At 51.0% G+C, this 57671-nt stretch carries 51 protein-coding genes and 1 pseudogene (1 of these 52 running past the window's edge); 32 read left to right on the plus strand and 20 right to left on the minus strand.

What is annotated here, in order from left to right:
* Positions 1–324: 324 nt before the first annotated feature.
* On the minus strand, positions 325–825 hold the full coding sequence (locus D3P08_RS21020; RefSeq protein WP_119602091.1) for a MarR family winged helix-turn-helix transcriptional regulator: 501 nt from the start codon (positions 823–825) through the stop codon (positions 325–327).
* 150 nt (positions 826–975) lie between these two features.
* Between D3P08_RS21020 and D3P08_RS21025 the strand changes: the two genes are divergently transcribed.
* Both D3P08_RS21025 and D3P08_RS21030 read left to right on the plus strand, forming a co-directional pair.
* Positions 976–1725, plus strand: coding sequence for an SDR family NAD(P)-dependent oxidoreductase (locus D3P08_RS21025; RefSeq protein WP_162848557.1), 750 nt, complete (start codon positions 976–978; stop codon positions 1723–1725).
* A gap of 21 nt (positions 1726–1746) precedes the next feature.
* The gene (locus tag D3P08_RS21030; protein WP_119602093.1) at positions 1747–2190 is read left to right on the plus strand and encodes an SgcJ/EcaC family oxidoreductase; all 444 of its coding nucleotides are present in this window, start codon (positions 1747–1749) and stop codon (positions 2188–2190) included.
* 260 nt (positions 2191–2450) lie between these two features.
* Here the strand turns inward: D3P08_RS21030 and D3P08_RS21035 are convergent, their stop codons facing one another.
* Positions 2451–2834 carry a RidA family protein gene (locus D3P08_RS21035; RefSeq protein ID WP_119602094.1) on the minus strand — a complete coding sequence of 128 codons (384 nt, stop codon included), beginning with the start codon at positions 2832–2834 and terminating at the stop codon, positions 2451–2453.
* Between the two features lie 105 nt (positions 2835–2939).
* Between D3P08_RS21035 and D3P08_RS21040 the strand changes: the two genes are divergently transcribed.
* The 3 genes from D3P08_RS21040 (at position 2940) to D3P08_RS21050 (ending at position 5559) form a co-directional block, all read left to right on the plus strand.
* Complete coding sequence (locus tag D3P08_RS21040) at positions 2940–3278, plus strand: winged helix-turn-helix transcriptional regulator (RefSeq protein ID WP_119602095.1); 339 nt, start codon at positions 2940–2942, stop codon at positions 3276–3278.
* Between the two features lie 214 nt (positions 3279–3492).
* Complete coding sequence (locus D3P08_RS21045; protein ID WP_119602096.1) at positions 3493–4164, plus strand: helix-turn-helix domain-containing protein; 672 nt, start codon at positions 3493–3495, stop codon at positions 4162–4164.
* Positions 4165–4209: 45 nt separating this feature from the next.
* The gene (locus D3P08_RS21050; protein WP_119602097.1) at positions 4210–5559 is read left to right on the plus strand and encodes a cytochrome P450; all 1350 of its coding nucleotides are present in this window, start codon (positions 4210–4212) and stop codon (positions 5557–5559) included.
* A gap of 246 nt (positions 5560–5805) precedes the next feature.
* On the opposite strand, the gene D3P08_RS28105 is transcribed toward D3P08_RS21050, so the two are convergent.
* From D3P08_RS28105 to D3P08_RS21080, 6 genes are all read right to left on the minus strand, one after another.
* Positions 5806–6270, minus strand: a complete 465-nt coding sequence (locus tag D3P08_RS28105; RefSeq protein ID WP_119602098.1) for a CBO0543 family protein — start codon at positions 6268–6270, stop codon at positions 5806–5808.
* Positions 6271–6461: 191 nt separating this feature from the next.
* The gene (locus D3P08_RS21060; protein WP_119602099.1) at positions 6462–6758 is read right to left on the minus strand and encodes a spore coat protein; all 297 of its coding nucleotides are present in this window, start codon (positions 6756–6758) and stop codon (positions 6462–6464) included.
* 13 nt (positions 6759–6771) lie between these two features.
* Positions 6772–6975: a hypothetical protein gene (locus D3P08_RS21065; protein ID WP_119602100.1), complete on the minus strand. Its 204-nt coding sequence runs from the start codon at positions 6973–6975 to the stop codon at positions 6772–6774.
* A gap of 31 nt (positions 6976–7006) precedes the next feature.
* Positions 7007–8143 carry a zinc-dependent alcohol dehydrogenase gene (locus D3P08_RS21070; RefSeq protein WP_119602101.1) on the minus strand — a complete coding sequence of 379 codons (1137 nt, stop codon included), beginning with the start codon at positions 8141–8143 and terminating at the stop codon, positions 7007–7009.
* Positions 8140–8526, minus strand: a complete 387-nt coding sequence (locus tag D3P08_RS21075; RefSeq protein WP_119602102.1) for a spore coat protein — start codon at positions 8524–8526, stop codon at positions 8140–8142. The genes D3P08_RS21070 and D3P08_RS21075 overlap by 4 nt, the downstream gene beginning before the upstream one ends.
* 12 nt (positions 8527–8538) lie before the next feature.
* On the minus strand, positions 8539–8781 hold the full coding sequence (locus D3P08_RS21080; RefSeq protein WP_119602103.1) for a spore gernimation protein GerQ: 243 nt from the start codon (positions 8779–8781) through the stop codon (positions 8539–8541).
* A gap of 184 nt (positions 8782–8965) precedes the next feature.
* Between D3P08_RS21080 and D3P08_RS21085 the strand changes: the two genes are divergently transcribed.
* The 6 genes and pseudogenes from D3P08_RS21085 (at position 8966) to D3P08_RS27920 (ending at position 17521) form a co-directional block, all read left to right on the plus strand.
* The gene (locus D3P08_RS21085) at positions 8966–9247 is read left to right on the plus strand and encodes a hypothetical protein (RefSeq protein ID WP_119602104.1); all 282 of its coding nucleotides are present in this window, start codon (positions 8966–8968) and stop codon (positions 9245–9247) included.
* A gap of 64 nt (positions 9248–9311) precedes the next feature.
* A pseudogene (locus D3P08_RS21090) lies at positions 9312–9686 on the plus strand (L-dopachrome tautomerase-related protein); the annotation flags it as partial.
* Between the two features lie 299 nt (positions 9687–9985).
* Positions 9986–10651, plus strand: a complete 666-nt coding sequence (locus tag D3P08_RS21095) for a TetR/AcrR family transcriptional regulator (protein WP_119602105.1) — start codon at positions 9986–9988, stop codon at positions 10649–10651.
* A gap of 107 nt (positions 10652–10758) precedes the next feature.
* Positions 10759–11436 (plus strand): pentapeptide repeat-containing protein, encoded by a 678-nt coding sequence (locus tag D3P08_RS21100; RefSeq protein WP_240647688.1) that lies wholly within the window; start codon positions 10759–10761, stop codon positions 11434–11436.
* 78 nt (positions 11437–11514) lie between these two features.
* Entirely contained in the window at positions 11515–12756 is a 1242-nt protein-coding gene (locus D3P08_RS21105) for a serine hydrolase domain-containing protein (protein WP_119602107.1), read from the plus strand.
* A gap of 400 nt (positions 12757–13156) precedes the next feature.
* Positions 13157–17521: a S8 family serine peptidase gene (locus D3P08_RS27920; protein WP_119602108.1), complete on the plus strand. Its 4365-nt coding sequence runs from the start codon at positions 13157–13159 to the stop codon at positions 17519–17521.
* Positions 17522–17577: 56 nt separating this feature from the next.
* Here the strand turns inward: D3P08_RS27920 and D3P08_RS21115 are convergent, their stop codons facing one another.
* From D3P08_RS21115 to D3P08_RS21125, 3 genes are all read right to left on the minus strand, one after another.
* Entirely contained in the window at positions 17578–18561 is a 984-nt protein-coding gene (locus D3P08_RS21115) for a DUF3231 family protein (RefSeq protein WP_119602109.1), read from the minus strand.
* Positions 18562–18692: 131 nt separating this feature from the next.
* Positions 18693–19202, minus strand: a complete 510-nt coding sequence (locus D3P08_RS21120) for an SRPBCC domain-containing protein (RefSeq protein ID WP_119602110.1) — start codon at positions 19200–19202, stop codon at positions 18693–18695.
* Positions 19203–19204: 2 nt separating this feature from the next.
* Positions 19205–19549: an ArsR/SmtB family transcription factor gene (locus D3P08_RS21125; RefSeq protein WP_119602218.1), complete on the minus strand. Its 345-nt coding sequence runs from the start codon at positions 19547–19549 to the stop codon at positions 19205–19207.
* Between the two features lie 228 nt (positions 19550–19777).
* On the opposite strand from D3P08_RS21125, the gene D3P08_RS21130 reads away from it, so the two are divergent.
* From D3P08_RS21130 to D3P08_RS21155, 6 genes are all read left to right on the plus strand, one after another.
* On the plus strand, positions 19778–20239 hold the full coding sequence (locus D3P08_RS21130; protein ID WP_119602111.1) for a heme-degrading domain-containing protein: 462 nt from the start codon (positions 19778–19780) through the stop codon (positions 20237–20239).
* 152 nt (positions 20240–20391) lie between these two features.
* On the plus strand, positions 20392–25563 hold the full coding sequence (locus tag D3P08_RS21135; protein WP_162848558.1) for an S-layer homology domain-containing protein: 5172 nt from the start codon (positions 20392–20394) through the stop codon (positions 25561–25563).
* Positions 25564–25750: 187 nt separating this feature from the next.
* Positions 25751–28819: a hybrid sensor histidine kinase/response regulator gene (locus D3P08_RS21140; RefSeq protein WP_119602113.1), complete on the plus strand. Its 3069-nt coding sequence runs from the start codon at positions 25751–25753 to the stop codon at positions 28817–28819.
* 82 nt (positions 28820–28901) lie between these two features.
* Complete coding sequence (locus tag D3P08_RS21145; RefSeq protein ID WP_162848559.1) at positions 28902–29267, plus strand: LytR/AlgR family response regulator transcription factor; 366 nt, start codon at positions 28902–28904, stop codon at positions 29265–29267.
* 38 nt (positions 29268–29305) lie between these two features.
* Positions 29306–30421 carry a response regulator gene (locus D3P08_RS21150; RefSeq protein WP_147381835.1) on the plus strand — a complete coding sequence of 372 codons (1116 nt, stop codon included), beginning with the start codon at positions 29306–29308 and terminating at the stop codon, positions 30419–30421.
* A gap of 202 nt (positions 30422–30623) precedes the next feature.
* Positions 30624–30995 (plus strand): hypothetical protein, encoded by a 372-nt coding sequence (locus tag D3P08_RS21155; RefSeq protein WP_119602116.1) that lies wholly within the window; start codon positions 30624–30626, stop codon positions 30993–30995.
* 203 nt (positions 30996–31198) lie between these two features.
* On the opposite strand, the gene D3P08_RS21160 is transcribed toward D3P08_RS21155, so the two are convergent.
* On the minus strand, positions 31199–33583 hold the full coding sequence (locus D3P08_RS21160) for an MMPL family transporter (RefSeq protein ID WP_119602117.1): 2385 nt from the start codon (positions 33581–33583) through the stop codon (positions 31199–31201).
* A gap of 55 nt (positions 33584–33638) precedes the next feature.
* Positions 33639–34256: a TetR/AcrR family transcriptional regulator gene (locus D3P08_RS21165; RefSeq protein ID WP_240647689.1), complete on the minus strand. Its 618-nt coding sequence runs from the start codon at positions 34254–34256 to the stop codon at positions 33639–33641.
* A 231-nt stretch (positions 34257–34487) separates the two neighbouring features.
* Between D3P08_RS21165 and D3P08_RS21170 the strand changes: the two genes are divergently transcribed.
* Positions 34488–36350, plus strand: coding sequence for a sensor domain-containing diguanylate cyclase (locus tag D3P08_RS21170; RefSeq protein WP_119602118.1), 1863 nt, complete (start codon positions 34488–34490; stop codon positions 36348–36350).
* Between the two features lie 50 nt (positions 36351–36400).
* Here the strand turns inward: D3P08_RS21170 and D3P08_RS21175 are convergent, their stop codons facing one another.
* From D3P08_RS21175 to D3P08_RS21200, 6 genes are all read right to left on the minus strand, one after another.
* Entirely contained in the window at positions 36401–37174 is a 774-nt protein-coding gene (locus tag D3P08_RS21175) for a hypothetical protein (protein WP_119602119.1), read from the minus strand.
* Between the two features lie 297 nt (positions 37175–37471).
* A complete protein-coding gene (locus D3P08_RS21180) occupies positions 37472–38563 on the minus strand; it encodes a Ger(x)C family spore germination protein (RefSeq protein ID WP_119602120.1) in 1092 nt (363 codons plus the stop codon).
* Positions 38560–39657, minus strand: coding sequence for a GerAB/ArcD/ProY family transporter (locus tag D3P08_RS21185; protein ID WP_162848560.1), 1098 nt, complete (start codon positions 39655–39657; stop codon positions 38560–38562). The genes D3P08_RS21180 and D3P08_RS21185 overlap by 4 nt, the downstream gene beginning before the upstream one ends.
* Before the next feature lie 7 nt (positions 39658–39664).
* The gene (locus D3P08_RS21190; protein WP_162848561.1) at positions 39665–41011 is read right to left on the minus strand and encodes a spore germination protein; all 1347 of its coding nucleotides are present in this window, start codon (positions 41009–41011) and stop codon (positions 39665–39667) included.
* A 183-nt stretch (positions 41012–41194) separates the two neighbouring features.
* Positions 41195–41599: a VOC family protein gene (locus D3P08_RS21195; RefSeq protein ID WP_119602123.1), complete on the minus strand. Its 405-nt coding sequence runs from the start codon at positions 41597–41599 to the stop codon at positions 41195–41197.
* 124 nt (positions 41600–41723) lie between these two features.
* On the minus strand, positions 41724–42929 hold the full coding sequence (locus D3P08_RS21200) for an ROK family transcriptional regulator (protein WP_119602220.1): 1206 nt from the start codon (positions 42927–42929) through the stop codon (positions 41724–41726).
* Between the two features lie 253 nt (positions 42930–43182).
* Between D3P08_RS21200 and D3P08_RS21205 the strand changes: the two genes are divergently transcribed.
* The 10 genes from D3P08_RS21205 (at position 43183) to D3P08_RS21250 (ending at position 51607) form a co-directional block, all read left to right on the plus strand.
* On the plus strand, positions 43183–43815 hold the full coding sequence (locus D3P08_RS21205) for a chromate transporter (RefSeq protein ID WP_240647690.1): 633 nt from the start codon (positions 43183–43185) through the stop codon (positions 43813–43815).
* An 18-nt stretch (positions 43816–43833) separates the two neighbouring features.
* Positions 43834–44367 (plus strand): chromate transporter, encoded by a 534-nt coding sequence (locus tag D3P08_RS21210; RefSeq protein WP_119602125.1) that lies wholly within the window; start codon positions 43834–43836, stop codon positions 44365–44367.
* A gap of 15 nt (positions 44368–44382) precedes the next feature.
* Positions 44383–45357 carry a formylglycine-generating enzyme family protein gene (locus D3P08_RS21215; RefSeq protein WP_119602126.1) on the plus strand — a complete coding sequence of 325 codons (975 nt, stop codon included), beginning with the start codon at positions 44383–44385 and terminating at the stop codon, positions 45355–45357.
* 166 nt (positions 45358–45523) lie between these two features.
* Positions 45524–46471, plus strand: a complete 948-nt coding sequence (locus D3P08_RS21220; protein ID WP_119602127.1) for a helix-turn-helix transcriptional regulator — start codon at positions 45524–45526, stop codon at positions 46469–46471.
* 91 nt (positions 46472–46562) lie between these two features.
* Positions 46563–46997 (plus strand): VOC family protein, encoded by a 435-nt coding sequence (locus D3P08_RS21225; RefSeq protein ID WP_119602128.1) that lies wholly within the window; start codon positions 46563–46565, stop codon positions 46995–46997.
* A 124-nt stretch (positions 46998–47121) separates the two neighbouring features.
* Positions 47122–48423: a phytoene desaturase family protein gene (locus D3P08_RS21230; protein WP_119602129.1), complete on the plus strand. Its 1302-nt coding sequence runs from the start codon at positions 47122–47124 to the stop codon at positions 48421–48423.
* Positions 48401–49264: an RNA polymerase sigma-70 factor gene (locus D3P08_RS21235; protein ID WP_119602130.1), complete on the plus strand. Its 864-nt coding sequence runs from the start codon at positions 48401–48403 to the stop codon at positions 49262–49264. The genes D3P08_RS21230 and D3P08_RS21235 overlap by 23 nt, the downstream gene beginning before the upstream one ends.
* A 199-nt stretch (positions 49265–49463) precedes the next feature.
* Entirely contained in the window at positions 49464–50390 is a 927-nt protein-coding gene (locus tag D3P08_RS21240; RefSeq protein ID WP_119602131.1) for a DUF2268 domain-containing putative Zn-dependent protease, read from the plus strand.
* Entirely contained in the window at positions 50365–51120 is a 756-nt protein-coding gene (locus D3P08_RS21245) for a MerR family transcriptional regulator (protein ID WP_119602132.1), read from the plus strand. Before D3P08_RS21240 ends, D3P08_RS21245 begins: the two co-directional genes overlap by 26 nt.
* A gap of 208 nt (positions 51121–51328) precedes the next feature.
* Positions 51329–51607, plus strand: coding sequence for a hypothetical protein (locus tag D3P08_RS21250; protein WP_119602133.1), 279 nt, complete (start codon positions 51329–51331; stop codon positions 51605–51607).
* A 265-nt stretch (positions 51608–51872) separates the two neighbouring features.
* Here D3P08_RS21250 and D3P08_RS21255 read toward each other — a convergent pair whose 3' ends face one another.
* Complete coding sequence (locus tag D3P08_RS21255) at positions 51873–52853, minus strand: aldo/keto reductase (protein WP_119602134.1); 981 nt, start codon at positions 52851–52853, stop codon at positions 51873–51875.
* Between the two features lie 165 nt (positions 52854–53018).
* Here D3P08_RS21255 and D3P08_RS21260 point away from each other — a divergent pair, with 165 nt between their 5' ends.
* The 4 genes from D3P08_RS21260 to D3P08_RS21275 form a co-directional block, all read left to right on the plus strand.
* Positions 53019–53591, plus strand: a complete 573-nt coding sequence (locus D3P08_RS21260) for a sigma-70 family RNA polymerase sigma factor (RefSeq protein WP_119602135.1) — start codon at positions 53019–53021, stop codon at positions 53589–53591.
* A gap of 364 nt (positions 53592–53955) precedes the next feature.
* Positions 53956–55032, plus strand: coding sequence for a phosphotransferase family protein (locus tag D3P08_RS21265; RefSeq protein WP_119602136.1), 1077 nt, complete (start codon positions 53956–53958; stop codon positions 55030–55032).
* Positions 55033–55444: 412 nt separating this feature from the next.
* Complete coding sequence (locus D3P08_RS21270; RefSeq protein ID WP_119602137.1) at positions 55445–56356, plus strand: hypothetical protein; 912 nt, start codon at positions 55445–55447, stop codon at positions 56354–56356.
* 509 nt (positions 56357–56865) lie between these two features.
* Positions 56866–57671, plus strand: the 5' portion of a protein-coding gene (locus D3P08_RS21275) for an alpha/beta hydrolase family protein (RefSeq protein ID WP_119602138.1). 697 nt of this gene lie beyond the right edge of the window; only the first 806 of its 1503 coding nucleotides appear in the window; the start codon lies at positions 56866–56868; its stop codon lies beyond the right edge, outside the window.

Consider the following 57671-nt stretch of genomic DNA (forward strand, 5'->3'; position numbering starts at 1 on the left):
AACTTCATAGTAGAGCGACCTCCTGATGGGCTTTTTGAGGCTTTTGACCTCGTGTGCAACTCCATCTTACCGGAGGCGCTCGTTTTTGTTCAAACGCCAAAATATTCGTTTTACAGGAATTCTATCGGGAAACGATAGTCAGATCAACAAAGCTGCAGCGGATCATCAGAAGATCAGTTGCAGCTTTTATTTTCGGAATAGGCGATCTTTTTTCGGGACACAGTTCCTCGATTTATAGGCAGCAAGTCATATAATTCCTAATAAAGCGTTTTCCTCTAAAGTCTGAGGCAGCTCCGTCCGGAGCTGCCTTCTTTTGTTTTGTAGTCAATCGACGTCGGAGTCCGCCTGACTCTTCAATTTTTCCATTTCAGCCAACGTCATTTCATTGCACGCTCGGATGAATTCAAGAATCAGAGCGGTTTGTTGCTCATCGTACCGCGACAGAATCTGAAGCGTGGACTGCATGACCGATTGAAACAGCGGAGAGATTTGGGCCGATCGGCCTTCCGCAGGCTTGACCACTACGCGCCTCCGATCGTTCGGGTCCTTATCCCTCGTGACATAACCGGCCTGCTCCAAGCGATCGATCACATTCGTCACAGCGCCTGTCGTCAAACCCGTTAGTTGGGCCAATTGGCCGGCAGTTACGGGACCGGTGCGGTTTAAAAAATCCAGACATTTATGATCGGTCGCATTCAACCCCAATTTTTCCGAAATGAGCTGATGAAGCATTACGGCCCGCGCGCTGTTCTGGCGCAATTCGTAAAGCAAAGCATGCTGCGATGGCGTTAGGTCGTTAAATTCAAACGAATTGCCTCTTGACATAGCGAAACCTCCAAGTTAAGATAAATTTATCTTAATCAATTAAGATAATTAACATATTAAGAAAGTTAATTAACCAAGATTTTTATAACATCAGTATATCACAAGGTTAAAGGCCCGCCAAATTTTTTGCGAAGGATGGAGGAATTGAACATGGATTACGGTCTGCAAGGGAAAGTTGCGTTCATTACCGGCGGTTCGCGAGGCATCGGCAGAGCGGCGGCCCGCAAGTTCGCTGCGGAAGGCGCTCATGTCTACATTACTTATTTGAGCAATCGCAGCGAAGCTGACCGGACGATTGACGACATTCAAGCGTCCGGAGGCTCCGGCGAAGCGGTTCAAATGTCCCTTAACGATGAGCAGAGCATACTTGAGGCCATCGATCACGTGAAGAAGGAGAAGAAACGGTTGGATGTGCTCGTGAACAATGCCGTGTTCTGGGGGCAAGAAGCGGCGATTGAGGAGAGCGCGAACGATGCATGGTTCGCCGTCATCGATCAGACCGTCAAGGGGACGTATCGAATGACCAAAGCGGCCGTCCCGCTCATGAAGCAGGGGGGATGGGGACGACTGATTCACGTGTCTACCAGTCTGGTCCATGTCGGCAAGCCGAAAGAGACGGCTAACCTAACGGCTAAAGCGGCGTTGCATGGATTCAGCCGCACGTTGGCGGTAGAGCTGGCTGCGAATGGTATTTATTCGAACGTCGTCATCCCCGAGCTGACGCGATCGGAATGGGTGACGCAGGCGTTCCCGCCGCAGATGCTTGAAGAATATGCACGATTGTTTCCGACAGGCAGATTGGGCACCCCGGATGACGTCGCGAGTCTGATCCTTTATCTGGGATCGGCGGCGAACAGTTTTGTCAATGGAGAAGAAATCCGCGTTACTGGCGGCAAATAAAAAAGAGGAGCGTGCATCATCATGGAAAATCATAGCGTACAGGGCGTAAGAGAGATTGAATATTTGTTTGGAAAACTGAAGCTGGCCTGGGACAGGGGGGACGGAGAGGCCTATGGGGCTTGCTTCACGGAAGATGCCGACTATGTCACGTTTCAAGGGGAGCATCTGCAAGGGAGAAAGGCGATTGCCGATACGCATCAACAGCTTTGGAACAACGTGCTGAGAGGATCAACCTTGGAAGGCGAAATTAAGAAGATTCACTTCGTTACGCCGGAGTTCGCGATTTTTCATGGACTGGGCGTAGTCAAACTCAGATGGCAAAAGACGGCCCCGAAAAAAAGAGACTCCATCAATACGAATGTCGCCGTTAAACAAAACGGAGAGTGGAAAATAGCCGCCTTCCAAAATAGCCGTATAACGGGGACTGGCCTCATGCAAAAAATATTCACGAAGTTCAGCAAATAACCCTGCCTGCAGGGAGGAAGATACGCATGGTTAGCAACCAGCGCGGGTATGATGTTAACTTATGCGATGACGGTATATCGGTCTATCGTAGCTATAGGAGTCGCGGGGCTTCCTTACGTTACAATCAAACTCGGTTAAAAATATCGATAGCTCAATAATGGTACGACGGCAGCCGGTCAGATGATCAGCTGCCGTTTTCATAAAGCGGGCTGTTAGGCGGGACGCAAAAACGAACTGGTATTAAATTTCAATTTGCGGTATTAGTTCGAGTGTGCGACGGCGCTGATTTCGATCAGCTGCTCGGGAGTTGCGAGGTAGTTCACGCCGATGCAGCTTCCGGCCGGCCTATGCTGTCCTATGTATTCCTTGAACAGACGAATGCATGGCTCGAAATGCTCTTGCGCGTTTGTCAGATATATCTCTACATAAGCGAGGTTCGACTTCGTGACACCGAATCCCGCCAGCACACGATCGAGGTTTTCCAGCGTCTGCCGAGTCTGTGCCTCGATATCTCCCTCACCAACAAACACTCCCTCTGTATTGTGGGAAAACTGTCCCGAAATGTAAATGGTGCCGTTGACGCTATAGCCCTGGGTGATGCCGTGATCCCAGAGATCGTGATTGTAGGTTTTAACATTAATCATATATTTCACTCCTTTACTTCAAAGTAAGGCTAGTATAAGATAGGCGAAAGTAAAAATATAGTACGCACTTTATTGATAGGTACTATCAGAAAGGATAGTGGAACTATGGGTATGGCTGAGTATAAAGGCAAAGTTAAAAATATTCAGGATACGCCTTTTGGCTACACTTTGTCAGTTATTGGAGGCAAATGGAAAATGGTTATTATGTACCTCCTAGCAGAAAACCAACCGGTTCGCTTTAATGATCTGAAAAGACAGATCGGAGCTATTACGTATAAAACATTGAGTGCACAACTTAAAGAATTAGAAGCGGACGGTATGGTGAAACGGAAAGAGTATCCTCAGATCCCCCCTAAAGTCGAGTATGGTCTTACAGATAAAGCGGAAACGCTCTTACCTGTTTTGGAACAGTTATGTGAGTGGGGAGTGAAAAATCGACCATAGACATGACTGGCTTACAACTTAAATGGAGCGTTAGTTCAGAGCCAGCCAGGAGCAGTTTGCCATCGCGGCAGCTGCTCATTCTTTTGTTAAGCGACTTAACGCCACGGAATGATGAAAAACATACACGAATGCTACTTATAGTCCGTCGACTTGTAGGTGCTTCCCTATTACGATAGGAAACGGTCGAGGATTACGCGTAGAAGGATGATGACCAATGAACATTTTAGAGGATTTCGGCATGCGGTTAAAGGAACTGCGGCTGCGTTCGAATTTGTCGCAGGATATGCTGGCCGCGCGTTGCGGTTTGGATCGAACGTATATTGGGAGCGTAGAACGGGGCGAACGGAATATCTCCCTTAAAAATATTCAAATCATCTGCAATACGCTGGATATCGATATCAGCTATTTTTTCTGTGACGAACGGTTCTCTCTTCGGTCGGCTTCTCTTAAGAGCGAACTGGACCGGCCCCTTACGGAGCGGTTCCGTTATTACGAATCGGCCGAGGAAAACCTCATCATGTGGCAGGTGAGCGGTGCGCTTAGTCTGGAGGAAATTAAAAGCATAAGTGTGGATTTGAAAGCCGCTTGCCTGAAGCTGCGCCTAGGGAAAGTAAAGCTGCTGGTTGATAACCGGAAGATGATGGCGAGCGGGGAGCCCATTGTGTTCCAGCACGAGATCACTGAGCGTTGGGAGGAGCTGCAGCGCTGGTTCTTGCCGCACTGCGAGCAAATTATCGTTCTATGTAATTCCAAACTTATGCAGAACCAGATGAACCGATTAGCCAAACGAAGCGGAATTATTGAGGTGCAGAGGTGCCTTTACTGTGACGATGAAGATTGGCTGACGAAGGAGCTGCGTCCCGAAAGTTATTTTAATATCCGGTGAGGAATTTCCCCGCTGATAGGCGATTGAGAAAGGAGAGAAAATGATATGAGCACCTCAGTCGAGACACGCTTCCCGCAAGGACCCAAAGGCTCCCTCTTAAGCGGGAACCTGCTGGAATACCGGAAGGATCCTCTTGGCTTTCTAACTGATCTGCAGAAAAACTATGGAGGGGCTGCAACGATTCGGCTCGGCCCCCAAAAGATGTATGTTATTTACGACCCGGCGCTCTTAAAGGAAGTGCTGCTCACCAAACATGAACATTTCATTAAACTAAAGGCTTTTCAAGAGGCAAGGCTTTTTGTTGGAGATGGCGTAGCAACCAGTGAAGGTGAAAAGCATAAACGAGTAAGACGGTTGATCCAACCGCGTTTTACAAGAGCGCATATTCAGAAGTATGCCCGCCAAATGGCCGAGATTGTCGACCGTGAACTTAATACCTGGAAGCCTATCGATTGCCGCATGCTTACCGATGACCTATCTAACATTACGTTCGCTATTATCGCCCGCACGCTCTTCAGCCTTGAAGGAAATCAGCACTCGCGTTCCATTCGGGAACCGTATGAGCTTATTAACCGGATGTGCGCCGAACGAATGCGCTCGCTGGCAGCCGTGCCGCTCATCATCCCCACTGCAAAAAACCGTTCCTATAAGGCAGCCCTTAAGGCGCTTGACCAAGCGGTTTATGATATCGTCAAAGAACGTAAAATGAATGCCGGTGTTGGAGAAGGCGATCTGTTGTCCGTGTTGATGGCAGCCAAAAACGAGAACGGGGAAGGGATGACCGATCAGGAGCTCCGTGACGAGCTGATGATTATGTTCATCGCCGGTCATGAGACTACTGCCAACGCATTGTCATGGGCTTTCCTGTTCATTATGCAGCATCCCGATGTTCAAGAGAAGCTTTATGAAGAGTGGGACCGCATACTGCAAGGCGAACCCCCGACGGAAGAGACCTATATGCAGCTCACGTATACTCAAAATGTTATATGGGAAGCCATGAGACTGCGGGCCCCCACTTTCTTTACTGGACGTTCTGCCGTCCGGGACGTGGAAATCGGTCCGATAACGGTAAAAAAAGGACAGTCCGTGCTGTTTAGCCCTTATGCGATCCACCAAAATCCAACCTATTTCCCGGACCCGTTGACCTTTCGCCCGGAGAGATTCGAAAATGATTTGCTCAAAAAAATTCCCCAATTCGCCTATATCCCGTTCGGTGGCGGACCTAGAGGATGTATCGGGAACCACTTTGCCATGCTGGAGATGGTTATCATTTTAAGCATGATCGGCCAGCGTTACCGCTTAAGTCTAACCCCCAAGCATCCGCCTATCGAGATGGAGCCTCTCTTAACCCTGCGGCCGAAAAACGGAATTGAAATCATAGTAGATAATAGGTGAAAAATCGATATGCTTTCTTTCTGGATTTAAACGGGATTTGAAGCTTGAAGGATGTCGCCAAGCGCCAATGCCGGCTGGAATGGTGAGCAGTTAATGCTGACCAATATTAGATCTGGTGCCGGCGGGCGTTAACAAACGGGACGGGGCAGGTTGTTACAGCGAAGCAGTATGGAGGCGAGGGAGCTGGAGGATCAGCAGCTGACATTGTTCTAAGCGCTAGATCCATATTGCGAAGTAATAAATTGATTACTTAACCAGCTCGAAATAGGATCTTACAGTCCTCCATGCTGTGGCAACCGCAAGAAAACCGATGGCATAGGAGATAAAAGTCCATCCGATATTCCAACCATTACTGTACATCACTCGATTAAATTGCAGCCCAAGGAATTCTAATAATGTGGCTAATAAGCTAAAACTTAAAAAGCTTATTAGGGCTGGTATTCCGAAGGGTCTTTTAGTAATGAAAAAAATGAATAGCGGCCCTAGTACTGCGTACAAGCCAAAGTCGAGCGGCAATGCTGAAATCGTTTCGTTTTTCGAAAAAATAGGCTTGAAGTGCCAAAAATCAAAGTAAAAACCTATTGTATTAATAATCAATGAGATCAAAGCTGATATGGGACTAATTACGATGAATAGCCTCGGTTGCTTTTGAACTAAGGGGGAAGCCAATAACCAAGGAATAATGAACCCAGTCACAATGTTGAAAAGCACTTAAACACTCCTAATACTTATTTATTTACAGTTTGGTCAAGAAACAATATTAATAATCCGATTTGCTATCCTAGGTGATGTAAGCACTCCACTTCTAAAGTTAGTCACGCTGCTCCTTATTAATCGGCTGGAATCAAAAAACGCGCCTGAACCATGGTGGTTTTGCGCGTTCTGTTGGGACGAATACAGTGTCAGGACGGAATGTTCATAGCGGTCTGAATATTTGTCAGATCAAGCTGAATTTGCTCCGGAATATGGTAGGGATGGTATAGGCCTCGCTGCATCATGTAGTTTGTTATCTTTTCATGGGAATCTATAGCCTCGTCGAGCTGTTTCATCAAAATTCGCTTGATTTCGGGGGTGGCGCATTCGGTAACGGCCATGGCATAGTTTCTAACTCCGCTTTTGGCGTTCATCAAAAAATCCATTGCGATCACATCGTCGGTCAGTGTATGAAGCCCCGTCAAGTGTTCTATTAGGGTGTTCATGTTTCTATCTCCTTTAGGTTAGGGTCGCTTTAGACAGTACTCCACCGAGCTCCTGAAGCTGCTGCTGAGATAATTGCACGTCTTGCTGCAAAATTTGCATGAGCTCCGGGTCGGTTACAAGAGCTTGCATGGTTTTGGATTTGGTTACGCAAACGGTCTTGAACGCGGCCATTTCATGAACCTCCAACAACTCATGCAAGGCGTAATTAGAATTCATTCGGATTGTCCTCCCTGATATTCACCCTTATTCAGGGCTTTAAGATGACTTTGATGCAATTGTCCGTTTTCGTATCGAACACTTCATAGCCGCGTTTGGCCTCACTGAGCGGAATGACATGCGAAATAATATCTCCAGGGTCTACTTTGCCCGACGTAACCAGCTCATACATATATGGCATGTAGTGTATGACCGGGGCTTGTCCGGAACGGATATTCACATTGCGCTGCATGATGTCGCCGAGCGGGAATCCGTTATAGCGTCCGCCGTATACCCCAGTGACTTGAATGGTCCCGCCTTTGCGGACAGCCTGAGACGCAATGATAAGTGCGCTCATGGTGCCGCCTTGCAGTTTCAAACCGCTGGCTAGAAATTCAAGATCGCTCATCTTGCCGTCCATTCCTACCGCATCAATCACGACATCGGCGCCGCCTTTAGTCATTTCCTTGAGCGTATTGCCGATATTCTTATCCTGTTCGAAATTTACAATTTCCACATGGTTTGTTCGCTTCGCATGCTGCAAGCGGTAATCGACGTAGTCAACGGCGATGACCCGCTTTGCTCCCTTCAGCCAGCAGAATTTCTGGGCCAGAAGTCCGACCGGACCGCAGCCGAGCACGATGACCGTATCTCCATTCTTGACGCCGGCGTTATCTACGCTCCAGAATGCGGTCGTCATGGCATCGGCGATCAAGCTAAGCTTTTCGTCTGGTTGCTCGCAGTTTTCTGGAATCTTGAAGTGGGTGAAATTAGCAAACGGAACTCGTAAATACTCGGCTTGCCCGCCAGGGTATCCGCCGGTCGTTCCGGAGTAGCCGAAAAATCCGCCCATATCCCCGTGTTCGTTTGAATTGTCGCATTGGCTTTCCAGCTGATTTTTACAATAAAAGCATTCTCCGCAAGCGATGTTGAAAGGAATGATCACCCGGTCGCCTTTTTTTACTTTGGTCACTCCAGGGCCTACTTCTTCCACAATTCCCATCGGCTCATGCCCGATGACATAATTCTCCTGAAGGTTAGGGATCATCCCGTGAATAAGGTGAAGGTCAGAACCGCAAATGGCGGTACTGGTGATCTTTACGATCATATCGTCCGGTTTCTCAATCTTCGGATCCGGTACCTCTTTGACCGCGACATTTTTAATCCCTTGATACGTTACCGCCTTCATGCATTCTGTCCTCCAATATGTTCATCTGGGGTTCGATCAAACATCCCTTTACGCGACGTATCATCCGGGAACAAATTCATCTGCCCGATCATCACCGTATTTTTCGCCGAAAGCTGGTCAAGTTGGTACTGTTCGTTCAGCTCGTAAGGATGGAACCATTTTTTTCGAATCATAAGCTCCGAAATTTCTTGGTGCATAGCAATCCCCTGCTTAAGATGATTGCGCAGCACCGCTCTTACTTCGGGAGAAGCCGTTTCCGTCAGGGCTATGGACAAATTTCGCACACCCTCCTTGGCACGGATAAGGAAGTCCATTGCAAATGTCATATCTGCCATCTCCGGCATATTTAACGAATTAATCGGGTCTAAATAATCGGTATTCATTGGCGTTCCCCTTTAATGAGTAATAGGTGTCGGGCTATTCGGAACAGGCGATTGGAATGGAGCTCTTGCGTAGATGGCCTGGAGCTCGGCGATCTGTTGCGTGGATAATACGACGTCCTTCTGCATTAACGTTTTCAGCTCTTGGTCAAACACCAAGCCTTGCATAAGTTTTGACTTAGCGAGGCAGAGCGTTTTGAAGTTTAACGCTTCATGCAGTTCCATCGATTCGTGCGGCGCAAGCGTTGGCGTATTCATGGAGTAATGATCCCCTTCCTTTCTTTCATCAAAGTTAGATTTTCCTACGCACTATATCCTTATACGATTGCCGGAAATGTGGGTCCGAGTATTCCCATGCAGTCGTAAGAATATAAACAAAATCTCAACCGCATACTTATTTCTGTTTGATTCATGATCTATGCACAAGGGAGGAGGACTCGCTTTGCCCAATGAAAATAAAATTGATCTAGCCACTGTAAATGCGAGAAAACCGGCGGAAGGTACACTTCACTCGGGCGGCAATACGCTGGAGCAGCATGCTTCGAACGCGGTTTCTGAGGCGCAAACGGCTTTAAATCAGGCGATAAGCTCGATAAGCGAATCTAACGCAGCGTCAAATCCACAAGCATTGGAGACGGCCCGTCAGCAATTGACCCAAGCAGAGGAATTTTTAGATCAAGCGCAAACTTCAGCTAACGCCTTACGTTTGCCGGACCAACAATAGAACGGCAGCTTTAGAATGGCAGAGATTGTCCTTCTTTTTCGGATATAGGTGGAATCAAGCTCAACTGTACTCGATTTCAACGGAAGCCCTAAGAGACCGAACGATGCCGGATATGAATTTACAGTATCATGTGAAGTATTGGGGAGAAAAAGGTGCTTCAGATGGAATGATCACCGATGCCAAAGGAAATGTTTACGCTGGAGACTATGAAAACAATAGTATTCGAAAAATATTGCCAAATGGAGTAATGGAAACTATCGCACATGATCCGAGAATTTTATGGCCGGACACTTTTTCTATTGGTCCGGATCAATACTTATATATCATCGTGAATCAATTACATCGGCAGTCAAGATTTCATTATGGAAACGACCTGCGGCAGAAGCCTTATAGTTTACTACGTATGAAAATAGACGAATCGCCTGCTCCTACCTTTTAGTAAACATTTCGCTTTACAAGATTGGAACCCGGAGTTCGATGCGGTCCGGAAGAAGCTGATCGAAGCGGGGACTGAGGCTAGATCAATCATAAAAGACGACCAGAGGGGGCTCCCGGGAATGGGATATTGAAGGGTTCGTTAGCTCGATAAAGCAGCCGCAGTCTAAGACTTTGATTTTTCAAGTCGTAGAATGCGGCTGTTTTGCCGAAAGTAAGATTTTCCAAATAAGGGGTTGACATCAAAGGAATGAACGCATATATTTAATACATACCAACCGAATGTATGAAAGGAGGGGGCGAATGGCAAGAAACAAATATCCTGAAGAAACAATCAACCAGATCCTGACCGTGGCCCTGAACCTGTTCATCCGGAAAGGCTACGAGCAGACCTCCATTCAGGATATCATCAATGAGCTGGGCGGACTGACGAAAGGCGCGATTTACCACCATTTCAAGTCCAAGGAAGAGATCATGCAGGCCGTTATCGACCATATGTTCAAGGGTGTTGACGAGATGCTGTCCGGCATCCGGGACGACACGGAGTTAAACGGCCGGGAGAAGCTGCGCAAGATTTCCCGCGTCTCTCTCGACAATCCCGCCCAGAACGAAATGGCATCGGCGGCGCCGAACCTTTTGCGCAATCCCAAGCTGCTGGCAGCCCAGATCGAGCACATGGTAGAGAAAGCCATACCTGTCTACATCCAGCCTATCATCGAACAAGGCATGCGGGATGGCTCGATCCGAACCGACTATCCTAGGGAGCTTAGCGAACTGTTGTTGGTTCTCACCAACGTCTGGCTAAACCCGGCGGTTATCCAAGCTTCGCCTGAGATGATGCTGCGCAAATTAAGGCTTTTCGATGAAGTATTGAAAGGCTTGGGGCTTGACTTGTTCGATGAACAAATGTTTCAGCGCTACGAGGAATTGTTTCGTTTGTCAGCAAGAGAAGACAGCAAAGAAAACTAAACTGCCGAAAGGCAGCTTATTTTTCAACCTATACATACCATCGGTTGGTATGAATAGGTGATCCGAATTCAAAGCGCTTATTAAAAAACTAAGGAGATGTGAATGTAATGAATCAAAAATTAACAATGGGCTCCAGCTCGATGGATCGGCAAGTCGTGACAAACTTTAACGCAAGCAGCCTGGTGGGCAGCGACCTTGCGGGCGTTACGGCCCATAAAGGACAGTTCAAAGGCAGCGCGCTCTCCGGTTCAGACTTTTCGGGAGCGGATATGACCGGCAGTACGTTTAGGGGCAGCGATGTACGCGAGGCTAATTTTGACGGCGCGAATCTGACGGACTGCAGCCTATCCACGCTTGACCTGACTAATGCAAGCTTCAATAAGACGATCCTTGTACGAACCGATTTCAGCAAGTCTGGGCTAGGCGGAACCAAATTCACAGATGTAAGACTGACCGACGTCACGTTAACGATGACCGACCTTAGAGAAACGATTTTTGAAGGTTGTTTATTTGAGGGGGTCGACTTCAGTAACTCTGATCTGAGCGGGAAGAGCTTTGACGGACAGACGTTTATCGGCGTCAAGTTTGAGAAAGCGGCTTTAACCGATGTTTCGTTCAAGGGCGCTGCACTTCGAAATGTTTCTTTCCACCCGGGGTTTACTTTGACGAAGAAGTACTTTCGGATGATCCAAACGATCCGCTTTGACGGCGCGACGATGGATAAACTGACATTTGCTGCGCTTAAAGGCATGGATGCCGATTTATCGAACGTTACAGTCGTTTAAGGGCTTGTAAGGCAAAAAGAACGGTCTGACTGAGCTTAGTATTTTAAAACAAATAAAAAGTAAAGAGAGGGAAACGAAATGAAAAAGATAATGGAACACCAGAGCGGAGGATTCTCTGAAACTGGGCTACGCAGAATGCGCGACGTGCTGGCACGGCATGTCGATTCAGGGAAGATTCCGGGGCTCGTCGCCCTGATCAGCCGGAACGGAGAAACGCACGTCGAAGCGATCGGCACGATGCGCCATGATGGCGGCGCGCCGATGCGCCGGGACACGATCTTCCGCATGGCGTCCACTTCCAAAATGGTCGGAGCCGCGTCGGTGATGGTCCTGCTCGACGACTGCAAGCTGCATCTGGACGATCCAGTAGACAAATGGCTGCCCGAGCTTGCGGGCCGGCAGGTGCTGAAACGCCCCGACGGTCCGCTTGACGAGACTGTGCCGGCGAGGCGGCCGATCACCGTGCGGGACTTGCTGACCTCTACATTCGGGCTCGGAGTGGATATGGCTTTGATGGGCTCCCCGATCCAGAACGCGATCTTCGAAAATGGTCTATTCGACACGCCGGGGCAGGAGCTGCCCGAGCCCGATGAGTGGATGCGCCGCCTGGGCACACTCCCGCTGTGCTATCAGCCCGGAGAGCGTTGGCAGTACCACATCAGCAACGAGATACTTGGCGTACTTGTTGCCAGGGTCACCGGTCAAACTTTCGAGACGTTTCTGCGCGAGCGTATCCTTGATCCGCTGGGGATGAAGGACACCGGCTTCTACGTGCCCGCAGGTAAAATCGATCGGCTGCCGCCCGCCTACGCCCCTGATCCGCAGACCGGCGCGTTCATCGTGTGGGATGAAGCCGCAGGCGGACGCTACACCCGGCCCCCGGGGTTCCAAGCAGGCGGCGGCGGGCTGCTCTCAACCGTCGACGACTATCACGCGTTTTTACAGATGCTGCTGAACCAAGGGATGCATGGGACCGAACGGATCCTGTCCCGGCCCGCCGTCCAGCTGATGACCACCAACCGCCTTACGCCGGAGCAACAAGCTTTCCGAGACGACTTGGCCAAAAACTTCGTTCATTTGTCGCATGGCCAAGGACAGCACGGCGGTTGGGGCTTCGGAATGGCGGTACGTACCTACCGCGGCGACTACGCTTCCATCGGACAGTTCGGCTGGGACGGCGGAAGCGGCACCTCGGCGTACGCCGACCCGGAAAAACAGCTCACCGGAATCCTGCTCACCCAGGTCGGGATGTCCACTCCGGATTCGGCGCATCTCATCCACGACTTTTGGACTATGGTCTATCAGGCAATCGAAGACTAACATAAGTGCCGCGCCTGGTACGCCCGCATTAGCGCTAAATACAATCATTCATATGTCTGCCGTCGAGCCGGCGAACTTCAGGTAATCGAACCTGATTTTCGATCGGCTTTTTCCTTTTTGGAGAAGAGACCGATGATTATGTCTACCAATCCGTTCCTATACAATCCACGATAGAATCCAGGCTTCCAAGCGAAGTATGCTCTGCTCCGCCGGAGGCCTTTTTACTCCGTAAATACCCCGAAAAACAAGGGATTTGGCAAAAAAATGAATTCTACGAAATCCTATTCAATATTTTTAATCCTATCTATTATTTAGCCTATCACCGTGCTACAATGTTTTCGCATCATCCTAGATTACTAGGGCTTTGCTCCTAGAAACACCAAGAGACGGAGGAGTTTGATTGAAAGCACAAGGTATGAAGAAGGCATCTATGTTATTACTCGGTTTATCGCTTTTGGTCGGTACGTTTCCAATGCCGGGCACGGCTGCTGCAGCCGATAGCGGAGAGCTGGGGAACAGCCAGCTGATTCAGATTTCTTCGGTTGTTCCGCAGACGGAAGCGTACATCTCCGACAACGTCGACACAGAATCTAGCCGATTGACTACGGTCATCGTGACGTTAGCTTCTGAGCCAATCGCCGTCAGCGGGTTATCCGCTAGAAACGGATTATCGGCCCAAATCGAAGAAGCCAGCACAACGGCTATCGCAACAGAGCAATCCGCAGTCATGACGAATGCAAAAAAAATGGGGATCAGTCTGTCGGTACAGCGCCGCTTTAACACGGTGTTGAACGCCATGGAAGTAACGCTTCCGGCGAATCAGATTCCTGAACTGGCCTCCATACCGGGCGTAGTGTCGATTTACGAGAACCGTACATATTACGCGCTGCCCGTCGATAATACCGATGAAGCAGGCTACGAGATGGAACCGCTCGAGCAGATCGGTGTCGATCAAGCTTGGCTGGAAGGGCTAACGGGCGAAGGGCTGAAGGTTGGCGTGATCGATACAGGCGTCGATTATTTGCACCCTGATTTGGCTGGCGCTTATAAAGGCGGCTACGACTCGTACAGCAATGACAACGATCCGTACGAGGATGTTCCACACGGGTCCACTTACGCAGGCACAAGCCACGGCACGCATGTAGCCGGCACTATCGTCGGCCGAGCCGCGCAAGTCGGTTCCGACATCGTCCAAAAAGGGGTTGCCTACGAGGCTGATCTGTATGCTTATAAAGTGCTTGGCTATGACGAGCAGACCGGCAAATCATCCGGCTCCTCCGCACAAGTAATTGACGGAATTGAGCACGCAGTCGAGCAGGGCATGGACGTCATCAACCTGTCTCTGGGCTCCGACTACGAGAAAGATCCGAATTCTCCGGACGCGATCGCGGTGAACAACGCGGTGCTTTCGGGCGTCGTCGCCGTCGTCGCGAACGGCAACGCAGGCGATAATGTCGATGGACAATACTACTATTCCAGTGGTACGCCGGCATCGGCCCAGCTCGCCATTGCTGTCGGAGCCGTCAGCTCCGAAAGCAAGCGGTATACGGCCGAGGCTACAAGCACCCTCTCTGCCGATCCGTTCTCGCTGAATCTTATGGCTTGGCGTACTGGTGAAGATAACTTCGAAGAACTGTTCGGAACGGACTCGTTCGAGGGCGTTTATGTAGGGCTGGGCGCTCCTAGCGACTACGAGGGCAAGGACGTTACCGGCAAAATTGTATTCGCTTCGCGCGGCGATCTTGCCTTTATGGATAAAGTTACTTATGCGAAAGAACATGGAGCGAAGGCGATTATCATCTTTAATGGCAACGTGAAGAGTGACGGCACGCCGAACCTTGAATCGCCGATTGCAGGCAGGGACGGACATATCGGTTCCGTCGGCTTTTTGGGGGACTCGCTGCATTTAATTCCCGCGTTCGATATGGAGGGCGTCGCCGGTCGAGCGTTGGCGAAGCAAGTCTTAGCTAATCCGGACACGCCGTTGATGTTCTCGTTCGGCAGCTTCAACAGCACGGTTGTTCCAGGCGATCATGTAGCCTCTTTCTCTTCCCGCGGACCGATCGTCGGAGGGAACTACGATATTAAACCGGATATCGTCGCTCCGGGCGTCAATGTGATGTCGACTGTGCCTGCTTATGGCATATCCGATCCGAATGCGAACTATGCTGAGGCTTATGATCGTAATTCAGGGACCTCGATGGCGACGCCTCACGTAGCCGGGCTTGCTCTGCTCCTGAAGGAGAAGCACCCGGAATGGACGCCTTTCGACGTCCGCTCGGCGCTGACTAACACCGCCGAGGTGGTCTCCGATGCAAACGGCGTTCAGTACGACGTCTATTCCCAAGGCTCCGGCCGCGTGAACGTTGCTCATGCGCTTGTAACGCCGGCGCTGCTGCAAACCGTAGAACAAATCCAAATTCTAGACGAGAATTTGAAAGAAAGAACCGTGACGAATTATAACGGCAGCGTCAGCTTCGGTCTGATGCAGCCAGGTGAAGCAGCGCAAATCAAGACGCTTCAGTTGAAAAATACGTCAAGCGCATCCGTGACGTACACGGCCTCGGTCCGCATGCATCCGAGCGTTACGTCCGATCCTAACGATCCTATTGCAACGCCGGACGTTTCGAATATCAACGTCGAACTGACGGGACTCGAGAACGGCAGCATCACCGCCGATGCCGGAACGGCGCAGCCTTTCGCGCTTGAGGCGGCCCCGAGCGCGAACGCTGCGGCGGGTGTCTACGAAGGTGAAGTCGTGCTGGAGGCGAGCGGCGTGCCTTCCCTGCACCTTCCGTTTGTCGTGAATGTCGGAGAAGGTGTGCCTTCCGGCTTCGGGGTGGAGGACATCACGTTAACGAGTCGGAATATTTCTCCTAACAACGACAACTGGAACGATACGACGCAATTGAGCTTTAAGCTTACGGCAGACGGCATGAATGTTCTCGCTCTCTCCGTTTACAATTTGAATGACGAGTACTTAGGCGACATGCAGTTTGTCGAGGACGAATATGAGCCAGGCATGTACAGCTTCGACATCGACGGCACATACATCGATGGCGAGGTTGATGAGGACGATCAGCCGATTATCAAACAACTGAGTCCAGGCGTATACAAACTGGGTGTCATTGCCGCTCGGCTGTTGTCGAACGGCACCGCAGCCGAGCTGTACGAGGCTTACTCCTCCTTGCGCATCGTCGACGTTCAGGAAGAGGTAGATGCTGCCGCTGTGGCGTTGGTGCCAACAATCGACAATACGACGGAGCTGAATCAGCCCGTTCTCGGGTTGCCTGACGACACAACGGCCTTCTCGTACCTGGTTACGGCTTCGAACAATGAGCAGCTGATTGGCAACGACGGCATCCTTAAAGTGCTTCCGACAACTAGCAGTACTGTTGTGCAATTGACGGTAACCGTATCTTCCGTGAGCGAGCCGGGCAAAACGGCAACCAAGACGGTCGACGTCACGTTGGCTCCATCGCCAAATACCCCGAATCCGGGCCCAATCGTACCGACAGCTCCGGAAGCGGATAAGCCCGCAGCTGCTCCGGATGTACAGCCCGTCATGAACCAAGGGCAGCAGAAGACCGAGGTAGCGGCGGAAGTGAAGACAGAAGGAACCGTTAAGAAGGCTTCCGTCTCCAACACGGCATTGGTTCAATCGCTTGCGGCTGTGAAAGGGAACGCTCAAGCGGCGGCTGTTATCTACGTGCCGGCTAATAGCGAACAAGCGGCGCAGGTCGGCCTTACGGCTGAGAATGTCGATACATTGAAGGAAACTATGAAAGGCAGCTCCGTAATCGTGACCACGGACGCCGCATCGGTCGCTTTGCCGACGAGCGCGCTGCGGAATGTCGCGCCGGGTGCAGCCGTAGAGATCCATATCGATCCTAGGCCGGAAGAGAGCTCTGCATTCTCGAAGGGGATTGAGGGAGCCACGGTGGTTGGAACGCCGGTATCGTATGAGGTTCAAGTGATCAAAGACGGAGTCGCGTCCCCGATCGTTCTCGGCGCATCGGACTATGTAAAGCGTTCCTTCAGTATTGAAGGAGACATTGATGCCAGCCAAGCGGGCGTGCTCTATATCGAGAACGGCGTTGTAAGACCTGTTCCAGGCAAGATCACGGCAAGCAAAAACGGCGGCGCGACAGTGACCGTTAACCGTCCGGGATTCTCGACGTATGCTGTCGCGACCCGAGACGTCGCATTCCAAGACATCGGTTCTTCCTATGCGAAAGCGCAGATTGAAACGTTGGCTCATAAGTTCTTGGTGAATGGCACGTCGGAGCAATCCTTCTCGCCGAAAAACAATGTCACTCGCGCGGAATTCGCCGCGCTCTTGTCCCGCGCATTGGGTCTGACTGCAACCCGCACAGGAGAAGCTCCGTTCTCGGATGTTAAACCTGCGGACTGGTTCGCGGATGACGTAGCGGCGGTGTATGAGGCAGGCATTGTGAAGGGCACTGGAAACAACCGGTTCTCGCCGAACGAGATCATTACGCGGCAGGATCTAACCGTCATGCTTTCCAATGCCATGCAGCTGCTCCAAGTGAAGACGAGTACCCCTTCGCACACGGCGTACACGGATGAAGCAACATTCGCAGGTTATGCGAAGTCATCCATTGAGGCCGTATCGAAGGCGGGCATCATGAACGGTGTCCCTGTAAAAGGAGCCGTTCAGTTCCAGCCAAATGAACCGACGACCCGCGAGGCCGCGGTAATGGTGCTGTACAAGCTTCTTCGGAGCGCTGAGCTGATCAACTAATACTCGAATAGAAAGAAAGAACGGCGCCGTATCTCTGACGGCGCCGTTTTTGGTTGCTATATGTCCATTTTCGGCGGCTCCTCGAACCATCCTTTGGCGATCATAAGCTTTGCCCCTTCAATAGTGTAAGCATAGATATCCTTAGCGAAGACTGCTGATTGCGCCGCCACATCATTGCGTAAATTAAACGCAGCGCTAAAGCCTGAGCTTCCTATACTAAACCCGCCAAGAAGGTAGGTGCAAAACATCATCAATTTATCCGAAAACGGGGCTGCTGTCGCATTTGTAACCGTGCCTCCCGGTGTAGCAGACGGTTGTATCGTATTCTCTTGAAGGATTTCTCCCGCTTCTTTGAGAATGTCTTTCGCAAGCTTATGCCCTTTTTGAAAATATTTCTGCGCGTCTTCATCCTTCGAGCATTGGGCGAACCCCTTCATTAACTGCATGCCGGTAATGTTTGTTTCAATGATATGATATAGAATCCCGAACTCGACCGTATTGATGCTTCTCTTATGACCGAACAGATTCGTACCTTTCATATAATCCTTGTTATGGATATAGTCAGCCGATTGCGGCATGTTTGTGAAATTGGGGCGGGGAAGCAGATTTTTCTCCAGAAGGTACTGGGTAAAATGGTTATAATAGGTTTGCGTCAAATCGGTGAGCTGCTTGTAAAGCTTAATCATATCCTCACGATAAGAAATCGTCATATGGAGCACATACATCCCCATGCTGATTTCCTTCAGCACCCGGCAGAACATAATGTCAAAGCCGTTGTCCCATAATTTCGGCGCTTCCAGATGGAGATCTTCCTCGGTGAAGCCGACCGGTACCGCAGCGCCCTCGTTCTCAAACATCTTTTTGATTTCAACGACCTTTTGATGAAGGCTCTCGTGCAATCCCGACATAAGACTTTTGGCTTTGTTATCGTCCGATTTCTCCATAAAGTATTCCAGAATCCGAAGAATCATCGTTTTTTTGTGATAGGTCATCCATAGCGCGCCGAGCTCTGAAGCGCTTAATTTTACTGTGATGGACATGTCGAAAGCTCCTCCGAAATTTTATTGACTATAATTTATCCGAAAATCCAACATTTAATCAGTCCGAGGCGGCAAAAAAGAAGACATCTGTCCCGAAAGCGGGAAGATGTCTTCTTTGTGATCGACGATCTTTATTGAACGTTCTCCAGGTGCTCGGCGAGGCGATCCCACGTTTCCTTGATCCCTTGCTCCATGCCCATGTCGATAACGGTTTTGAGCGCTTCTGCCGAATCGTATTTGCCGAGGCTGGTGACTTTGGTCTTGCCGTCAACGTCTTCGAACAGAAGAGTGCACTCGGTCGAAGGCATGCCTTCCGCTTCATTGCCTTCGCTGTCGGAGAAGTAGTCGACGTACACGATTTTTTCGTTGGGGACGATTTCTTTGTATACGGCTTTGCCCCACGATTCCATGCCGTAGAAATCGCCCTGGTTCTTATCCTCGCACTTCATGCAGTAATGCCATACGCCGCCCGGGCGGAAATCGACCTTGCAGACCGGCATCGTCCAGCCGCGCGGACCCCACCAATGCTTCAGATGCTCGGCGTCAGAGAATGCCTGGAATACAAGCTCGCGCGGGGCGCTAAATACGCGCTCCAGAATAAATACGTTTCCTTCTACCTTCGTAAGGGTCTGATTGCTCATTGTTATTCCTCCTCAAATTTGGATGATTCCTTTTGTTCCTCTTGCAGCTTCTTCAGATAACGCTCTAAGTTGTCGTAGCGCTCGTTCCAGATCTGCCGATAACGGTCCAGCCACGCGTCCATTTCCTGCAGAGGCTGGATTCGAAGCCTATAGTTCCGCCGATTCGCCTCCGCTTCGACTTCGACCAGGCCGGCTTCGAGAAGGACACGCAAATGTTTGGAGGCTTGAGGCTGTCTAAGCTGCAGCCGTTCCGCTATTTCGCCGACGGAGAGCGGCCCGTTTGCCAACAAATCCACGATGCGCAATCGGTTCGGTTCCGCCAGAGCGCTGAACGTTGTCGTATCCATCATTTGGTTCCCATCACCTCATTGTTGCGGTGCCACTTGCTTACACGTTTAATATACTCTATTGGGAATATTCCTGTCAAGGAATATTTAAAACTTTTTTCGAGGTAATTAGGGACTGGCTCAGGTTCTGCTTGGGCCGCCGGGCAAAGGAAGGAAGCTAAGGTAGCCTGCAATGGGGCAGTCATGATACGATTGAGCGAAAAGCAGGTAACGCTTAGGGGGACGGTTATGAGAGATCAAATTGCTCGGATGGAGAAAGAGGAGCAAGAGCTTCATTTTAAAAGCTTCACCAATGTTACGGCGCTCCAGGTTGGCCTTACGATCATTGAGGAGGCGAAACGCCAAGAGAAAAACATTACAGCAGAAATCTATTGTCAAGGCCAGCGGTTGTTTGCCCACGCCATGGAAGGGACTTCCGCGGAAAATGAAGATTGGATTCGCCGGAAAAATAACGTCGTGAATCATTTTGGCCAGAGCTCATGGCATGTGGCTTTGCTCGCCCGTCAGGAAGGAACAACGCTGGAAGAGCGTGACGGTCTGCCTCTTTCTGATTATGTCGGGGCAGGAGGCGGCTTTCCGCTTATCGTTGAAGGGAAAGGGCATATCGGCACGATTACGGTGTCGGGGCTGCCCGACCAAGAGGATCACGATTTGCTGATTGCCTCTTTAAGACGGTTTTTGAAGCTGTAGTTTGGACTTTTTCATCGTGCTTACAAGCGGTGGTCTAAGATTTTAGACTGCCGTTTTTTTATGTAAACCCCCGTCTGGTGTTCAGAATTCGTTCAGAGGTAACTGCTATGCTTTTGACCATGACCCACATAAAAAAGGAAAGGAAGAACAGCATGAGGTCAAAAAGTAAGAAGTGGTTAATCGTCGTAATGGCACTGGCGGTGCTGCTGCAGCCGCTGCTCGGCGTGCGGGAGGCTTCTGCCTTTGTCATCTGTCCGTCTGAGGACAGTAACGGCGTGTATCAAATCAGCAACGCGGAGGATTTGAACTGCGTGCGCGACGATTTAGACGGGAAGTATGAATTGACGAACGATATTGATCTGACGGACTATATTGCTTCCGCAGGGGGGAGCTGGACGCCGATCGGGAGCTCGGGTAATCCCTTTGTGGGCAGCTTTGACGGTAAGGGCCATACGATAACCGGATTAACGATTAATCAGCCGGCCGCTTCCGAATTAGGCCTGTTCGGGAATGTAAGCCTTGTCAGCGGCTCGCCGACAGGGGTCATTCAAAATTTGACCATTGACGGCGCGGCGGTCAGCGGGGCTTCAAATGTAGCCGTGCTTGCCGGCTACGTGAACGGCGTGCCGATGAAAAACGTAAAGATCACAAATTCCACTGTTACATCTACAGCAGATAGAGCCGGGCTTTTGGTCGGCCAAAACTCCGGGAATGTAACGAGCAGCTCGGTTGAAGGAACCGTGACGGGAAAAAACAGTGTCGGGGGGCTGTTTGGCCAAAACTACGGCACGATTTCTAAAAGCTATGCAGACGTCACCCTAATCGCAAATGGAGGTCAAGACGCAGGGGGGATTGTTGGTAATAATCAAGGCATCCTAACGAATCTCTATGCGAAGGGCACGCTAACGGCAACGCAGACCGGTAACGTTGGCGGCATTGCTGGCACGAATTTGAGCTCGATGCAGAACGTTTATTCGGTTGTAACCATCGTAGATGGGGGTAACAGCAGCGCGCTTGGAGCTGTTGTTGGCAATAACTCCGGATGGATCGCCTCTGGGAGCGTATTCTATTTGGATACGGTAGGAGCGGCAGGCACAGTAGGCGAAGCGAAGACGGATGCGGATTTGAAGCAGGAGTCCATGTTCGTAAATGCTGGCTGGGACTTCACGAACACCTGGTTTTTCAACCCGGATGCATTCGGCGGCTACAGCTATCCGGTCTTTGAGAAGCCGGTCAATTATGACTTTGCCGGCGGTTCGGGAACCGCAGCCGATCCGTTCCAGATCGAAACGGTGCAGCATCTGATCAATATGGCACTGCCCAAGTATCAAAGCACCGTACCGGATACATGGAAATATTTTGTGATGAAAAATGATCTTGCGCTCGAAGGAAATTGGGCGCCGCTTGGCACTTCTTCCGTACCTTTTAACGGCATCTTGGACGGAGGAAATCACAAGATTACCGGTTTGAAGGCAACGTACGGTCAATCTTCAGAGGGTGTCGGTTTATTCGGTTATATGAACAATGCGACCGTTAAAAACTTAACCATTTCTCAGGCCACAATTGAGGCGGGAAGAGAAGCGGGTATTGTCTCAGGGCATGTAGAGAAGTCCCGATTCTACGATATTCAAGTGTCGGGTACAGTAACGGGCTATGGTTACCTCGGAGGACTGGTGGGTAACGGCATCGGCGCTTATATTTCCGACAGCTCGGCGGATGTTACCGTTCGTTCAGCCCCTGATTTGGCTGGCGGCAGCCAGTATTACGGCGGGGTAATTGGTTCGATCCATCCCGGCACCATTGTAAACAGTTATGCTACCGGCGAAGTAAACGCGCCGGCTGCCGAACGGGTTGGCGGGCTTATTGGGGACGCCGTAAATCTGACGGTAAGGGATAGCTTCAGCACCGGCAAGGTTACGGGCAAGCTCCGAGTAGGCGGCTTCGCGGGCGCGTTGACTTCCATTCCGGAGCCTGGCAGCACCGGCGTTGTTATTTTTACCAGCTTTGCTATGGGAGATGTCGTAGGCGCGGAGGATGTCGGCGGGTTCGCCGGGTTTGCCGGCGGTTTCGACATGATCAGCCTCAAGGATACATTCGCGTACGGCAGGCTGTACAGCAACAATGCCGAGACGGCAAGCAATTTTGGCGGCTATATTGGTTTTGCCCAGCAATATGTGGACAATTCGATTAACGTAAGACACGCTTATGCTGCCGGCAACGTGATTATAGCCCCGGAAACAGCGGTAACCGCGGAAAGCGTAGGTCCGTTCTTTGGGAAGCTGGATTTGCGCGATCATGCGCCGGGCGGCATTCAGCACATCTATTATGATAAGGAAGCCTTCACCTACACCGGTTCTCGTTCTGTTCAGCCCTACGATGTAACAGGAAAAACGGCGGCGGAGATGAGGCAGCAGAGTACGTTCGGGTATTGGGATTTCACCCAGACCTGGACAATGGTGGATCTCCCTACGAACGGCTATCCGTATTTGAGATTCGGCATCAATCGAATACCGGACAATGCGCCGCCGGTATGGGCGAATACGTATCCGAAGGTGAAGACAGCAACGAGCACCTCGGCGAACATCGGCGTCCAAATCAACGAGACCGGAACGGTGTTCTATGTGGTGGTTCCGGATGGCGCGCAAGCGCCGAGCGCTAGCCAGGTCAAGGCCGGAACGGACGCACAAGGACAAGCGGTCGCTAAATCGGGCAGCGTGCTTGTGCTGGCAAACACCGAAAACACGATTCCGTTGACCGGACTTGCGATGAATACAAATTATGACGTATATGCGGTAGCGCAAGACAGCGCCGCGCCGCCGAATTTGCAAGCAGCGGCGGCGAAGGTAGACGTGGGGATTATGGATGATGCGCCGCCGGTATTCGCGCAGACCTATCCTAAGCCGACGCTTGTGACGGCGGATACCGCAAAAATCGCCGTTCAAATTAATGAGGCAGGCAAGGTCTATTATGTCCTTGTGCCGCAAGGCGATCCCGTGCCAACCAACGCACAGGTGAAAGCGGGAACGGATGCTGACGGTGAAACACCTCTATTTTTCGGTTCGAAAGTGGTTACCGCAGATACACAGGACGAGTTTACGATGAGCGGCCTGATCTCGGAGACGGCTTATGATGTGTATTTTGTCGCGGAGGATCTCATTCCAAATCTGCAGTTGTCTGCAACGAAGGTGAGCATCACGACAGCGGATATAACGCCTCCGGTATTTGCGCCGACGTATCCGAAGCTGAGCTCGGTAACAGGCACCTCTGCGGACCTTAAGGTGCAGATTAACGAAGCGGGCAAAGTGTATTACGCCGTTGTGCCGCAAGGCGCCCCTGCTCCGACCAATTTGCAAGTGAAGGCCGGAACCGACAGCAACGGCGACGCCTCTATCCTCCATGGATCGAAGACGGTATCGGCCGATACAGAGGATATTTTCGCACTAACCGGATTGCATTCAGAGACGGAGTATGACTTGTACGTCATTGCAGAAGACGACGAGGCGTCGCCGAACATACAGACGATGCCGGTGAGGCTGCAGCTTACAACATTGGATGTGACAGCGCCTGAGACTGCGCACACGTATCCGAAGATGGAATCTGTCAGCTATACGACAGCGGAGTTCAGCACGATGCTGAATGATGCAGGTACGGTTTACTATGTTGTTCTTCCGCGAGACGCGGCGGCTCCGACATCTGAGCAAGTGAAAACGGGCACGAACAGCCAGGATGAGCCTGTTACGCTTCACGGCTCGGATACGGCGGAGGCGGATACGGTGAAGCTGATGCCGCTTTCGGGCCTGACTGCGAATACAGAGTATGATCTCTACGTCGCAGCCGAGGATCAAGCAGCTCCGCCGAACCTGCAGGCGCATCCGGCAAAGCTGCAATTCAAAACGCTGGCCATGCCTGTCGATCCTCCAGTCACGGACACGCCAACTCCACCAGCTGCTCCATCTACACCATCGTCCGGGTCGAAGGTCGAGGAGATTAACGTAGAAGTGCAGACGGGTGAAATTAGCTTAGGCACCGTCGTCTCCTTAACGCCTATTAAGCGGATCACGGAGCCGACAGGAACGATCCGGGACGACGTGACGTTAACGGCGGAGCGGGCTGGGATTACCGTAAAGGCCTTGGCGGAATCCGGCGAGAAGACGGCGCGCGTCGTCATCCCGGATACGGAAGACAAAGTTTCGAAGGTGGACTTTACCATGCCGAAATCGGCGACAAAGCTGTTGACCGATGGCAAGATCGATTTGGAAGTCTATACGGAGAACGCGAGAATTATCGTGCCGCAGCAATCTCTTATCAGCTTCCTGGATGAAGATATGTATTTCAGACTTGTTCCGATCAAGAAGGCGGAAGAACGGCAGGTCGTGCAGGAGCGCGCGAGAATGGAGCAATCCGTACAAGCGCTATCCAATGGACAAGAGGTAACGGCCGTCGCGCGGCCGATGACGATTGAGACGAATATGCAGAGCAGAGAGGTTACTCTTGTGCTCCCGCTGCGAGATGTGCAATTGCCGAAAGAAGCGGCTGAGCGAGAAGCGTACTTGAATCAGCTGATCATCTTCATCGAGCATAGCGACGGGGACAAAGAAATCGTTCGTTCGCCGCGGGTTGTTACTTATGGAGCGAACGATGAGCTGCTCGGTCTCGAATTCGACGTTAACAAGTTCAGCACATTTACGATTCTGCACGTTGATACAGATGAACACAGCCCTTATATTAACGGCTATCCGGATCATACCTTCCGTCCGGAAGCGTATGTGACGCGTGCGGAAATGGCGGCAATGCTGGCGCGCAATCTGGCCCCAGAAGCTAAGGCTGACGGTGCGGCCAGCTTCCCGGACGTCGAGAAGCATTGGGCATTCGCGTCCATTGAAACGGTGAACGACCTTAATATGATGCAAGGCTACAAGAACGGTTTCTTCGGCCCGCAGGACGACATCACTCGCGCGCAGATGGCGATGATCGTCTATCGTTGGCTGAATGAGACGGGAGCGCTTGAAGAAGCGGGCCGCGCTGAATATGCGGATCTCACTTCCTCGCACTGGGCTTACGAGGCAATCATTGCGATCTGGCAGTCCGGCATAATGACCGGCTATGAAGACGGAACGTTCCGTCCGGAGGACAAGCTCACAAGAGCGGAGGCTGTGAAGGTGCTGAACCGCTTGTTCCAGAGAGGACCGCTCCATGGCGTAAGCGGCCCGACCTTCGAAGACGTTCCACCAACACACTGGGCATTCAAGGAAGTGGAAGAAGCGGCTCAGGCTCATAAATGGGCACGAGATGAAGCAGGCAATGAAACGATTGTGACACCATAAACGAAGCAAGACGAGTCCCATAGGGAAGTTCCCTATGGGGCTTCTTTTGTATTCGGCAGAACGATAGCCTTAGCTGCTCATGGCAAGGTCCGGCATAGGGTTGCATGTAAATACTGGGCCAGGCAGGATTACTTCCGTTTAGCTTGAAATACATAATACAAAACATCAGAGAGCAGGCAACAATGGAATGGAAAAACGGTGGGTGGCTGTACTCGCAGGGTTTGTTTTGATCTATATGATCCCGCTTTCCCTAATCTTAGGATCGATGCTGAAATCGAATGGCGTTCCAAAGGCATCGGACGGCAGGATGGATTTGACCGGCTGGGATTTCGAGGGAAAGGGCAGCGTCGAGCTGTCCGGCGATTGGGAGTTCTATAGAGGCCAGCTGCTCACGCCAGACGACTTCAAAGGCAGCTCATCGAAGAGCCTGCAGCAGCTAACGGGTTATGTTCAAGTTCCAGGCAAATGGAACCGCGATATGGAGGGCAAGGCGACGGGGCACGCAACGTACCGGCTTATTGTGGAGCTGGATAGCGCGGAGGACGTGCAGAAGCTTTATGCGCTTCATACGAACAGTATCCGGCTGGCGCACCGAATTTTCTTTAATGGCGAAGAGATCGGTTCGAGCGGGAGGCCTGGGACTTCCGCCGGAAGCACGATATCGGGCAACGTTCCTTATGTCGCAGTGGGATCTGCGGCCAAGGAAGCGGAGATTATCGTACAAATCGCCAATTACAGCTATTCGTCCGGCGGTATGATTTATCCTATTTTGTTCGGTGACGTTCCGTCGGTCATGAAAAATAGAGACCGGGCGATGTGGATGGACCACGTGGCCATTACCGGCTTTGCGATTCCGGCTTTCTTCTTCCTGCTCATGTATCGGCTTCGTAAGGATGAGCGTTCACTGCTGCATATGGGACTGTTTTGCACGGCGGCGCTGATCTATTTGCTTACCCACGGCCAGAAGCTGCTGGCGGAATGGCTGCCGGAGATGAGCTACGAGATGTTTATGCGCATCCAGCTTGGCAGCTCGGCGTTCGCCTACTACTATCTGCTGCGGTATACCGCCAGCTCGATGCAGGGGTCGGGTTATATACGCATCATTCGTGCTGGTAAGCTGGCTTCGGCGGCCATCATCTTTATGGCTGTCTGCCTGCCGACATTGTGGTTTTCCGCCATGGAAGGGATGATTCTGCTTTATTCCTTAAGCATGGTCGGATGCGTGGCCTATATAATGGTTCGTACATTTGCGGGACGGCGTGAAGAGCGGCTGTCGTTGTTTCTTAGTTTGCAAAGCGTTCTGATCGTAATCGCCGCCTCTTTGCTGGAAGTGTTCGGAGCGTCGAACCAGCAAATGCTGATCCCTTACGGGATGCTCATCTTCGTCGTTACCCAAGCGATTATGCTGGCGCGGCGTTTCGCCGCAACCTTCCAAAGCGCGGAGCATTTGTCGGAAAAGCTTCTTACGCTAGACGGGCTGAAGGATCAGTTCATGGCCAATACGTCCCATGAGCTGCGCACGCCGCTGCACGGCATGGTGAACATCGCCCAATCGCTCACCGAAGGGGCGGCAGGCTCCGTCAATTCGGAGCAGGAAAAGCAGCTGAAGCTCATCATTTCAACAGGTAAAAGATTAACTTCACTAATTAATGACATTTTGGATTTTGAAAAGCTGAAAGCCAGCCAAATTCAGCTGAACCTTGCACCGGTGCATTTGCCGTCTGTCGTTCAATCGGTTGTGGAGGTTATGGAATATGTGAAGGGCGGAAAAAGCATTACGTTCGTCCAAGAGTGGCCGGAACGGCTGCCGCTCCTTCATACGGACGAATCCCGCTTGCGGCAAATGTTGTACAACCTCTTGGGCAATGCGGTGAAGTTTACCGAGCGGGGGACCATTCGTATCGGTGCCGAGGTTCACCGAGATGAGGTCGTCATCTCGGTTGAGGATACGGGGGCGGGCATTCCGGCTCATCGGCTGGACAGCCTGTTCACCGCTTACGATCAGGCGGGAGATGCGATGGATTGGCAATACCAGGGTACGGGACTTGGACTCTACATTACCCGCAGTCTCGTGGAGCTGAACGGCGGTAGGATCTGGGTCGAGACGACCGAGGGGAGCGGCTCGACCTTCCGCTTCACGATTCCTTCGGCAAGCGGGGAGGCGACGCTTTCGACCGATGTTCGTTCAGGTAAGGAATCCTTTGATGACCCGGTCGTCCAAGCGGAACAGACAGCCCTAAGAATGCCGGCCTCCTTCGGTCATCATAAAGTGCTGGTCGTCGACGATGACCCGGTTAATCGGCAAATTTTAATGAACCTGCTGTCGGTTCTAAGCTGCGAGGTGACCGCTGTCGCAGACGGAGCCGACGCACTGGACGCGCTGCATTCCGGGCCCGCTTTCGACCTTGTCATGATCGACTGGATGATGCCCCGGATGTCGGGAATCGAGCTCAGCCGGAAGATACGCGCCCGCTATTCGTTGTATGAGCTGCCGATCTTAATGCTAACGGCGAGGAGCTTGCAGGGGGACATTCAGACAGCATTTAGCGCCGGTGTGAACGATTATCTGACCAAGCCGGTAGACGCCGAAGAGCTTAGAGCGAGGACGGGCACGCTGATTCAGCTTCGCAAGTCTGTGCGCGATGCGTTTCATGCGGAAATCGCCTTTCTGCAGGCGCAGATTAAGCCTCATTTCTTATATAACGCGCTCAATACGATTATCGCGACATGCCCGGTCAGTCCGGATCGGGCGATGGAGCTTCTGGTGGAGCTTAGCCAGTATTTGCGCAACAGCTTCGATTTCCATAATCGTGAGCAGCTTGTGCCGCTGGCGAAAGAGCTGGAACTGGTGCAGGCATACCTTGCGCTCGAGCAAGCCAGATTCGAAGACCGGCTGCAGGTCGTCTACGAGCTGCCCGATCAATGCCATGCCCTGCTACCTCCGCTCACCATTCAGCCGATTGTGGAGAATGCCGTCAGACACGGCGTTATGCAAAAACCGCAGGGCGGCCGCGTACACATCGCGGTCACTGACGAACCGCATGAGCTGCTGGTCAGGGTAACGGACGAAGGAGTCGGCATGCCGCAAGCGAAAGCCGACGAGCTGCTCTCCGAAGGACGGACCAGCCCCGGCGGCGTAGGGATGATCAATATCCATAAGAGACTTCTCTCCTTATACGGCGCGGAGAGCGGGCTTAAGGTTGCAAGCGCGCCGGGTCAAGGTACTTCTGTCACATTCCGTATCCCCAAGCGATGAATCTTCGTTTTGCTCAGAATTCGTTTAGAATCGGTTGATATACTGGTCAAACGAATAACTTCGAGCAAAAAGAGGGATACGGTTGATACGGGCATTTTTAATAGATCGTGATGAAAGGTTCGTGCGTCAGTTTGCGGAGCAGCTTGAGCAGACGGGGGAGATCGTGGTCGTCGGCCATTCAACCCGTGGCGAACAAGCCTTGCAGCAAATACAGAGGTTGAAGCCGGATGCGCTGTTTCTCGATATCCATCTTCCGGGAATGTCAGGAATGGAGCTCGTGCAGAGGGTAAGGGAAAACGGCGACCTATTCGTCGTCTATGTCACAGGGGATAAGCATCTTGCCATAGAAGCCTTCTCCCAAAAGGCGACGGATTATTTGCTCAAGCCTGTGGACGAGGACAGATTGCATCGTGCGGCCGATCGGCTGAGACGGCTGAATAATCAATGAATATTGCAGCATAAGGATAACAGCTAGAGGTGTTGACAGTGAGAGCAATATTAATGGATGACGAAAGACCCGCATTGCAGCATTTGGAGAGAATGCTGAAGGAGGACGGCCGGATTCAGGTTGAGGCGATGTTCACTTCGCCTGAGGCGGCGCTCGCGCATCTGAGGCAGAATAAACCCGATATCGTGTTTTTAGACATCGGAATGCCTGGCATGAGCGGTCTTGCGGCCGCTGAATATGTGCAAGCCATGTACCCGGACCTGCCGATCGTGTTCATTACGGCCTATTCCGAGTATGCGGTTGAGGCTTTCGAGCTGCAGGCGATGGATTATTTGCTGAAGCCGATCGTGCCCGCGCGTTTTCGTAAAATGCTTGATCGCGTGGCGGCTAGCCTTGCCCGCAAAGCTCCAATGGAGCGGCTTCAGCCTCCGGCGCCTCATCCGAATCAGCCGACTGTACATTGCTTTAAGCAGTTCGAGATTGTCGACAGCGCGCCTTCCGTTTCCAACTTGAAGTGGCGTACGCTTAAATCGAAGGAGCTGTTCGCTTTCTTGCTGCATCAGCGGGAGGAGTGGGTGGCCCGAGATCTGCTGCTTGAAACGATATGGCCGCATTATGATTTGGAGCGGGCGATCAAGCATCTGCACACATCGGTCTACCAAATACGCAAGCTGTTAAAGGAATGGCAGATTGGCGCCGTGCTGGAGTACAATTTGGAAAGCTACCGGCTTCTGCGAGGAGGGATCCGGACCGACGCGGAATTGTTCGAGACAGCTGTGCGGAACGATGATGCAGACCGCGGTCTGCGGCTGTATCGGGGGGAATATTTGGCGGAGCATGATTTTCCATGGGCGGTTCTCCGGCGTGAAGAGCTGCACCGGCAGTACGTGCGCATAATGCTTCAGACGGCGGAACGACAGGCAGCGGCCGGGAATCCGCAGGCAGCTCTTCAGCGGTTGCTAGCCCTTCATGAAGCCGAACCGTACGAGGAAGTGATTTGCGGGAGGATTCTAAAGCTGTACAAGGATTCGAATGATATCGGAGCTCTCAAGCGCTTCTACCATACCTTCGCGATCAGGCTTCAAACCGAGCTGAATACCGTGCCGCAGGCTGATCTTGCAACATTATATGAGGAGCTGGCAGGGAAGCCGTAAGCTTATACATCCGACCGCATGCCTGCTTTAACTGGAGCGAGTGATGGAATGTGCAGCTATACAGGTTGACAAACCGAACTGTAACTATTAATATTACAGTAACGAATAACAAGTAGCTTCCTTCTTTTTTTGAATGAAATGTATAAAATAAAGTTACAGTTACTCGGATGACATTACACGTACAGTAAGGCGGTGCAGGGAAATGACATGGAGAGTTAGCGATTGGGTGTCCGGAAGAACAGTTGATGACGAGATGGTTTACGGCTTTATCGAGGCGATTGACTGGATGCAGGGATTCATAACGCTGTTTGTCGTCAGATCGGACAATGAGGAACGAATCGGACGCACGGCAGCTGTCCGGTTGTCCTCCGTTAAAAAAGTGCCGGATGCGGCTCCGCAAGACAGTCGGCACATCCCTGACTTAATCGATTTGGCATTGGCGACTTGGGACGAAGCCTGGTTCCGGGAGCTGACGGAAGGCATGGGCCCAACGGGCCAGCCTGTATCTCAAACGAAGAGCCATACGGCGCTCCGCACGGCTCACGCGAATCGGCTGAATCACTATCTCCGATAAACCATAGTGAAACGTTAAGAAGCTGGTCCTTGAGGGCGGCTTCTTTTTTGTAACATCACGGATGCAATCCGAGAGGGATAGGTCATGATTCTGGGTGCTGTCCTATTATCGCTGAGTTAGATGGCCATGATCGTTCGGGAATAAAAACAGCCCTTGGCCGTTCCTGTTGGAGCGGTCAGGGCTGTTTCCTTAATTTATATATTTTAATTCGATTTTGAAGCGATTTTTACGATTTTCTCTTCGCGCTTGGCTCCGTCCTTCGCGCTAAGCTCGGCGATCAGCTTATCGCCTTCGACGTCGAGGTTCGGCAGCAGGCGGTCGAGCCATTTCGGCAGCCACCATGCTTTATCGCCGAAGAGGGCCATAACGGCCGGAACGAGCGCCATGCGGACGAAGAATGCATCGATAAGGATGCCGAGCGCGAGCGCAAAGCCGATCTGTTTGATCATGATATCGTGGGTGAGCACGAAGCCGGCGAAGACGGCAACCATGATGACGGCGGCAGCGACAACGACGCGGCTGGCTTGGTTGTAGCCGTGGATGACGCTGGCTCTGCCCCGGTGCCCATGCACATAGGATTCGCGCATGGACGAGACGAGGAACACTTGATAGTCCATCGCAAGCCCGTACAGGATTCCCGTCACGAGAATCGGAATAAAGCTCATGAGCGGGCCGCCGGTATCCACGCCGAAGAGGCCGCTGGCATAGCCCCACTGGAAGATGGCGGTCGTAATGCCGAACGTCGCCAGGACGCTAAGCAGGAAGCCGACTGTCGCCTTAATCGGAACGAGAATCGAGCGGAAGACGAGCAGCAGAATGATCAGCGATAGAATAACGATGACGCCGATATACGTCGGGAATACTTCCGCAAGTCTCGACGACATATCGATGTTAATCGCGGTGAAGCCTGTCACGCCTAGCGTCACGTTATAGTTCCGGGCGATAGCCGAATCCTCGGCTCTCAGCTCCTGTACCAGATCCTTTGTTTCCGAATCCGTTGGTCCCGTCTTCGGAATGAGACTCAGAATGGCGATATTGCCGTCTGGATTCATGCCTGCAAGCGAGACGACGGATACATGATCCAGCTTCTGAATGTCCTGCACGATGCCGCCTAGCGCTTCCGGCGCGAGCGTTCCGGATGGATCTTGAGGTTCGGCAACCAGAAGCAGCGGGCCGTTAAAGCCTTCTCCGAAGCCCTCGGAGATCGCGTCATAGCTTTGCCGCGCGGACGTGTCCAGGTTGGCGGTCGCGCCGGATGGAATGCCGAGCTCCATCTTGGCCGAAGGGATTGCGGCTGCGCCTAGCATGACGATTACCGCGACAATGACCAGCCAGCGGAATTTGACGATGCCGCTGACCCATTTGTTCGCAAAGCCGTGCGCATTGCCGCCTTCTTTGGAACGGTTCTTTTCTCTCGACTTCTCGGAGCAGATGCGCTCGCCTACCAAGCCAAGCAGAGCCGGAAGCAGCGTAAGCGCGATGAGCACGCTGAGGAATACGGTGACCGAGGCGACGATCGCCATCATGCTTAAGAAGGAAATACCGATGACAAGCAGGCCGCACAGCGCGATAATGACGGTTAATCCCGCGAAGAATACGGCGCTGCCCGCCGTTCCGACCGCACGAGCCGCAGCTTCGCGCGCCGTTAAGCCTTGGTCGAATATAAGCCGGCGCTGACGGTTTACGATGAAGAGCGCGTAGTCGATACCGACCGCCAGACCGATCATAAGAGCCAGTACCGGCGTGAACGACGTCATGGTGACGAAGCTGGAGAAGGCAAATGCTCCGCCGACGCCGATTCCGACGCCGAACAGCGCGGTTACGATCGGCAAGCCTGCCGCAACAAGCGAACCAAGCGTCATGACGAGGACGATGGCCGCAAGGATCAGACCGAACACCTCGTTAACGCCGATAGGAACTTCCACCGCCTTAAGTGAATCGCTCGGAAGCGGGGTTACGCCGCTGCCTTCCACCGATTCGGTTACGGCCTCCACGACGGAGGCCGTTACGCCTGCGGGGAGCGAGTTCTGCTGCACGGTGAACTGGAACTGGAACAAAGCGATGCTGCCGTCTGTCGCAATTAAGACGCCAGGGACCGGCATGCCGTTCACCATAAGCGGCATGTAAGGCGGCAGCTCAGCAGGGGCCGAGCCTGCTCCGGCGGCGGAGCTGTCAACTGTGCCTTGAGCGCCGCTTTGCGCGCCTTGCGAGGCCTGACCGGCTTGGGCGGCCCCGTCAGCGCCTGCGGCTGCAGCCAATTCGGCAGGGTTGATCACGTATTCGAGCTCGTAAACCTTGCCTACCGCTTCGGTAATTGCGGTAATGCGCTCCGGTGTGTCGAGACGTTCTCCCTCGGGCGCTGTAAATAATACGCTTGCCTGCCCGCCGGACGCTTCCGGCAGCTCCTGCTCCAGCTTGTCGAGCACTTTCTGCGACTCGGTGCCCTCGATCTTCATCTCGGAGCTGACGCTCATTCCATTGACGCCGAGCATCGCGGCGACGATGCCGATAATGAGGATCCAGCTTAGAATAAAGACCCAAGGCTTGTCGTAGGCGGATTTGCCTATCCGGTACAATAATTTGGACATAACGATGATTCCTCTCCTTTTATCTTTCTATAACTAGGATAACGCGCTCAAACCGCTAAAAGCCTTGACGCAAGTAACCGAATGCCGTTTCTAAATACTGCTCGAACGATACGGCTCCCGGAGCCTCATCCCCCGATTGCCCGGGAAGGAGAGCATGGAGCGTTCCGTCCAGCAGCGGGATGATAGCCGCAAAAATCGCGCCTGCCAGCAAATAAGTATACTGCGGGGGATGCGTCTCCTGATATAAGTTCGTCAACAGCTTCTGTGTCTCATTCTGCAAATTGTGAATAACGGTTAGCGTGTACGGCTTGAGGCTGGGATACTCCTTGGACAACGCAAACAGCTGGCGAACTTTTTTGAGCGACTGTTCGGCGAGCTGCATCTTCACGAATTGATACATCGCGTCGATCGGCGCTGTCGAATCGGGCATGCGATGGAGCAAATCGAAAAACTCCTCAACGCCTTGGTACGGATAAGCTGCCATCGCCACCGCTTCTTCCTTGCAGGAAAAATGATTGGCGAACGTTCGGCGGGAATAGCCGGCGCGCTGCACCACGTCTTCAACGACGAAGCCGTCCAAGCCTTGCTCTAGCGTCAATTGGAAGGCCGCGTCCGCCAAGGCATGAGCGGTCGCTTCCTTTTTCATTTCACGCAGGCTTGGTTTGTTCATCATAATCGGTCACCTCCATTCCAACCGGTGAATGCCTCTCTATATCTGCGATTTATTTTAACTCATTAATTGCCCATTGGGCAATGTTGCGCATGGGGAAACGATGCTCATTGTGCAATAGTTTGTATAAAATGTGAACGGAACGGGCTAGGCTCTTCGGATGAACGGGAGGAAAATCGCCGAAATTGTCGAATTGTAGCTGTATCATATGTCATTTATCAGGAGCCTGCTATCATGACGGTAACGGCAAAACGCTTCGCTGCGCTATTGATTTTGTTCCTGCTCTCCGCGGTAGGGTTATTGGCTTCGTGCGCGCCCCAGAACATAGACACCGTTCGGCTGCGCCCCAAAGCGGAGGCTGGCGTGCTCGACATGACCGGCATGGCAATGAATAAGTCTATCGCCCTCGATGGGGAATGGGCATTCTATTGGAAGAAGCTGCTCTCGCCGGAACAGCAGGAGCAGCGTGCGCCTGATACCTACGTGCAAGTGCCGTCGGCATGGGGCGCGAATTCCGCCGTGGATGTGGAGCGGTACGGTTATGCGACCTATGCGCTTACCGTCAAGCACGATCGGCAGGCCCCGCACATGGGGCTTTTGATCCCGTCTATCTCGTCGGCTTATACGATATGGGTGAACGGCGAGCGGATATGGGATAACGGACGCGTCGGAACGGACGAGCGCCGTATGGATCCCCACAAGGAACAGCAAATTGTAACGATTCCCTCCGCGGAGCAGGAGACGCGGATCGTCATTCAAGTATCCAATTATATGCATCCGCGCAGCGGAATTACGGAAAGCATAGAGCTAGGGCCTGTCATGACGTTATCGAGGGAGCAATTCAAACAGGCGGCTTATGACATGTTCCTCGCCGGCGGTCTATGTCTAATCGGGCTGTACCATGTAGGGCTTTTTCTGATGCGGAGGAACGATAAGGCCCCCCTTTATTTTGCCGTGTTCTGCTTGGTCATCTCGCTTCGAAGCTTTTTAACGGGCGACACGTTAATCTATCGGTTCGCTCCGTCTGTCCCATGGGAGCTTTCGGCGAGAGCGGAGTATTTATGCTTGGCCGTCAGCGTCATTTCCTTCACGCTGTTTCTGCGCCAGGTTTATCCAAAGGAAATGTCCAAGCGATTCATTGCGGTAATTATTTCGTTAAGCGCTGTATATGGCGGAATGATCGCGCTATTCAAGCTCCGCCACTTCATGTTTTTGCTGCCTTACTTCCAGATCGTGATCGTCGTGGCGATGTCTTACGCCCTCTTCGTGTTCGTTCTGGCGACGTTCCGCAGAAGAGAGAGGGCGGCTATATCGGTCGGCGGCGCCTTATTGCTGACGCTCAGCGTATTTAACGACGTGCTTTACAATCAAGGGCTTATCCAGACGGGATACTTGGTCCCTATAGGGCTGCTGATCTTTATCATATCCCATTCATTCATCCTGGGAATGAGCTATTCGAAATCATATGCTTTAAGCCAAGAATGGGCGGCAAAGCTGCAGCTCTTGAACAGCTCCCTGGAGGAGAAGGTAAAGGAGCGGACGATAGAGCTCGAAGAGGCGAACCGCTGGCTGGAAAGACAGACGCTGATTGACGGCTTGACGGGGATTGCGAATCGAACGCATTTTAATGCGGTATTCCAGCGAATGATGGAGAAAACAGCGCCGGGGCGCAGCATCGCTTTTTTTCTGATGGATATCGACCACTTTAAAAAATACAATGACACGTACGGGCATGTAGCGGGAGACGAATGCCTGAAGCGGGTCGCCGGAGCCATTCATGATTTGGCTGAGCAGAATCAGGGAACGGCGGCAAGGTACGGCGGGGAAGAATTCGTTATGATCGCGGAAACAACGACGGAGGAGGCAGCCGAGCTGGCGGACCGGATCGTAACGAAGGTTCGCAATCTTCTCATCCCGCATTCCGCGTCGGATACGGGTCCATGGGTAACGCTAAGCTGCGGTGTCGTTGCTTATACGCCTAAGGCCGAAGCGGCTGCTTCCCTTGTGTCCTTCATACAGCAAGCGGATCAAGCTTTGTATAAAGCCAAGGAAAAAGGGCGGAACGGCTACGTCTATGAGCCTTTTATCGTCCAGTAAGGTTAAAAAGAAGGAGACCCTCTGCACTGGGAGGATCTCCTTCTTCGCGTTTAGGCTTCCGTTTTTTGAATTTTGGACGGGTTGTTGATTTTGTACGGAACGGGGTGCTTCGTAAGCTTCTTGGCGATCACTTTGGCCTCGAACGTAATGGTGTCTCCGACCGCAAGCTCAAGCTTTTTGAGCGTGGCGCTGTGGCTGGACCAGGCGGTTCCGAGCTCGAGCGCCGGGTCTGCGATCGAAACCGCTTCGTAGATGATGACCTCGTCGTCATTATCCGAGAAGTTGTTCGGCACGGTTGTAAATTCCTGCACGGTAGCGGTCATGCTTACTTTGCCTTCCGGGAGCTCCAGCTTTTCCTTTTTCGCTTTGCCCTTCTTCGGCGCATCTTCGGATTTGGCGGCGGGTGCGGCGGTTACGCTCTCCGGAACAGCCAGCTGTTCGGCCTCCGGCCCATCCGCTGGGGAAGCTTGTTCCGTCTGCTCGGCAGAGGCGGAGTCGGAGGCGGGTGCGGTTTCGGGTGCGGCATCGTCCGCAGCTTCCGATGAGCTGGCTTTCGCCCCGTAATTGGATGCCTGCATTTCCTTCAGATAAGACGGATGAATGCAGTGCAGCTGGCCATTGGCGAAGCGGATGACGGCGGTCGCTTTGTCAGCGAAGCCTACGATTTCGCAGGTTAGGCTCATCCCGTCCCTTTTGTAGAAAAAGGTTTTCATTTTGACCGCTTTTTCGGAAAGCAGTCCCCATTCCTTGCATTTGTCCAATTGCTCGGTTTCGTTCTCGAACGCCGTGTAGGCGAGAGGTTGAATCGTAAACGCATATTCCATCGCTTGTCCGCCTTTCTGAACGGTTATATGCTCTATTTTACCATTATGGTTGTCTCAATGATATGATGGAAGAACGACTGCAGAACCTGCTGAGGGACTCGTCAATCGGCAAGCGAGGAGAGAGAAGCATGATCGAAGCAACCGGATTGGAGGGAAGCTGAAAGCATTTCAGCCAACAGACTCTCTGACAATGGGCGAGTTGAAGACGCTGCTAAGCTAGGATAACTCGTCGGATTGCTCTATGCTTCATCAGTAACCGAACAGGTGTGGCCAAGCTCGGCTTGCAGGAAGGGCCGATTACTTGATCACACCTGTATCGATAATCTTGATATGGACTCGAACATCAAACTTCGCGCGGGGGTACAGAGTCTGCCAAGCCTCCCAATCCTCTTCGCTTATATAGCCCATCGCCCGGTACCGGAGCCCGAAGCCGACCGGATCCACTTTCTTGCTTTGCAGATAGGTTAATACTTTGACAAAACGCTCTCTCATTTGTTCTTCGGAGAGCTCCTCCAGCTTGTTCCAATCCTCTTGGAATAGCGGAGCCGTCGATTCCTCGACTTCTCCTTTGATTTTGATGGTGATCTGTATGGTTGGTTCGCTTGAATGAAGATGAAGCAGCTTGTACTTGATCCGATAATTTTGGACCGCGATATTGTATCTGAGCTTCGGAGTGACCGTCTTGAATTCAAATTGAACATGCTTCCGAATCAGTTCGTTGAAGACCCTTGTCTGATCCGGCGTGAGGATCCCGACCATCCGTTCCTTATCAAGTACGGCTGCTTGATTAATGACGTAAGAATTGTTCCGAGGCCGAATGACCGGCATATACGGATCCTTCCCTTTCTCTGTCAATCGGCGGTGAAAATCGGAGAGGCTCTCCGTCACAATGTAAGAGGACTCCGTTCCCTCCTCGGCTAAGCTCAAAATGAGCGAGTTAGCCGGAAGCCTCTCCGACTTTGGGCTGGTGTTCAAAATTTCCCGGGCGCTAGGATCGCCGACGGCTACGAGGCCTATCAGCTGGATATCCCGTCTTCGAAGAAACCAATCTAGCGGTTCGCGAATCGATTGACTGACAAGGGTCTTTCCGAAAAGAATAATTTTGGCATGGCCGAAGTCCAGTTCCTTATCCACTTTTGATTTAATGAGCCTTACCGCCTCTTGAATAGAGGCCGCGTCTTCAGAGACGAGCTCAAACTTATTCGTTGCTCCGGGTTGGATTTTTGCTGAAGGTATGCCTAGCTTGAGCGTAACGCGGTACGGCTTCTGTTCGTTTTCGGTTCGATCTACGCCAATGCCAACGACAAAGTAACGTTTATCGATGTCCTTAAAGCCGCTGCAGCCGCTTATAAAGAGGATCATCGCGCCGATAAGAAGAAGTCGATTCATTTGGAAGCCTTCCTTCCCAGCCAGAATACGATGAGCACAAGGGCGACCTCGCTTATGTAACGCACAATAAGCCACTCGTCTGTCAGCTCCAAATAGTTCTTTTCATTTAGAAACCTAAGCGTTACTATGCAGGTCGGGCTGAACAGAAGACAAATGAGCCAGCGTGTCCAGTTAAAGCGTTGATCATCCTCCTGTGCCCACTGCTTTTTCGAGAAAACATCTTTGAGCAGCTCGGCCCCGACATGCCAGGTCATCGTAATGAACAGCAAGGAGATGCTCAAATAGATCAGCAGAAACATATAGATGACCCGCTCGACGAAGCCGAATTCCATCCGAATGGAATCGGCTGTGCTGACCCATACATAAATAAAAGACGCTACGCCTTCCGTGCCATGGTAACCGATGGGGATAAAAAACGTCGTGAACAGCACGGCGAATCCGGCGAGCGGGATCAGCCACAGTCCCCGGATTTTATCTTCTTTCCGGAAAAAACGGTTAAAAACGGCCATGTTGATATAGCCCGTGAAAATATAGGAGGCCACTGAGATAATTTCGAGATCCGGCGTTTTTCGAACAAATTGGCCGACGGCCTTGACCGCTTCCCAATCCATATATTCGTGCCCCAAAGCTTTCACCAGCAGCAGAGCGACGAAGGGCACATGAAGGAGGATCACAATCTCAGCCGTATAAAGAATAGACCGCGAGCTTCCCGCTGCCAGAAAAGAACAGATGAGGATCAGAAATATTCGCAGTATGAGAATATCGATGTCCGGATCCAGGAATCGCTGAAGAATCCGAGAGAATGTGATTAATACGATTAATCCGGCAATGAGCCACATGATACCCAAATACAGCAGAAGAGGCACACGGATGGCAGGAGGCAAATAACTTCGAAATATTTCGGGCAGCCCTTGATTCGGAAATTGCCTGAGCGCTTTGATAAATACAACCGCGCACAAGCTTCCGGATACAACGGCCGCCAGTATCCCCATGACGGCGCCGTCGTATCTCCTCTCGATGAGGAATGTAGGGACGTTAAGCATAATATTGATCAGCATGCACATGATGATCATGTAATACAAATAACGGATCAAGGCGGTCTCACCTGCTTTTATTCGGGCGGCTTGTTCGACGCTCCCCAAGAAATAATTTGAGATACGGTTCATCGAAGCTTCGCATATTCGCTAAATAGCCGATTAGAAAAAACATGCCGGCCACGGTTCCGATAAAACCGAATAGGATGGCGAGCAGAATAAGCGGATATTTCACAATTCTCATGGCAGCGCTCATCGTGTTGATCGGAATGACGAAATTGGAAATGGCGACTGCCGAAGTGATGATGATCATGATACTGCTGACGAGACCGGCCTGCTGAGCCGCTTGCCCCAGAATCAGGCCCCCCACGGTCGTCGCGGTCGAACCGATAAATTTGGGCAGGCGAAGGCTGGCCTCCACCAAGGCTTCGATGAGAAATAGCATAAACAGCACTTCGAAATACGAAGGATACGGCACCGCGGCGCGGCTTCCCGCAATGGACATCGTCAGCTGTATTCTCGTCACTTCCGGGTTAAAGGATATTAGGGAAATGTAGAGGGCAGGCAGCGTCAGAGCGATCGCCAGCGCAATATAGCGGATGACGATTAGCCCGGTCGATATCCAATACGCTTGATTCAAATCATCCATCGCGGACATGAAGTCAAAGAATACCGCGGGCAGGACGAGGGCAAAAGGAGAGCCCTGAAGGAGAAGAACAACTTTCCCCTGCGAAAGATTCAAGACAATCCGATCCGGACGTTCCGTCGTGATCATCGTAGGGAACAGGGATATCCGGCGGTTATTCATTAAGATTTCGAGCTGCCCCGTGGAATGCACGATGTCGACATCGATGGAAAGCAGCTTGGACCTCACGCGGTCAAGAATGTGCGGTTTGGCCAGATGAACATCGAACAGCAGAGCGGTCTCCGTTTTGGAGGAACGTCCAAGGACGTATTGCTCCAGATGGAGCTCGTGCTTCTGATAGCGGGAACGGATAATATTGATGTTCGTGAGCAAGTCCTCGGATAACGCCTTCTGAGGGCCCATTAGGACATGCTCGATTTTTACTTCTTGGCTTTGCGTATTCAAAGATTTTTTTGCATCGAGGGAGAACACATTCTCCATGAGCTGTATAACGACATGCCCCGTAATAATCAGTTCTGGGAGCTTAGACACGTCGGGCTGCTTGACTGCGCCCAAGGTAAGCAGCGTATCGATGAAGTCTTCAGCCGACTGGCTTGACAGCAAAGGCTTTTCGATCGATTCATTGAGCTTGATCGAATCGCAGAGCGATGTTAAGTAATAATACCGGACTGCCCAATGCTCCTTAACCGTGTGCCGGGTACTAAAATCGTTTGAGGCTTTGAAAGTTTCCTGGAGCAGGGTGGATACGGCGGTATTATTGAAATCCATAATAGCTCCCTCCGTGACGACACTCATGTTCTGACGATTACGCATCCATAGCGCTCTGCTCTGTCGCTCCATAGTGTTTGTCCAAATGCTTCCAACTATTCAGCCGACGTCCGCTCATCGAAAGGTTATCTATGAATAAAGCCCGCTCAACTTGAATTGAGCGGGCTTTAGCTTTATTCGTTTTTAGTTGGCTGGTCCTGCGGTCGTCATCATCCAACGAACACCGTATTTGTCTTCCAGCTGTCCGAATAAGGCGCCCCAGAACGCAGGCTCGAGCGGACTTATGACCGTGCCGCTTTCCTTTAGCTTATCGAAAGCCTCGCGTGCTTCGGCTTCGGACTCGAACTCCAGGCTGAGGTTAATGGCGTTCCCCCGAATAACAGGCTCGAATACGGAGTCCGACATAAGGAAGTTCACGCCCGCGGCGACAAAGCTCAAGTTCACGACCTTGTCTTTGAGCTCTTCCTTCGCTCCCGGCAGCTGCCCGTGAGTCATCACAGAATGAATTTCTCCGCCAAGCGCATGTACGTAAAACGCCGCCTGCGCTTTCGCGTCCTCAGATAGAATATAAGTCGTATGTTTTGCCATGGTAAATAACATCCTTCCGTCTTTTGGTTTTGGTCCGAATAACTCGGCCTTTATTAAGACGACGAATGGATCATGACAAAATCGACAGTTCTAAAATATATTTTTAAATTTTTTTTTTGCCTGCTCATAAGTGGCCCTCCGCCATTGACTGCCAAACGGTAAGCGCGGCGCCGGTAACGACCGCATCCTCCCTCAGCAGCCCCTTGGAGAAACGCGGCGTGTACTTCGGATAATAAAAGGTGTTGCGGTTCGCGATTTCGGCCGCCGTATCGAAGTAGCCGGCGTTTGCGTTAATTAACGCGCCCCCCAGAATGACCATCTCCGGATGGAACGTATTGATGAGATTCGCGAGTCCGATTCCGAAGTAAACAGCCGATTGCTCGAACAGCTCGGCAGCGAAAGGATTGCCGGTCTCGAGCGCCCGAAGCAGCCAATCGAATTTCAGATCCTCCGGCGGCAGCTGGTCGAGGGGGGAGCCGAGCGGTCGGCCCGCCTTCGCTTGCGACTGCGCCGTTTTCTCTAACGCCTGAATCGAGGCATAAGCTTCGAGGGCCCCATAATTGCCGGAGGCGTTCAAGCGCGGGCCGTCCGGCTGAATTATCATTTGGCCGATCGAGCCCTCCGTATCGACGCTCCCGTGAACGATTCGCCCGTGCGACATAATCGAAGACCGCAGGCTGACGCCGGCATGGATGTAGAGCGCGTGCTGGATGCCTTTGTTCCGCATGGCCCAAATCTCGCCCATCAATGCGGCGTTTGCGCCATTCTCCAAATGGCAGGTCCAACCGGTCTCCCGCTCGATTAGCTGACAGATGGCGACGTTTCGCCATCCTTTTGCGGGAAAATACAACGGCTCCAGAACGATGCCGGAATGACGGTCGAGCGGCCCGACGGCGGCGATGCCGACCCCGAGGATCTGTTCTTCCGTAATGGCATGATCTTTTAAAAAAAGCCTCATTTGGCGCACAGCGTGTTCGACTAGACGCTCGGGCGTAAACGTCTCATCCATGCGCCACCGCACGGTGGACTTCGGATTCAGCGCCATGTCGAACAAGCCCAGCGTCGAAGAAAACCGGGAAATTTCCAGTCCGAATATATATTTGAAATCAGGATTGATCTGATAAAGAATCGGCCGCCGTCCGCCGCTCGATGTTCCAAGCGCCGTGCCTTCTATAAGCCTCTCTTCGGCCATGTCGTCAAGCAAGCGGGTTAACGTGCTGCTCGTAATTGCGGAGCTTGACAGCAGATCCGCTTTCGAGACGGGGCCTTGTTCGGCAATGAGCCGGTACACCAGCTTTTTATTGGATGAAAGGCTGCCTTCGCTTTTCATGAATTCCCCTACTTTTTTAAATATAAGTTTACTACTCGGAATTACAACATGATTATACCGCAGTTCCATGCTCATGACTATCGGCACTCCAACATAAATTCAATTTGGAATAAAGATTAACGAAAATTAACGAAATAGGCGATAACCTTCTAGGGGAAATGACGATATAAGCCATTTTTATATCGATCATTAAAAAGACTTTATTCCAAAATGAATAGAACATGTTATGATAGTACATATAGGAGGCGATCTCGTGGGTTTACCTATCGATACGATAAAGGAGCTGGGGCGGCTTTTCTGGACTTTCCTTAAGGTCGGTCCATCCAGCTTTGGCGGCGGCTATGCCATGATGCCGGTCATTGAACGGGAATGTGTCGAGAAGCGGCAATGGCTGAAGGAAGAGGAGATGGCGGAAATTTTGTCCTTGGCCAGCACCGCGCCGGGCGGAGTCGGCGTCAATACAGCCGCGTTCGTCGGTTACCGGAAGGCGGGGATTTGGGGAGCTGTCGCAGCCATTGCGGGCATGACGCTGCCCACCTTCGTCATCGTAATCATGCTTAGCTTGGCCTATTTGACATGGCGGGATGAACCGAAGGTTGCGGCCGCGTTAAAAGGCGTTCATGCGGCCGTCATCGCGCTGATTCTGATGGCCGCATACCGCATGGCGAAGGCGGCGATTTTCGATGTCGCCACGACCTGTGTGACGGTCGCGGCTCTGCTGCTTTTGATAATGACCGATATTAATCCGTTCTATGTCATTTTGCTAGGGGCGGCTGTCGGAATCATTGTGGTGAAGGGGAAGCAATGGTTCGGCATCGAGGTTAGCACGGAACGGAAAGGCGCCGCGACATCCCCTCAGCTGCTGGAGCCGGAATATTTCATCTAATGATCGGAGGCAGACGCCGTGCTTTGGGAATTATTTATCACTTTTTTGAAAATCGGCATCGTGTCGTTCGGCGGCGGCTACGCGGTCATTCCGCTTATTGAGTACGAGGTATCGTCCCACGGCTGGTTGAACGCATCGGAATATGAGGATGCCATCTCGATCGCCGGGATGGCGCCGGGGCCGATCGCCACGAATAGCGCAACCTTAATCGGCTATAAGACGGCAGGTCTTGGCGGGGCGCTCATGTCCACGATCGGCATGATTTTACCGTCGCTGCTTGCGGTTATTCTTTTAGCGGCGGTCTTTTATCGGTTAAAATGGAGCATATGGTTCCGTTCGACCTTCTACGGTCTGCGGCCGATCGTAACAGGCCTCATCCTTTACGCCGCCATTCATTTTGGCTTTCTGAACGGGAAAGAAGGCGCCATAACGTGGGCCACCTGCGCGACGCTCGCGATCTGCGCGGGCAGCTTGTACGCCATGTACAAGTATAAGCTTCATCCGATCGCCGTTATCGCCGCGTCCGGCGCGGTCGGCATTATTTTATTTTAGCTGGAGGAGACCCGTATGAACCCGCATCCGAAAGCTTGCTGCTCGGCAAGCAGACAACAAATCGACATTGCCATACAGCCGTTTCAGCCAATACCGCAGGCTGCTGGAACGGATAAAGCCGGGACTTCCGAACTGCGAATCGAGTGGGTGAGCCTGCCCGGCGGGAAATTCCAGATGGGGACGAATGACGCGGAGGGGTTTCCGAACGATGGCGAAGGCCCTGTGCGCGAGGTGGAGCTTGCTCCGTACCGCATCTCCGCATACACGGTGACGAACGCGCAATTTCAAGCTTTTACGGAGGCAACCGGCTATGTAACGGAAGCGGAGAAATTCGGCTGGTCCTACGTATTTCATCAGCTGGTGCCGGAAGAGACTTCGGGCAAGCAGGCGGGCGCCGCGCAAGGGACTCCCTGGTGGCTTGCCATTGAAGGCGCCGACTGGAGGCGGCCGGAGGGACCGGATTCCAGCGTGAAGGAGCGGATGGACCATCCCGTCGTCCATATTTCGTGGCATGACGCGGCCGCGTTTTGCGAATGGTCGGGGACGAGACTGCCCACTGAGGCGGAATGGGAATTTGCCGCGCGCGGCGGACTCCAAGGGAAACGATATCCTTGGGGAGATCTCCTGCACCCGGACGGCAAGCACAAGTGCAACATCTGGCAAGGCAAGTTTCCAGTCAAAAATCACGGCAGCGACGGATACATCGGCACGGCGCCGGTTAACGCGTTTGAACCGAACGGATACGGCCTTTATAATATGTCGGGCAACGTATGGGAATGGTGCGCGGACTGGTTCAGCCCGGGCTATCACCGCCAGACGGAGAAGGTGAATCCGATGTATACGGCGGAAACAGGGAGAAGATCGATGCGGGGCGGCTCTTATTTATGCCATCGGTCCTATTGCAACCGTTACAGGGTGGCGGCTCGAAATTCAAATACGCCGGACAGCTCAAGCGGCCACTGCGGCTTCCGCGTGGTTACGAGCGTCTAGGAAACAGCAGAGGCAGTGAATCCATTAATCGGGATTCGCTGCCTTTATTAAGTAGCAGGTGATGATTTTATTTAGGCTTGACTTGGGGTTCACTTCAGAGGTTAAGTTATAGATACAATGTACGAGATCGTTGGATTCCCATACGCCGATTAAAGAGGAGCTGTCAATGAACAAAACAGATCGCATGTTGGCCATCGTGCTGGAACTGCAAGGCAGGCAAGTGGCACGTGCAGAAGATTTGGCTGCACGATTTGAAACCAGTGTGAGGACCATCTATCGCGACATTCAGGCGCTCAGCGAAGCCGGCGTTCCGATTACAGGCACTACGGGCACCGGATATTCCTTAATGGAGGGCTATTTCCTGCCTCCGATCCGTTTTACAATAGAGGAAGCCGTGACCTTGCTTATAGGAACAGAATTTATCGAGCAGCGATTTGATGATGATTATCGTGATAGAGCTAATGTTGCTAGGAAGAAAATCGAGGTCACCTTATCAGACGGTATCCGCAGTGAGACCTCCCGTATACGCAAGTCGCTGCGTTTACTTTCTCCTGGCACACAGGAGGCGCCGTCCAATGAAAGGGAAAATCTCGGAAAGATCCGTCGGGCTCTATTAGATGGGCGAAAGATCAGATTTCATTATTCCAAAAGAATGGCGGATTCCGCGGGGAGCCGCCACAGCGAACGTACCGCCGCTCCTTATGGCCTTGTACTCATTGAGGGGGCTTGGATGCTTGTGGCCCGGTGTGATCTACGCCAAGACATCCGTCATTTCCGGTTGTCTCGAATGGCTGAGCTTATCGAGCTGGACGAACGATTCGAGCTCCCGGAGCATTTCGACTTAAGGGAGTATACCCCTTTAGACGATCGCTACTTGCGAGTATGGCTTCGATTTAACCATGATATCGCAGAGAAGGTGAAGGAATCGAACTATCATTACATAGAGGATATGAAAGAGCATCAGGATGGATTGGATGTGGCCTTACGCGTTCGTCAGTTGGATGAATTGCTGCAATGGGTGCTTGGCTGGGGAGCGGGCGTAATCGTACTAGAACCTGAGTCGTTGCGAGATCGGATTCGTGATGAAGTCCATAACATGCTGAAACGCTACTGACATAACGTTGTCAGTAGCGTTTTTTTATAATTGGACATGCAAATGTAAAGGACACAGCCAAACCAATTATTAGCAGGAAGGATGATATTTTGTGATTTTCGCTTCTGTTCGTATCATGACTGACGACGTGGATCGTCTCGTCGAGTTCTATGAGAAGGTCCTGAGGGTACCGGCGGAGCGACCCGCGCCCGTATTTGCCGAACTCGTAGTGCCATCATGCACCCTTGCAATCGGCCACTCCCAGACTGCGCAGCTATTCGGCGCTGGTTCCGCAGTGGGGGCCAATAATCGCACTGTCATTATTGAGTTCCGCGTCGACGATGTCGAGGCCGAATATGTGCGCTTGAAGCCATTTGTCGATAATTGGGTAATGGAACCGACCATGATGCCGTGGGGGAACCGTTCTATGCTGTTCCGCGATCCCGACGGCAACCTTCTTAACCTCTTCGAGCCGGTGACCGAGGATGCGATTAAACGGTTTAGCGGCCGACATGGAAGGGAAGTGAAGGACGGCCTTCAAACTTGACATGACAGGCAGCGAGGAGACAGGTTAGACGAGGAGATTTTCCCTTAAATTTTTTTTGCGTATTTGTCACACTTCACATCCCTTCCCCGTCATACAGGTAAAAATTGCGAAGGGATGATGAACGATGCAAAAGGTTGATGTGGTCGTGGTTGGTGGAGGAATTGCGGGTTTAACCGCTGCTATTTACGCAGCCAAAGCCGGGAAACAAACGGTGGTGATCGAAAAACAGAATCGCTTAGGGGGCCGTGCCGTTTCCAACAAGAAGAAAGGGGCTTACTTTAATTTGGGCGCGCATGCCTTGTACCAGGGGGATGCGTATGCGACTTTCCGGGAGCTGGGATTGACCCTGCAAGGAAAGCAGCCTTCGGCTTTCGCTTATGGCATTTGGAAAGGGAAATTGAGCACCTTGCCTTCCGATATGAAATCCTTGTTTACAACTCCGCTTTTGTCTTGGAAGGGAAAGATGGAGTTCGCTTCGTGTCTCATGAAGCTTTCAAAAGCGGATACTCGTCAATTTGACAGGATCAGTGTCCGCGAATGGGTAGAAGGGAATTTGCGGGATCCCATGGTGCGCCATATCTTTTATTCGCTGCTTCGAACCGCCAGCTTTGTGGTCGGGCCGGATTTGCCAGCTGCGGGTCCCGCGCTGAGACAACTGCAGAATGCTCTTAAAGGGGCGTTGTACCTGGACCGCGGCTGGGGCGAATTAATCGAGGAATTGCATAAAAAGGCGTCCGGTCTGGGAGTGCGGTTTTTAACCAACACCAAAGTCTCGTCCATCGATATCCGAGGCGGGATCGTAAGGCAGGTACTCTGTGAAGACGGAGCGCAAATCGATACGCATTATGTTATCCTTGCCACGGCACCTTCTATCGCGCATAAGCTGGTGCCCTTTGCAGAAAAGACCGCTCTCCATACCTGGAAAGAACAAGCGATTGAGGTCACAGCGGCATGCCTGGATGTAGCCTTGAAGCGACTCTCCAAGCCTAAACAACAATTTGCGTACGGGATCGATCAGACCGTATTTCTTACCAATCAATCGCGTGCGGCTCATCTAAGCGACGACGGCGCGCAAGTCATCTCGCTCATCAAGTACCAAGGGAAAGACACGGATCCGGATAAAGATTTACAAGAGCTGGAGGGTGTGCTGGACTTGATGCAGCCGGGATGGCGGGAAGAATTGACTGTCAAGCAATACCTTCCTAAAATAACGGTTTGCCACGACTTTATGCATATGAAACGTCTTGAGAATCCGGGGCCCGCTGTCCCGGAAATACAAGGATTGTATGTAGCAGGAGAATGGGCGTCGCACGGTGAAGTATTGGCCGATGCCGCGACGGCAAGCGCCAAAAGAGCCATACAACACATGCTCTCCCTTGAGGGTAAGGAGAGGAATGCCTATTATGAGCACAGAGGAATTATATAAACGTTATAAAACGGAGCTGTTTTCGTTAGCCTATCGAATGCTCGGCAGCGTCATGGATGCGGAAGATATCGTGCAAGATGCTTTTATGAGCTATGACGGACTGTCTGACGCCGGGGCCATTCGAAACGAAAGGGCGTTTTTATACAAAATCGTAACGAATCGTTGTCTTGATCTCTTGCGCTCGTCCGCCAAAAAACGGGAAATGTACGTCGGTCCATGGCTTCCGGAGCCCCTGATTGAAAAAGGGGCTTCGGACAACGATCCATCCAATCGGTATTTACGGTCGGAGTCGATTTCCACGGCTTATCTTCTGCTTCTGCAGCAATTGAGTGCAACGGAAAGAGCGGTTTTTCTTCTTCGCGAGATTTTTCATTATTCGTTTGAAGAGATTGCCGATATCGTCGGGAAAAACAGCGCGAATTGCCGGCAAATTTTCCACCGCGCCAAAAAAAGCATCCATTTCGATCCGGACCAACAACCGTCGGTTTCCATTGCGGAAGAAAAGATTAAAGAGTTTGTGCATTCACTGCTGCAAGGAAATACAACAAGGCTTCTTGAATTGGTCAGCGAAAATGTTGTGTTCTACTCGGACGGCGGAGGCAAGGTAAGAGCGGCGCAAGTGCCTGTTGTCGGATCCATGCGCGTGCTGCATTTGCATCAAAATTTGATCAACATGCATGCGGGTAAAATGACGTTTTCGTTCCTCATGGTAAACGGGCTCCCCGGAATCCTCATACGTTTGGGCGGAGGAATGCAATATGTTTATTCATTTGCATACCGGGATCATAAGATCGAAGCGATCTATAATGTCGCCAATCCGGAAAAGCTGAGACATTTATAGTGGAAGGTTGATTGACTGACGAGGCAGCCGGAAAATCGGCTGCCTCGTTAAGCTGTTGGGCGGCGTTTTATGAGCTCTTGGGGGGATCTGGCTGGGTGCCATACGCCTAATTTTCAGTATTTGCCTTAAAGCTCTTGACTATGACGTTAGGTCATAGTTCATAATGCACTCTAAGAAAACATAACTAGGAGTGAGAGGCATGAACATTCGAACATTGCGCTCGGATCATATTTATCAAAAAGTTGCTCAGGCTTCGCCTGAGGAAAAGCTTGAATTGTTCAGAAACGAAATGATGGCTCCCTTTATGAAACAGTGGCAAATTCAACAGATTCCTTTTAGAGCGGATGAGGCAAATGGTTTTGACGTTATTGCGTTTAATAGCATGATGCATCGCTCCCCCGATCAGATTACCGGACAGATTTCATCTGAGATCGAGTTGATTTCGTCAGATGCTTTTTGGTTAGAGTGCGAGAACGCGGTCAGGCAAAGCCTAAATCTATTTCATGAACATCAAATTAGTCTTCCCGTTTCCGAATACTTGTTTACCCTTCAGTTGGGGAATCCGGACAGCCGGGCCTTAACTATAAACGAAGGCTATAGCGGATTTGGGGGCATTCCCGGGTTTATCTGGGGTACAATCCTGCCAAATGAGTACACGATTCCTCGAATGAAGGCTGCGCTTGCGCACGAATGCAATCACAATGTGCGATATCAATTTATTCAGTGGGATCACACCGTTAATTTGGGCGAGCTGATTGTAAGCGAAGGATTGGCCGAAAACTACGTCACGTTCATGTTCGGAGAAGAACTGCTCGGCCCGTGGGTAACGAAAACAAACGCAGAAACGCTTAACAGCCGCATAAAGCCTGCGCTTCGAGAACAATTGCAATTAACGGGCTTTGATCAAATTGCTCCGTATCTTTACGGCGACGAGATCGCGGAACTTCAGAACTTTAAACCGGTCAATATGCCTTACAGCGCCGGCTACGCTTGCGGCTATTATTTAATCCAGTATTATTTAAGAAAAACAGGAAGAACGATCTTCGAGGCCACAATAACGCCTGCTGCTCAAATACTAGAAGAAGTAGAAGGATTCTGGAATGAAGAAACCATTATTAGCGGTTAAAGATATTGTTCAGATTACGGGTATTACTACGAGAGCCTTGCATTATTACGATAGAATCGATTTATTTAAACCGACTCACCTGACGGACAACGGGTATCGCCTATATGAACGAAGCAGTTTGGAAAAGCTTCAAACCATTTTGTTTTTGAGGGAATTGGATTTTTCCTTGAAAGAGATTGCGGATATTATAAAGCTGACCAAGCAAGAGCAGAAACAAATCGCAATGCAGCAGAGACATGCCCTATTGATGAAAAAACAAAGACTAGAAACGATTATGGCGGCTCTCGATGAATTTGCTTCGGGGAAGGATATTAGCGATTTGCTGCTCTTCAACAATTCTTCCGTGCTGCCGTTGAAAGAGCAGTATGCCAATGAAGCGAAATTCCTGTATGGAGAGACAGAGGCGTATAAAGTGTATAACGAAACGTTGGAAACTTTATCGCAGGACGAAAAACAGGAACGGTTCGCCGAGATGGAGGAGCTATTCAAACAAATTGCGACTTGTATCGGTCAGCCTCCTTCCTCCAATGAAGTTCAGCGATTAATCGAGGAGTGGAAAAAGTATTTAATGCAATTCACGGCGTGCGATGCAGAGGTATTGAAATGCATTGCCCATACTTACAAATTCGATGCACGCTTCCAAAACTATTTTCATCAATTTAGCCGTGAAGATTTAGCGGATTTTCTTTACCGTGCAATCATATACAATATCGATCGAACACCGCAATGATTGGTAAACGCCCAAGTTTCCAATTGTATCGAGAAAATAAAGTTGTAGACTGAAAAATAAAGTGTTAGACCGGAAAATAAAGTTTTAGACTGACGGCATGTATTAAGCCATTTGGCAGTTTAGCACGGAAATTGTTTTCAGATTTATCGTTATGTGGTTTGGTGGTAAATGTGGTAAAATTTATGCGTGTTGTGGAAGGGGGGATAGCATGCGTAAAGTCTGGACAATTTTTTCTTTATTATTTATTCTATTTGGCGTAGCCATCCAATTCATAACAAATTTAATAGATGCTCTTGTTCCCAAACTAGGTTTTGCAGCATATCAGGCGGCAGCGGCAGGATCGTTTACACCAGAAAATTATAAAATAGATTTAAGCAGTAATTATTGGCTTGGGTCATTATGTATTCTGTTTGGTGTTGGCGCACTAATCATTATCTGGCATGACTATATAAGGCTTCTAATGAAAAAAATATCTAACCATGGTTGAAGCGTTCATAGCGAAGTAGATCATTAAACTATCGGGGAACGCTAGTTGAATGACAACAGCGGCAGTCTATGACGGACTGCCGCTGCTATATAAATGGTTCTATCTAAAACTAATTTTCAAAAGCTGACGATTCTTCAATTTAAAAATCTTTATTTTCACCGAACATTTCGTGATATGATCGTATTTTTTCGTTCATAGCCCGCCAGTGCTTTGAACGTTTAGTTGATTATATGTCAGCGGTTAATTTAGAATGATCATCTTGATTTTACCAAGCATACGCCTCAGGCGCCTCCCCGCCGGGTCCGGGGAAAATCTCATCCAGCTCTTTAAGCACGTCCGCGCTCAGTCGAATCTCAACCGAACGCAATGCCTCCCTCAATTGCACGACCGTGCGCGGCCCGATAATAGGTGCCGTCACGACGGGTTTTTCAAGTAACCACGCAAGTGCGATATTGGACTCGGATTCACTGAGCTCCCGACATAATGCGGAATACTTCTCGAGCTTCGCATGATGCCTCTCTATTCGTTCTGTCAGCGCGGATGTCCGAATCCCTCTATTTGCAGATAACGCACGTCCGCCGAGCAGTCCGCCTGCAAGCGGACTCCACGGAATGACGCCGATGCCCAGATCTTGCGCCGCAGGCAGCACTTCCAGCTCGGGAAGCCTCTCGAGCAAATTATATTTATGCTGCTCGCTGATCAGTCCCATGAATTTCCGCTCCCTGGCTGCCGACTGCGCCTTCACCAGATGCCAGCCTGCAAAATTGCTGGAACCGATATAATCGACCTTGCCGGAACGAACCTGCGCTTCGAATACTTCCCACAATTCCTCCCAGGGTGTACGCCGATCGATATGGTGCATCTGATACAATTCCACATGATCGGTCTGCAGCCGTCTGAGGGATCCTTCCAAGTGACGTCTAATTTTGTAGAGCGATAACCCTCTGACATCATTAGGCCCGTCAAGCGGGTTCGCGATGGGTTCGTAAACTTTAGTCGCCAGAACAACCCTTTCCCGTCGTTGGCCGCCCTTGGTAAACCAGCGGCCGATAATCGTTTCCGTCCGCCCGGCATTCTCCCCCCAGCCATATACATTGGCCGTATCGAAAAATGTGATTCCGGCGTCCAACGCTTCATCCATAATGCGAAATGCCGTCTGTTCGTCTGTGTCGACGCCGAAATTCATCGTCCCCAAACACAAACGGCTCACTCTAAGTCCTGATCTTCCCAAAAACGTATAATCCATCGAATATCCTCCTCGATTCTCCGATTTGATCTGAATTTTCGGCTATTTTCCAGCTACTACCGTCCGTTCATGTTCTCTTCCCCCTTTCTGTCAATTTGATTACAATAAAAATGACGGTCCTTCTACAAAACGGACGCACAAATTTTGCAGAAAGGATACTGTGGGATGACACACAATCCAAACGAACAGTGGTGCGAATTGTATGAACCTATTCGACGTTTTGTTGCAAGCAAGGTGAATTGCCCTTCTGCCGTTGACGATATCGTTCAAAACACGTTCCTGAGGGCCTACGCCAATTTCGACCAGCTGGTTGATAAAGACAAGATGATGAACTGGCTGTACCGAATTGCACGAAATTGCACGATAGACTACTTTCGACAGTATGCCTCCAATATTTTCCCCTTGGCCGAAATCGAACGGCACGAGGAGCCAAATCAGGCTATCGATGGACTGGACGATACATCACACGAGGTGCTCCGATGCATGCATGATGCCATTAAGCATTTGTCGCAAACATATCGGGAGGCACTCTTGCTTCAGCTTCACGGACGATCTCTTCCACAAATCAGCGAACAGCTAGGAATCTCTCTATCGGGCACCAAGTCGCGGATTCAACGAGGTCGTGAGCGAATTCGAAGAAAATTGACGGGATGCTGCCACATTGAAACCGACCGGTATGGTAACATAATCGACTTTGCGATCAAGCGGGAGCTTCGCGAACGGAGACCGTTGCGTTAAGCCGTATTCAGAACTGAGCGGGGTGTCAGAAGGGTTGTTCACTGCTGTATCAAGTGTTTAAAGAAAATGGACTGAAAAATAAAATATTAGAACGGCAACGCCCCATAAAGCTCCCTCGGTACGATGCAGTTTTTTCACGAATGCTCGCTTATTCGCAGGATTAGACCAGAGGATAAATCGTAGTTTGCTCGTTGAAGTAACTGGCAGGATAGTTTAATCATAATCGTTATTTACCAAACACTCTGCTGTCTTTTATTTTATAATTTAAAGAAACTGGAGGAAGTCTAGCGTTAAGCTTAGTCGTCCGTGCGGCAACACAAAAAAACGCCTCCCCCTACCAATCTGAACCAGGAGCATGTGAGAAATGACAAACTGCGTAATTACCGATCCTACAGATTCTTTGCAATTAAATCTCAATTATATCATTTCCTGCTTAAATCGCGCTGGCAGTCTCGAGCGTGAAACACGTCTGACCGACTACCGCTTGGAACAGCTCGGTGCTGACAACTCAAAGGCGTATCGGATTCATTTGGTATATGAAGGGGCTGTTGGTGACTCTCCGGAAAGTTTATTCTTGAAGCTGTGTACCGGAGGCGCATTTGGTCGTTCGGAAGTCGACTATTACACGAAAGACTACTTAGGATTGTGCGGTGTCCCAATTCCGACTTGTTATGATGCTTGTTATGAACACTCTTCCTATCATCTCTTACTGGAAGACTTGACGAACACCCATAGAAATAATTGGGGCATTACTCCTACGTTAGAGTATGGTAAGACGGCAGCTAGAGCATTGGCAAAACTTCACAGTTATTACTGGGGTACAGACCGCCTTCAAACTGCAGGGTATGACGCCGCCGACCAAAGTCAGTTGGCACGGTATTTGGGGCATATGAGTGTAGGGTTAGGGCCTATGCTCGAAGCACTTCAAGATGACAGCGGAACAATACCCCAAAGCGATGTCGTGTCGGACGTATTCAAAAGGCATCCCGACGCGATGGCGAGACGACTTTCGTCTGGCGGACCACTCACATTGATCCATGGCGATGTTAATCCCGGTAACATATTATCTCAGAAGGACGACTCGTCTAAGGGCATTTATTTAATTGATCGGCAGCCATTCGAATGGTCGCTACAAAACTGGGTTGGACCGAGTGATTTGTCTTATATGATGGTCTTGTGGTGGGATCCAGAGTACCGTCGAATGCTTGAGTATTACGTGCTGAACGCATATTTCAATTCACTAATTGAATTTGGAGTAAAGGACTACACGTGGGAAATGGCATTGTCCGATTACAGGTTATCAGCTTTGCAGTGCTTCTATATCGCAGCTTCATGGTGCATAAATCCGGAAGAACGCACAAACATGCGTTGGTTATGGAGTTCACAATTAGAACGCGCCTGTGCGTTTTACCAAGACTGGCAATGTCATGAGGTGCTGTAGGTTCCCCTGAGAAGGGGGAGCTTAGGTTATTAAATAAATGGACGTGACAGTTTTCTTACACGTTTTCTGTTACGCTAACGGAGACTTTAGTTCAATGAAAAAAAGCGACAGCCTAGGACTTGATTTTCTCGTCCCTGGCTGTCGCTTCTTTGATTTCAAGGGTCAGTCTAATACTTATTTTATGAGGGCTGCCGTGTGGCGATTCTAAAAGCCGTGTGGAATCAAGGTACGCTGAAAAATGAGCCACACGACAGAACAGGGAGCAGCGCCGCGGCGGCCTGCTCCCTGTTTCATTAAAGTAACTTTGTAAAAATGGATGAAATGGCGTGTCCATATGTCCAAGCCATTCTTGAACGCTCTGCATCTTCTAAAGTGTACAACCTTTCAGATTTCCTAAAGGAGGCGTTAAAGAATGGCGACTGTTGATGTAGTTAGTATATTTACAAGAGGCGCAAGGTCAAGCGAAACGGCTGAATTGCGCCTGGCGAGGGTCACGAATGATATTGCAAGAGCGACAGCGGTATGGAGCACAGGTTTCTTTCCGGGAGTAAGCTGCAATATCAATTTTAACAACTTGCAGATTATATTCCGGGATGACGTGACTTTGGAAGCAAACACCGTGCCTGGTATTAGCGATCCCAGAGTCATCAATCTGATCTCGCAGTCGAAAGCGGCGACGAACAATGCGGTAGCAATCTACGTCGTTTATGTGAGCGGGCCAACCCTAAGCTCGGGTGCGATCGGCAATGCTGGTCCGCAATTTGACAGTTTTACCGACACAACAGATTTCCGTATTGTTGGCCATTGCGTCATGAGCGACGATGCTATCGATACCTACGCATTGGCGCATGAAGCGGGACATGTTCTATTTGGACGCTTTTTGAATAATAACTCGAACAGCTTTACGATTAACGATCCCTCGAACCCGGGGGAAGCCCATAACGACAATCCGAATAATATTATGTTCCCGTTCATCCCTTCAAGTAATCCGTTTATTAACGCTGCGCAGTGCAACGTAGCCAGTCAAAGCCGGGTCATCCGCGAGAACGTCGGCGCGGTTCCTATGGCAATGGCAATGGGAGGAGCCAATGCCTTCCTATCCGTATCGAACAACGCTGCGGGTTTTACATCGAGAAAGGGAGGATGCTGTCCGTGCTGCGATCAAGAACATCATCCTGGCTATATCTGCGTGCCTATTCCGAAGCGCGTGAGAAGGCTGAATGAACATGTGTTTAAGCTGCTGAAGAAAGCCGGACCGGATAAACTGAATACGAAGTTTAAATATGTTTGCAAAGATAAAATGATCGTTCCTAAACACAGGTAACAAGGGGGGAAAGTATAGAAAGGCGGTCCGGGCGCGGTCCGGTCTTTCTGACTTGGACAGCCGCTCATTCCGCAATCTGGCGGCAGCTCAATAGCATAAGTTATCGCGCGGGCTATGGCGGGCGCCGGAATCGTCCAAGCATCTGGCGCCAAATGACGACATGAGCGCCATGACTTGCGAGTAACCGCGCCGTCGCTTCACCTACATTCAGGGCTTGGACATTGACCCCGACTCATTATCGGGGCTTTTTTATTTGGTATGGACGATAGCGTAGAGTTGCCGTAAAGGCAGCTCCTTTTTTACGTTCATTAAAGGAAAAGCAATATTTCGGGATGGACAGAAATGGGGACTGCAAGACCGACTGGAGTAGTTGCCTCTTCATGATTATACGTTCAGTAATCGCCTTACAAAATTGTAAGACCGTGTAAGGGAAATCGATAGCTTAGGCCTGCCTGACAGGATAACATTGGAGCAAACAAAATAGAGATTTTTTTAAAGGAGGAATCAAGATGAGGGTGTTTGAACTGTTGCTTTTGTTGTCCAACATCGGCTTGTTTGCCTTAACCGTTCTATTGAAAAAAGGACGGCGTAAAATTCCAGTCTTCGTTGTAAGCGGGACCGCCACGCTTTTGCTGATCATTCATTGGACGGCGGAAGGATACAGAGTCCAGCTCTTATTCCTATATTGTATAACGATCATGTATTTGGCCATTTCGGGTTATCGCTATTTGAATAAAAGAAGCCCCCAAAAAATCCCCAGAATCGTGTCGGGCTCAATTTATGCCGCTATAGCGGTCTTGCTGGTCGTCACAGCGGGGCTCATGTATGCTTTTCCGGTGTTTAAACTACCTGAGCCGACAGGCAATTTTAAGGTAGGAACACAAACTTTTCATCTCGTGGATACAAATAGGGAAGAGATTTTTGGCGTTGCCGGACATAGTAAGAGAGAGTTGATGGTTCAGGTATGGTATCCAGCTCAAGCAGGCACCGGCCAATACGCTCCCTTTATTCCCAATCCCTCGATTTTACGTTATATGGCTGCCAACTATGGCCTTCCTGAGTTTACATTTCAACACCTGAAATATGTATCCAGTCATGCTTATGCGGATGCTGAAATCTCTCCGGCACAGACATCATACCCGCTGATCCTTGCGAATCCGGGCAACGGCTCTTCCAGGCTCCTTCACACGTCGCATGCCGAAAATCTCGCGAGTCATGGATATATCGTAGCCGTGATCGACCACACCTACAATACATTTGCAACCGAGTTTCCGGACGGTCGGATCACGACCAGCACAACTGACGATTTATTCTC

The organism is Paenibacillus nanensis (assembly GCF_003583765.1).
Lineage (GTDB): Bacteria > Bacillota > Bacilli > Paenibacillales > Paenibacillaceae > Pristimantibacillus > Pristimantibacillus nanensis.

Excerpts from the sequence above, each read along its gene's own strand:
- D3P08_RS21020 (WP_119602091.1), bottom strand. The coding sequence starts at position 825 with ATGTCAAGAGGCAATTCGTTTGAATTTAACGACCTAACGCCATCGCAG.
- D3P08_RS21025 (WP_162848557.1), top strand. The coding sequence starts at position 976 with ATGGATTACGGTCTGCAAGGGAAAGTTGCGTTCATTACCGGCGGTTCG.
- D3P08_RS21030 (WP_119602093.1), top strand. The coding sequence starts at position 1,747 with ATGGAAAATCATAGCGTACAGGGCGTAAGAGAGATTGAATATTTGTTT.
- D3P08_RS21035 (WP_119602094.1), bottom strand. The coding sequence starts at position 2,834 with ATGATTAATGTTAAAACCTACAATCACGATCTCTGGGATCACGGCATC.
- D3P08_RS21040 (WP_119602095.1), top strand. The coding sequence starts at position 2,940 with ATGGGTATGGCTGAGTATAAAGGCAAAGTTAAAAATATTCAGGATACG.
- D3P08_RS21045 (WP_119602096.1), top strand. The coding sequence starts at position 3,493 with ATGAACATTTTAGAGGATTTCGGCATGCGGTTAAAGGAACTGCGGCTG.
- D3P08_RS21050 (WP_119602097.1), top strand. The coding sequence starts at position 4,210 with ATGAGCACCTCAGTCGAGACACGCTTCCCGCAAGGACCCAAAGGCTCC.
- D3P08_RS21060 (WP_119602099.1), bottom strand. The coding sequence starts at position 6,758 with ATGAACACCCTAATAGAACACTTGACGGGGCTTCATACACTGACCGAC.
- D3P08_RS21065 (WP_119602100.1), bottom strand. The coding sequence starts at position 6,975 with ATGAATTCTAATTACGCCTTGCATGAGTTGTTGGAGGTTCATGAAATG.
- D3P08_RS21070 (WP_119602101.1), bottom strand. The coding sequence starts at position 8,143 with ATGAAGGCGGTAACGTATCAAGGGATTAAAAATGTCGCGGTCAAAGAG.
- D3P08_RS21075 (WP_119602102.1), bottom strand. The coding sequence starts at position 8,526 with ATGAATACCGATTATTTAGACCCGATTAATTCGTTAAATATGCCGGAG.
- D3P08_RS21080 (WP_119602103.1), bottom strand. The coding sequence starts at position 8,781 with ATGAATACGCCAACGCTTGCGCCGCACGAATCGATGGAACTGCATGAA.
- D3P08_RS21095 (WP_119602105.1), top strand. The coding sequence starts at position 9,986 with ATGGCAAGAAACAAATATCCTGAAGAAACAATCAACCAGATCCTGACC.
- D3P08_RS21100 (WP_240647688.1), top strand. The coding sequence starts at position 10,759 with ATGAATCAAAAATTAACAATGGGCTCCAGCTCGATGGATCGGCAAGTC.
- D3P08_RS21105 (WP_119602107.1), top strand. The coding sequence starts at position 11,515 with ATGAAAAAGATAATGGAACACCAGAGCGGAGGATTCTCTGAAACTGGG.
- D3P08_RS21115 (WP_119602109.1), bottom strand. The coding sequence starts at position 18,561 with ATGTCCATCACAGTAAAATTAAGCGCTTCAGAGCTCGGCGCGCTATGG.
- D3P08_RS21120 (WP_119602110.1), bottom strand. The coding sequence starts at position 19,202 with ATGAGCAATCAGACCCTTACGAAGGTAGAAGGAAACGTATTTATTCTG.
- D3P08_RS21125 (WP_119602218.1), bottom strand. The coding sequence starts at position 19,549 with ATGGATACGACAACGTTCAGCGCTCTGGCGGAACCGAACCGATTGCGC.
- D3P08_RS21130 (WP_119602111.1), top strand. The coding sequence starts at position 19,778 with ATGAGAGATCAAATTGCTCGGATGGAGAAAGAGGAGCAAGAGCTTCAT.
- D3P08_RS21135 (WP_162848558.1), top strand. The coding sequence starts at position 20,392 with ATGAGGTCAAAAAGTAAGAAGTGGTTAATCGTCGTAATGGCACTGGCG.
- D3P08_RS21140 (WP_119602113.1), top strand. The coding sequence starts at position 25,751 with ATGGAAAAACGGTGGGTGGCTGTACTCGCAGGGTTTGTTTTGATCTAT.
- D3P08_RS21155 (WP_119602116.1), top strand. The coding sequence starts at position 30,624 with ATGACATGGAGAGTTAGCGATTGGGTGTCCGGAAGAACAGTTGATGAC.
- D3P08_RS21160 (WP_119602117.1), bottom strand. The coding sequence starts at position 33,583 with ATGTCCAAATTATTGTACCGGATAGGCAAATCCGCCTACGACAAGCCT.
- D3P08_RS21165 (WP_240647689.1), bottom strand. The coding sequence starts at position 34,256 with ATGATGAACAAACCAAGCCTGCGTGAAATGAAAAAGGAAGCGACCGCT.
- D3P08_RS21170 (WP_119602118.1), top strand. The coding sequence starts at position 34,488 with ATGACGGTAACGGCAAAACGCTTCGCTGCGCTATTGATTTTGTTCCTG.
- D3P08_RS21175 (WP_119602119.1), bottom strand. The coding sequence starts at position 37,174 with ATGGAATATGCGTTTACGATTCAACCTCTCGCCTACACGGCGTTCGAG.
- D3P08_RS21180 (WP_119602120.1), bottom strand. The coding sequence starts at position 38,563 with ATGAATCGACTTCTTCTTATCGGCGCGATGATCCTCTTTATAAGCGGC.
- D3P08_RS21190 (WP_162848561.1), bottom strand. The coding sequence starts at position 41,011 with ATGGATTTCAATAATACCGCCGTATCCACCCTGCTCCAGGAAACTTTC.
- D3P08_RS21195 (WP_119602123.1), bottom strand. The coding sequence starts at position 41,599 with ATGGCAAAACATACGACTTATATTCTATCTGAGGACGCGAAAGCGCAG.
- D3P08_RS21200 (WP_119602220.1), bottom strand. The coding sequence starts at position 42,929 with ATGAAAAGCGAAGGCAGCCTTTCATCCAATAAAAAGCTGGTGTACCGG.
- D3P08_RS21215 (WP_119602126.1), top strand. The coding sequence starts at position 44,383 with ATGAACCCGCATCCGAAAGCTTGCTGCTCGGCAAGCAGACAACAAATC.
- D3P08_RS21220 (WP_119602127.1), top strand. The coding sequence starts at position 45,524 with ATGAACAAAACAGATCGCATGTTGGCCATCGTGCTGGAACTGCAAGGC.
- D3P08_RS21230 (WP_119602129.1), top strand. The coding sequence starts at position 47,122 with ATGCAAAAGGTTGATGTGGTCGTGGTTGGTGGAGGAATTGCGGGTTTA.
- D3P08_RS21235 (WP_119602130.1), top strand. The coding sequence starts at position 48,401 with ATGAGCACAGAGGAATTATATAAACGTTATAAAACGGAGCTGTTTTCG.
- D3P08_RS21240 (WP_119602131.1), top strand. The coding sequence starts at position 49,464 with ATGAACATTCGAACATTGCGCTCGGATCATATTTATCAAAAAGTTGCT.
- D3P08_RS21245 (WP_119602132.1), top strand. The coding sequence starts at position 50,365 with ATGAAGAAACCATTATTAGCGGTTAAAGATATTGTTCAGATTACGGGT.
- D3P08_RS21250 (WP_119602133.1), top strand. The coding sequence starts at position 51,329 with ATGCGTAAAGTCTGGACAATTTTTTCTTTATTATTTATTCTATTTGGC.
- D3P08_RS21255 (WP_119602134.1), bottom strand. The coding sequence starts at position 52,853 with ATGGATTATACGTTTTTGGGAAGATCAGGACTTAGAGTGAGCCGTTTG.
- D3P08_RS21260 (WP_119602135.1), top strand. The coding sequence starts at position 53,019 with ATGACACACAATCCAAACGAACAGTGGTGCGAATTGTATGAACCTATT.
- D3P08_RS21265 (WP_119602136.1), top strand. The coding sequence starts at position 53,956 with ATGACAAACTGCGTAATTACCGATCCTACAGATTCTTTGCAATTAAAT.
- D3P08_RS21270 (WP_119602137.1), top strand. The coding sequence starts at position 55,445 with ATGGCGACTGTTGATGTAGTTAGTATATTTACAAGAGGCGCAAGGTCA.